General features: G+C 66.4%; 44 protein-coding genes (1 of these 44 running past the window's edge). 24 read left to right on the top strand and 20 right to left on the bottom strand.

Translation table 11 applies throughout. The features are described 5' to 3' along the window. From AC1MCA_RS00220 to AC1MCA_RS00185, 8 genes are all read right to left on the bottom strand, one after another. On the bottom strand, nucleotides 1-1566 hold the 5' portion of the coding sequence (locus tag AC1MCA_RS00220) for a DUF5682 family protein (RefSeq protein WP_479800336.1). Its footprint begins 768 nt before the window's first position; only the first 1566 of its 2334 coding nucleotides appear in the window; it begins with the start codon at nucleotides 1564-1566; its stop codon lies beyond the left edge, outside the window. Nucleotides 1567-1570: 4 nt separating this feature from the next. Continuing rightward, on the bottom strand, nucleotides 1571-2677 hold the full coding sequence (locus AC1MCA_RS00215; RefSeq protein WP_479800334.1) for an ATP-binding protein: 1107 nt from the start codon (nucleotides 2675-2677) through the stop codon (nucleotides 1571-1573). After that, on the bottom strand, nucleotides 2674-4125 hold the full coding sequence (locus tag AC1MCA_RS00210) for a DUF5691 domain-containing protein (protein ID WP_479800332.1): 1452 nt from the start codon (nucleotides 4123-4125) through the stop codon (nucleotides 2674-2676). The genes AC1MCA_RS00215 and AC1MCA_RS00210 overlap by 4 nt, the downstream gene beginning before the upstream one ends. Continuing rightward, nucleotides 4122-5420: an SWIM zinc finger family protein gene (locus tag AC1MCA_RS00205; protein ID WP_479800330.1), complete on the bottom strand. Its 1299-nt coding sequence runs from the start codon at nucleotides 5418-5420 to the stop codon at nucleotides 4122-4124. Before AC1MCA_RS00205 ends, AC1MCA_RS00210 begins: the two co-directional genes overlap by 4 nt. Before the next feature lie 59 nt (nucleotides 5421-5479). Continuing rightward, the gene (locus AC1MCA_RS00200) at nucleotides 5480-6724 is read right to left on the bottom strand and encodes an ABC transporter permease (protein ID WP_479800328.1); all 1245 of its coding nucleotides are present in this window, start codon (nucleotides 6722-6724) and stop codon (nucleotides 5480-5482) included. Nucleotides 6725-6726: 2 nt separating this feature from the next. Continuing rightward, nucleotides 6727-7662, bottom strand: a complete 936-nt coding sequence (locus AC1MCA_RS00195) for an ABC transporter ATP-binding protein (RefSeq protein WP_479800327.1) — start codon at nucleotides 7660-7662, stop codon at nucleotides 6727-6729. Between the two features lie 127 nt (nucleotides 7663-7789). Then, nucleotides 7790-8212: an alternative ribosome rescue aminoacyl-tRNA hydrolase ArfB gene (gene arfB / locus AC1MCA_RS00190; protein WP_479800325.1), complete on the bottom strand. Its 423-nt coding sequence runs from the start codon at nucleotides 8210-8212 to the stop codon at nucleotides 7790-7792. A gap of 148 nt (nucleotides 8213-8360) precedes the next feature. Then, on the bottom strand, nucleotides 8361-9215 hold the full coding sequence (locus AC1MCA_RS00185; protein WP_479800323.1) for an HAD-IIB family hydrolase: 855 nt from the start codon (nucleotides 9213-9215) through the stop codon (nucleotides 8361-8363). A gap of 131 nt (nucleotides 9216-9346) precedes the next feature. On the opposite strand from AC1MCA_RS00185, the gene AC1MCA_RS00180 reads away from it, so the two are divergent. The 5 genes from AC1MCA_RS00180 to AC1MCA_RS00160 all read left to right on the top strand — a co-directional run bounded on the left by AC1MCA_RS00180 (nucleotide 9347) and on the right by AC1MCA_RS00160 (nucleotide 18856). Next, a complete protein-coding gene (locus AC1MCA_RS00180; RefSeq protein ID WP_479803496.1) occupies nucleotides 9347-12676 on the top strand; it encodes a DUF5107 domain-containing protein in 3330 nt (1109 codons plus the stop codon). Next, nucleotides 12673-13992, top strand: coding sequence for a cellulase-like family protein (locus AC1MCA_RS00175; RefSeq protein ID WP_479800322.1), 1320 nt, complete (start codon nucleotides 12673-12675; stop codon nucleotides 13990-13992). Before AC1MCA_RS00180 ends, AC1MCA_RS00175 begins: the two co-directional genes overlap by 4 nt. A gap of 11 nt (nucleotides 13993-14003) precedes the next feature. Continuing rightward, complete coding sequence (locus tag AC1MCA_RS00170) at nucleotides 14004-16343, top strand: beta-galactosidase (RefSeq protein WP_479800320.1); 2340 nt, start codon at nucleotides 14004-14006, stop codon at nucleotides 16341-16343. Nucleotides 16344-16394: 51 nt separating this feature from the next. Continuing rightward, complete coding sequence (locus AC1MCA_RS00165; protein ID WP_479800317.1) at nucleotides 16395-17264, top strand: helix-turn-helix domain-containing protein; 870 nt, start codon at nucleotides 16395-16397, stop codon at nucleotides 17262-17264. Nucleotides 17265-17419: 155 nt separating this feature from the next. Further along, nucleotides 17420-18856: a short-chain fatty acid transporter gene (locus AC1MCA_RS00160; protein WP_479800314.1), complete on the top strand. Its 1437-nt coding sequence runs from the start codon at nucleotides 17420-17422 to the stop codon at nucleotides 18854-18856. 390 nt (nucleotides 18857-19246) lie between these two features. Here AC1MCA_RS00160 and rsgA read toward each other — a convergent pair whose 3' ends face one another. Continuing rightward, the gene (gene rsgA, locus AC1MCA_RS00155) at nucleotides 19247-20437 is read right to left on the bottom strand and encodes a ribosome small subunit-dependent GTPase A (RefSeq protein WP_479800313.1); all 1191 of its coding nucleotides are present in this window, start codon (nucleotides 20435-20437) and stop codon (nucleotides 19247-19249) included. A gap of 388 nt (nucleotides 20438-20825) precedes the next feature. Here rsgA and AC1MCA_RS00150 point away from each other — a divergent pair, with 388 nt between their 5' ends. From AC1MCA_RS00150 to AC1MCA_RS00140, 3 genes are all read left to right on the top strand, one after another. Continuing rightward, nucleotides 20826-22430 carry a flavin monoamine oxidase family protein gene (locus tag AC1MCA_RS00150; protein WP_479800312.1) on the top strand — a complete coding sequence of 535 codons (1605 nt, stop codon included), beginning with the start codon at nucleotides 20826-20828 and terminating at the stop codon, nucleotides 22428-22430. Nucleotides 22431-22450: 20 nt separating this feature from the next. After that, on the top strand, nucleotides 22451-23152 hold the full coding sequence (locus AC1MCA_RS00145; protein ID WP_479800311.1) for a Rid family hydrolase: 702 nt from the start codon (nucleotides 22451-22453) through the stop codon (nucleotides 23150-23152). A 144-nt stretch (nucleotides 23153-23296) separates the two neighbouring features. Beyond that, the gene (locus AC1MCA_RS00140) at nucleotides 23297-23830 is read left to right on the top strand and encodes a hemerythrin domain-containing protein (protein WP_479800310.1); all 534 of its coding nucleotides are present in this window, start codon (nucleotides 23297-23299) and stop codon (nucleotides 23828-23830) included. A 16-nt stretch (nucleotides 23831-23846) separates the two neighbouring features. Here the strand turns inward: AC1MCA_RS00140 and AC1MCA_RS00135 are convergent, their stop codons facing one another. Then, nucleotides 23847-24467, bottom strand: a complete 621-nt coding sequence (locus AC1MCA_RS00135) for a TetR/AcrR family transcriptional regulator (protein ID WP_479800309.1) — start codon at nucleotides 24465-24467, stop codon at nucleotides 23847-23849. Nucleotides 24468-24642: 175 nt separating this feature from the next. On the opposite strand from AC1MCA_RS00135, the gene AC1MCA_RS00130 reads away from it, so the two are divergent. Beyond that, nucleotides 24643-25911, top strand: coding sequence for a glycoside hydrolase family 1 protein (locus AC1MCA_RS00130; RefSeq protein WP_479800308.1), 1269 nt, complete (start codon nucleotides 24643-24645; stop codon nucleotides 25909-25911). On the opposite strand, the gene AC1MCA_RS00125 is transcribed toward AC1MCA_RS00130, so the two are convergent. Next, complete coding sequence (locus tag AC1MCA_RS00125) at nucleotides 25908-26933, bottom strand: DUF808 domain-containing protein (protein WP_479800306.1); 1026 nt, start codon at nucleotides 26931-26933, stop codon at nucleotides 25908-25910. The genes AC1MCA_RS00130 and AC1MCA_RS00125 overlap by 4 nt on opposite strands. Before the next feature lie 126 nt (nucleotides 26934-27059). Then, complete coding sequence (locus AC1MCA_RS00120) at nucleotides 27060-27887, bottom strand: IclR family transcriptional regulator (RefSeq protein WP_479800304.1); 828 nt, start codon at nucleotides 27885-27887, stop codon at nucleotides 27060-27062. Between the two features lie 232 nt (nucleotides 27888-28119). Between AC1MCA_RS00120 and AC1MCA_RS00115 the strand changes: the two genes are divergently transcribed. The 13 genes from AC1MCA_RS00115 (at nucleotide 28120) to AC1MCA_RS00055 (ending at nucleotide 46074) form a co-directional block, all read left to right on the top strand. Next, nucleotides 28120-29676 carry an ABC transporter substrate-binding protein gene (locus AC1MCA_RS00115; protein ID WP_479800303.1) on the top strand — a complete coding sequence of 519 codons (1557 nt, stop codon included), beginning with the start codon at nucleotides 28120-28122 and terminating at the stop codon, nucleotides 29674-29676. A gap of 60 nt (nucleotides 29677-29736) precedes the next feature. Next, entirely contained in the window at nucleotides 29737-30690 is a 954-nt protein-coding gene (locus tag AC1MCA_RS00110; protein WP_479800302.1) for an ABC transporter permease, read from the top strand. After that, nucleotides 30687-32804, top strand: a complete 2118-nt coding sequence (locus AC1MCA_RS00105) for a dipeptide/oligopeptide/nickel ABC transporter permease/ATP-binding protein (RefSeq protein WP_479800301.1) — start codon at nucleotides 30687-30689, stop codon at nucleotides 32802-32804. The genes AC1MCA_RS00110 and AC1MCA_RS00105 overlap by 4 nt, the downstream gene beginning before the upstream one ends. Continuing rightward, on the top strand, nucleotides 32801-33808 hold the full coding sequence (locus AC1MCA_RS00100) for an oligopeptide/dipeptide ABC transporter ATP-binding protein (RefSeq protein WP_479800299.1): 1008 nt from the start codon (nucleotides 32801-32803) through the stop codon (nucleotides 33806-33808). Before AC1MCA_RS00105 ends, AC1MCA_RS00100 begins: the two co-directional genes overlap by 4 nt. A gap of 10 nt (nucleotides 33809-33818) precedes the next feature. Next, nucleotides 33819-36500, top strand: a complete 2682-nt coding sequence (locus tag AC1MCA_RS00095) for an alpha-L-rhamnosidase (RefSeq protein ID WP_479800298.1) — start codon at nucleotides 33819-33821, stop codon at nucleotides 36498-36500. Next, nucleotides 36497-37315, top strand: a complete 819-nt coding sequence (locus AC1MCA_RS00090; RefSeq protein ID WP_479800296.1) for an alpha/beta hydrolase fold domain-containing protein — start codon at nucleotides 36497-36499, stop codon at nucleotides 37313-37315. Before AC1MCA_RS00095 ends, AC1MCA_RS00090 begins: the two co-directional genes overlap by 4 nt. Then, nucleotides 37212-37484, top strand: a complete 273-nt coding sequence (locus AC1MCA_RS00085) for an alpha/beta hydrolase family protein (protein ID WP_479800295.1) — start codon at nucleotides 37212-37214, stop codon at nucleotides 37482-37484. Before AC1MCA_RS00090 ends, AC1MCA_RS00085 begins: the two co-directional genes overlap by 104 nt. Beyond that, complete coding sequence (locus AC1MCA_RS00080) at nucleotides 37481-40171, top strand: glycoside hydrolase family 78 protein (RefSeq protein WP_479800294.1); 2691 nt, start codon at nucleotides 37481-37483, stop codon at nucleotides 40169-40171. Before AC1MCA_RS00085 ends, AC1MCA_RS00080 begins: the two co-directional genes overlap by 4 nt. Further along, on the top strand, nucleotides 40168-41145 hold the full coding sequence (locus AC1MCA_RS00075) for an alpha/beta hydrolase (protein WP_479800292.1): 978 nt from the start codon (nucleotides 40168-40170) through the stop codon (nucleotides 41143-41145). The genes AC1MCA_RS00080 and AC1MCA_RS00075 overlap by 4 nt, the downstream gene beginning before the upstream one ends. A gap of 111 nt (nucleotides 41146-41256) precedes the next feature. After that, on the top strand, nucleotides 41257-42096 hold the full coding sequence (locus AC1MCA_RS00070; RefSeq protein WP_479800290.1) for an alpha/beta hydrolase fold domain-containing protein: 840 nt from the start codon (nucleotides 41257-41259) through the stop codon (nucleotides 42094-42096). 99 nt (nucleotides 42097-42195) lie between these two features. Further along, nucleotides 42196-43095, top strand: coding sequence for a fumarylacetoacetate hydrolase family protein (locus tag AC1MCA_RS00065; RefSeq protein ID WP_479800289.1), 900 nt, complete (start codon nucleotides 42196-42198; stop codon nucleotides 43093-43095). Beyond that, nucleotides 43095-44858, top strand: a complete 1764-nt coding sequence (locus AC1MCA_RS00060) for an FAD-dependent monooxygenase (protein ID WP_479800288.1) — start codon at nucleotides 43095-43097, stop codon at nucleotides 44856-44858. The genes AC1MCA_RS00065 and AC1MCA_RS00060 overlap by 1 nt, the downstream gene beginning before the upstream one ends. Continuing rightward, nucleotides 44836-46074 carry a DUF3500 domain-containing protein gene (locus AC1MCA_RS00055; RefSeq protein WP_479800287.1) on the top strand — a complete coding sequence of 413 codons (1239 nt, stop codon included), beginning with the start codon at nucleotides 44836-44838 and terminating at the stop codon, nucleotides 46072-46074. The genes AC1MCA_RS00060 and AC1MCA_RS00055 overlap by 23 nt, the downstream gene beginning before the upstream one ends. A gap of 208 nt (nucleotides 46075-46282) precedes the next feature. Here AC1MCA_RS00055 and AC1MCA_RS00050 read toward each other — a convergent pair whose 3' ends face one another. Then, complete coding sequence (locus tag AC1MCA_RS00050; RefSeq protein ID WP_479800285.1) at nucleotides 46283-47353, bottom strand: quercetin 2,3-dioxygenase; 1071 nt, start codon at nucleotides 47351-47353, stop codon at nucleotides 46283-46285. Between the two features lie 49 nt (nucleotides 47354-47402). On the opposite strand from AC1MCA_RS00050, the gene AC1MCA_RS00045 reads away from it, so the two are divergent. Together AC1MCA_RS00045 and AC1MCA_RS00040 are read left to right on the top strand one after the other, a co-directional pair. Further along, on the top strand, nucleotides 47403-47579 hold the full coding sequence (locus AC1MCA_RS00045) for a hypothetical protein (RefSeq protein WP_479800284.1): 177 nt from the start codon (nucleotides 47403-47405) through the stop codon (nucleotides 47577-47579). Nucleotides 47580-47656: 77 nt separating this feature from the next. Then, on the top strand, nucleotides 47657-48121 hold the full coding sequence (locus tag AC1MCA_RS00040) for a DUF3237 domain-containing protein (RefSeq protein WP_479800283.1): 465 nt from the start codon (nucleotides 47657-47659) through the stop codon (nucleotides 48119-48121). On the opposite strand, the gene AC1MCA_RS00035 is transcribed toward AC1MCA_RS00040, so the two are convergent. The 7 genes from AC1MCA_RS00035 to AC1MCA_RS00005 form a co-directional block, all read right to left on the bottom strand. Beyond that, on the bottom strand, nucleotides 48108-49781 hold the full coding sequence (locus AC1MCA_RS00035; protein WP_479800282.1) for a sulfatase family protein: 1674 nt from the start codon (nucleotides 49779-49781) through the stop codon (nucleotides 48108-48110). The genes AC1MCA_RS00040 and AC1MCA_RS00035 overlap by 14 nt on opposite strands. Nucleotides 49782-49792: 11 nt before the next feature. Beyond that, nucleotides 49793-50422, bottom strand: a complete 630-nt coding sequence (locus tag AC1MCA_RS00030) for a TetR/AcrR family transcriptional regulator (protein WP_479800281.1) — start codon at nucleotides 50420-50422, stop codon at nucleotides 49793-49795. Continuing rightward, entirely contained in the window at nucleotides 50423-52282 is a 1860-nt protein-coding gene (locus AC1MCA_RS00025) for a glycoside hydrolase family 3 protein (protein ID WP_479800280.1), read from the bottom strand. Then, nucleotides 52279-53127 carry an ATP-binding cassette domain-containing protein gene (locus AC1MCA_RS00020; RefSeq protein ID WP_479800279.1) on the bottom strand — a complete coding sequence of 283 codons (849 nt, stop codon included), beginning with the start codon at nucleotides 53125-53127 and terminating at the stop codon, nucleotides 52279-52281. Before AC1MCA_RS00020 ends, AC1MCA_RS00025 begins: the two co-directional genes overlap by 4 nt. A gap of 3 nt (nucleotides 53128-53130) precedes the next feature. Beyond that, on the bottom strand, nucleotides 53131-54927 hold the full coding sequence (locus AC1MCA_RS00015; RefSeq protein ID WP_479800278.1) for a dipeptide/oligopeptide/nickel ABC transporter permease/ATP-binding protein: 1797 nt from the start codon (nucleotides 54925-54927) through the stop codon (nucleotides 53131-53133). Continuing rightward, a complete protein-coding gene (locus tag AC1MCA_RS00010) occupies nucleotides 54924-55865 on the bottom strand; it encodes an ABC transporter permease (RefSeq protein WP_479800277.1) in 942 nt (313 codons plus the stop codon). The genes AC1MCA_RS00015 and AC1MCA_RS00010 overlap by 4 nt, the downstream gene beginning before the upstream one ends. A gap of 63 nt (nucleotides 55866-55928) precedes the next feature. Beyond that, entirely contained in the window at nucleotides 55929-57479 is a 1551-nt protein-coding gene (locus AC1MCA_RS00005; RefSeq protein ID WP_479800275.1) for an ABC transporter substrate-binding protein, read from the bottom strand. Between the last annotated feature and the right edge of the window lie 192 nt (nucleotides 57480-57671).

Here is a 57671-nt window from a genome sequence, read left to right as displayed (position 1 = left end):
CGCAAGAAGGCAGCCCGCCAGCAGCCCGCTGAGCTCCGTCAGGCTGCCCGTGTCCTGCGCCTGTTCGGAGACGTAGGCAGCGGCGGCCGAGGCAACCGTGGTGCCGTAGCGGCTGGCCTCCACCACGTCCAGAGCCAGCTCCGGCTGCCACTGGAGCGTCCACACCTCCTTGAAAGTGCCCGTGGTCCGGCCGGTTTCGGTCTGAACGCCCCACCCCACTCCGAGCAGCACCAGCCGGTGCAGCAGAACCGAACGGGCCAGCTGGCCCGGCTTGCGCAGGTCAAGGGTGAGGACCTCTTCCATGGCGCTGGGTTTCCAGCGGAGCCTGCGCTGGGTGGCGGCGAGATCGGCGGCCAGGGGCAGGGTTGGCGCGGATTCCGGCACGTTCCCCAGCTCATGTCCGACCGTTAGTTCGCGGTGCACCAGGGCCAGCGGAAGGGGTGAACCGTCGCACAGGACCGCCTGCGCGGCGTCGTCCAGTTCCGGCAGTCCCGGGCTGGGCCGCCCCCGGACGGCCGCAAGGGCTGTTGCCATCCGGCTTGCCTCCACAATGGAGGCCGTTGAGGCGTCGAGGTCTTCCCGGCGGAGGGCGTGCGCAACCCGGACCAGCCAGGTGGTGGCCACATCCGCCTCCGCATCCCGGGCCATCCAGTGGCCGAAGAGATGCTGGTACCAGCCAGGCGCCGTGACGCCGGCACCGTACCCGCTGCGCAGGCTGAGCCTGCCGGAGGTCCACGGGACCCAAGTGACGGCCACCTTGGCCTTGGGAAGGCCGGCGAGTACCTTGTTGTCAGCAGACACCGACGGAAACGTGGAAGGCACCAGAGCGGGAGCGTGATACGCGCCGCACACCACGGCGATCCGTTCATGCCCGTCACGCATGGCAGCCCGGATCAGGCGCCGCATCCAGGCTTCCCGGCGGTTGTTTTCCAGGACATCAGGATGGTGGTCCGGCCTGTCATCAACCGCACGGATCTCCGCAATAGCCTCGGTCAGCGCCGCGAAACGCTCCACCGGATCCGCGTTCCGGTGCTCGACGGCGTCCTCCCACCACCGTTCGGCGTCGCTGTATCCTGCGGCGCCGGCGAGTATCCCGATCGCGTCGGGCCGGTAGGGCTGCTGCGGGAGGGCGGGAGGTTCCGTTCCCTCGGCGGAGGTTCCGCCGTCGGCGTCGGAATCTTCCCCTTCCGCGTCCACTGAGGACGGACCGGACGACGGCGGCCCGGCAGCTGAGGCGGCCAGCTGAAGTCCCAGGGTGTGCGCCGCGGGCAGGTCGATCGCCCGCACCTGGGCGCCCGTGGACAGCGCCCAGCGGATCGCCACCCACTCCGGCGAAAAGCCTGCCATGGGATAGAAGTAAGCCAGCCGGGGTTCGTCCGCCGCGTAAATCAGCCCGGCGACGGGTGGCACCATCTCCGGATCGGACAGCAGCGGGATCACCTGGTCAAGTTCAGGCGGGCCCTCCACCAGCACCAGGTCCGGGCGCAGGATTGCCAGGGCTTCGGCAACGGAGCGTGCCGAACCCGGGCCGTGGTGCCGGATCCCCAGGACGTGGACGTCGGTCATGAGGTCAGTTCGGGGATTCGAGGTCGCGGCAGGCCCGGTAGAGGTCCTTCCACTCCGGCCGGTTCCGGACCACGGTCTCCAGGTATTCCTGCCAGATCACCCGGTCCTGCACAGGATCCTTGACCACCGCCCCCACCAGGCTCGCCGCGACGTCGTGGGCCCGCACCGTCCCGTCGCCGAAGTGGGCGGCGAGGGAAAGGCCGTTGGTCATCACCGAGATCGCCTCGGCCGTGGACAGGGTCGCAGAGGGCGATTTGATGGTGGTGCGCTGGTCCTGGGTCACGCCCGAGCGCAGTTCCCGCATGACCGTGACCACCCGCCGGACCTCGGAAAGCGCGGCCAGGTCTGCCGGAAGCTCCAGGGCGGTGCCGAGGCTGCGCACGCGGGTGGTGACGATTTCGACTTCCTGCTCGATGCTGTCCGGGAGCGGCAGCACCACGGTGTTGAAGCGCCGGCGAAGGGCGGAGGAAAGATCATTGACGCCCTTGTCCCGGTTGTTGGCCGTGGCAATGATGTTGAAGCCCTTGCGCGCCTGCACCTCCTCGTTGAGTTCGGGGATGGGCAGGGACTTCTCACTGAGGATGGTGATGAGCGAGTCCTGCACATCGGACGGGATCCTGGTGAGCTCTTCCACCCGGACCAGGCTTCCGGTCTCCATCGCACGCATCACCGGGCCTGGCACCATGGCCGCCCGGGACGGGCCGTCGGCGAGCAGCCGGGCATAGTTCCAGCCATACCGCAGTGCCTCCTCCGGGGTGCCCGCGGTGCCCTGCACCACCAGGGTGGAGGCCCCGGAAATAGCCGCGGCGAGATGCTCTCCGAGCCAGGTTTTCGCCGTGCCGGGCACACCCAGCAACAGCAGGGCGCGGTCTGTGGCGAGCGATGCCACGGCGATTTCCACCAGCCGCTCCGAGCCCAGGTATTTCGGCGTGATCCGGACTCCGTTCGGCAGGGTGCCGCCGAGGATGTAGGTGGTCACCGCCCACGGGGAGAGCCGCCAGCTGGGCGGCCGGGGCCTGTCGTCCGCGGCGGCCAGGGCGCTTAGCTCATCGGCGTAGGCGTTCTCGGCGTGGGCCCGCAGAACATCTGTGCCGGTCTGGGCATCGGTCATGGGAAAGCCTCCGTCAGGGATTGTCGGAATGAGTGGTACTGCACCGCATCGCGCAGCACACGGCGGCGCCCGGCGTCGTCGTCGGACTGGTCGAGCAGGCGCCGTGCCTGTTCGGCAGCCTCGGGCGGCAGCGCGGCAGGAAGGACGTCGGCAAGCATGCCCGCCAAACCGCTGCTTTTCTTGGCAAAGAGCTGATCCAGCACGGTCCCCGCCAGGTGAAGACCCCAAGGCGTCGGCAGGGCACGAAGCGGTTCAACCAGGCTGAACCGGTGGTCCGGTCCCGCCTTGATGTGCCGGATCAGTATGTCTTCGCGCTCGTTCCGGGGGAGGCAGTTCAACAGCCGCAGGTCAGTGCGCACGTCGAGCAGCGCGCGCACCCAATCAAGGTCGGCCTGCAGGGCAGCGGTGGCGAGGATCGTCTCGAGGATCCGGGGTTCCTCCTTGAGCAGGGCAAGGGTTGCCGCCGGGCTGCGGCCGGAGGCAGCGGTCCAGACCTCGAGCGGGGCACCGCGTACGACGGCGTCCAGCCGGGCCAGCCGGTCGGGTTCACCTGTGCGCCTGTCAGGCGGGATCCCGTCGCGCAGCGCAGCCGCGTCCGGTTCGGGCGGGAGGCCGATCTCGAATTGTTTGCGCAGCACGCCCTTGAGGTGGAGCAGCGGGCGCAGCCGGTCAGCCATCCGGCCCGAGCGGGCGCTGGCCGGCAGCCTGTCGAGCAGGCCCGCGGCGACGTCCCGCACGCTTTTGGCCTTGTCATCCAGCGCACGCTCCAGCAGTTCCTCGTCCCCGTCACTGAGGTTCGTGATGAACGTGGCCAAGTGGGCGGCGCGCTCCCGGGCGGCGAGGCTGTCCCAGTGTGACGCAAGCTGTTCCCGGGCGGCTGCCGGATCTTCGCGGCGGAGCCGTCCAAGCTCCGTGGTGGCATCAGCGCTCTTCAGCTCTGTCCAGTCAGCGGACGCCGGGCGCTCCGTGGCGGGGACGCCGGCCTTCAGGTCCTCGAGCCAGCGGCCCCGGACACCGATGGCAGGATGCAGGCTCTCCGCGACCGCGAACCTGCTGTCTGCCAGCTCAAGCAGCTTCGGGAGCAGCCGGTGCGGAACCCGCTGTCCGGCCGCCTCGGCGAACCGGAGCCAGTCGGTGACCAGCTGGTTGCGCAGGTCCAGTCCGACAGGCGGCTGGGTGAGCAGGAGGTCCAGCAGGCGTGCAGCGTCCCCGGTGGCCTGTGGAGTGTCGTCCGGCGGGGCCGGCTCCGGGAGATCGGCAGGGTCCAGGATAGTGGAGCGCCGGGCGGCGCGGGTGGCGGCGTCGGCCAGGGCCGCCTGTTCCAGGAGAGACTCCTCGCTGGAGAGCCCGTCCGGCGGGAGGGCGCCCAATTCCACTGGCGGGGTTGGTGCCGGGTGCCGGGCGGTCCCAACAAGCGCGGCGGTTCTGAGCTCGGCCAGCCATGTCATGGTGTCACTACCGCCCCGCCGATGACCGCGGAAAGCGGCCGCACACGGCCCTCCTCCAGCTCGCCGAACAGGTCCATGGGATGGCCGCCGGTGAGGGCCAGCAGCGAGTCCAAAGGTGCGTCCACCAGGGGGAGTGCGTCCCCGGATCCGTCCCGAAGCCAGCCGTTTTCAGCGGGGGAGATGCGCACGCCGCCGAGTAGGACCGGGTGGCGCTCACGCCAGGGGGAGAGTGCAACAGCAGCCGATTCGGCTTCCAGTGCTTCCTGGATGCTGCCCCCTTCGCCCAGGTCCGTTGCCATGCCGAGGGGTGCCACCGGGCTGGTGAACATGGCACGTTGAGGCGCGGAACCCGGGTAGCGCGCGACAGTGGTGTCCAGCAGTGCGCCCGCGAGCTGGGGCGTCGCCAGCGACTCACTCTGGGCGGCAAAATCGAGGACGACGACGGTTGTTCCGTCGGGTGCCCGCAGCCAGGTCCGCTGGTGCTGGAGCCGTCCGTCGTCGCTGCGGTGGGCACCGAGCACCAGCCACGGGCCAGTCAGTGCTTCGATGCCCTGGACGTCGGAAGCCGGGACTGCCCATCCGACCGCCACCCGGAGGTCCGCAAGTTCAGCGGGAGCTAAAGCGTCGCGTTTGCGCCACGCCTTCGTCACGGCCCACCAGCGGCCGGCCCTGAGCAGGAGGTGGTCCGCCCAGTCCGGCCGGGCATGGACGTCCGAACCCATGGCCCTGACCTGCTCGGCCAGGCCTGGAAGCTGCGCGTCAACCAGCCGTGCAGCCACGCCGTCCCACCAGGAATACGGCTGCGTGCGGGCGGAGGCAAGGCCGGTCCGCACCAGGTCGGTCAGCCACCGGGAAAAGTCGTCAATCCCCGCGTCCATCAACGCCATCCGGTCCGCGAGCCGCTTCGCATGTGCCGCCGGATCCGCCGGCTGGTCGCTCTGGCGCCGCTCCCTCACGGTGGCACGTTCCGCCCGTTGCGCCGCCCATTCCTGGGCGAATTCAGCGGTCTCCGCGCCGCCGTCGGCCGCTTCACCCCGGGACCAGAGCAGGAGCAGCGCGAGGGCGTGCTTGCAGGGGAACTTCCGGCTGGGGCAGGAGCACCGGTAGGCAGGGGCGGCGGTGTCCACGCTGACCTGGTAAGGGGTCTTTCCGCTGCCCTGGCATTTGCCCCAGACCAGGACGTCGTTGCTGCCTGTGTCGGACCACGGGCCCGGACGCGCCAGCTTGCGCGCGGCTGCCAGGGAGGGTGCGTCGGGCGCAGCGCTGACCACCCGCTCCTCGCTCCAACGCCCCATGAAGCACATTGTGCCCGAGGTCTCAAAAACTGCCAAGGAGGCACGGCGGCGTGGCGGCCTCAGCCGGCCTGCCCGCCGGCAGCCTTTGCTCGGCGTCCGCTGCTGAGCGCAGTCCTGATGTTGACCTTAGAGGTGTAGGAGATGGACCCGTACTGGAACAGCCGGACGCCCAGGTAAAACATCAGCACAGCCCCGACATAGACGATGACGAGGGCACCTTCGACCACCGTGAGCGAGCCAAGCCCGTTGCGGAGCAGCGCAGTGACCGGGGCGGTGAACGGGAAATACGTGAACACCTGCACTATCAGTGCCTGCGGGTTGGAGAAGATCAGGGAGACCGCGTAGAACGGCACGAAGATCATGATCATGATGACCGCCATGAAGTTACCCGCCTCCTTGGCGGTGGGCATCACGGCACCGATCGCAACGAGCGTCGTGGTGAACAGTGCGAAGCCGCCCACCAGGATGAAGAAGCCCGCGATCATGGGGCCCGGTTCGAAGACCAGGGCGGAGAGGTCCACGTCGGGGATGCTGATCTCGTCGCGGAAGAACAGGTAGCCGATGACAAGGGGGGACGCGAACACCACGATCTGCAAAAGCCCGATGGCGAAAAGCGCCAGGACCTTGCCGCTGATCAGCGTGGTCGGTTTCACCGTGGTCAGGATCATCTCCGTGACCCTGTTCTCCTTTTCCTCCAGGGTGGAATTCAACATCTGGCTTGAGAGCAGGATGACCAGGCCGTAGAAGATGACAACGTATGCCAGCGGCGGCACCGCGGACATAAAGCCGGCGGTCTCCACTCCGCTGCGGTAGGTCTTCACATCCACGGTTGCCTCCGAGCGGGCCAAAGCTGACAGTTCCGGGGAGCCGATGCGGGAACTGACAGCCTGGCTCAGCATTGCCTGGGCAACTGCGGAGTACTTGTTGTTCTCGAAAAGGCCTTGGTCAGCGCCGTAGACCCGCACGGTCCCGGTGGCCGGGTCGGCCGGGAAATCGAAGAACGCGTCCACCGCCCCGGACTGGACTGCCCGGATGCCCTCTTCTGCGGATGGCGCCTTGGAGGCCCCGAAGATCCGGGCCTGGTCCGGGGTGATGAGGCCGGAGGCGTCAGCATAGGAAATGCTGAAATCGGCACTCTTTTGGGCGTCGGCGGCAGTGTCTGTTGCCATGTCGGAGACGTAGAGCAGTCCGAAGACGACGGCCAGCATGAGCGGCACGGCCAGGGTGCCTGCCCAGAACCGCTTCTTGGTGACGGTGCGGAGGAACTCAAAGCTGATCACGGTGCCCAGGTTGTGCTGTGCCATTCTTATGCCCCTGCCGGGTGGTGGGTGGCTGCGTCGGTTCTGTTCTGGTCACCGTAGACCCGGATAAAGATCTCCTCGAGGGAGATCTTGGTGGTAGTGAAGCTCCGGACCGCCACACCGGCGGCGACGAGCTCCCTCAGGATGTCTGCCTCGTCAGTGTCATCGGTAATGGACAGCTCCGAGTAGTTGGTCTCATCGAGCGTTGCAATGTAATGCGGGGAGGCGGGGATAGGGCCGGTGTGCCTGAGCCGGATGATGCGGCCGCCGTAGTGGTCCTGTACCTCGTCGATGGTTCCGTAGGCCTCCGAGGTCCCGTTCTTGAGCAGGATGACACGGTCACAGAGGCGTTCCACCTCCTCCATCTGGTGCGTGACCATAACGACGGTGGCACCTTTGGCCTTCTGACCGTCGACGATGTCCATGAGCAGACGGCGGTTGACCGGGTCAAAGCCCTTGGTCGGTTCGTCCAGGATCAGCAGCTCGGGTTCGTTCATGATGGTCACGCCGAGCTGGACCTTCTGCTGCTCGCCACCGGAGAGCTTGTCCAGCAGAAGGCCTGCCTTGTCCGCCAGGGCCACCCGCTCCAAATAGGCGAGGGACCAGCGTTTGGCGTTGGTCCGGTCCATGCCCTTCAGGCGGCCGAAGTAGGTCATGACGTCGATGACCTTTTCCTTCTTGTACAGGCCGCGCTCCTCGGGGAGGTAGCCGAGGCGCTCGCCGGCTTCGGGACGGAAGGGTTTTCCGTCAATGTGCAGGATCCCGCCGGTGGGTTCGTAAATCCCGAGCAGCGCCCTGATGGTGGTCGTTTTTCCTGAGCCGTTGCTGCCGAGGAAACCGAATGTCTCGCCCCGGTGGACGTCGAAGGATAAATCGCGGATGACTGTGGTGTCCCCGAAGTCCATCCGGAAGCCGTCAATGTGGACGAGTGCTTCACTCATGGCTGTTCCCGGATCCTGTTCGGCTGCTGTCAGCTTGAGCCTACTGACCCGATGGCTGACAACCTACAGGCTTAAGACCCGCGATCCTGGTGGCCGTCGCGGGGCCGTCCATCCTGACCGGAGCGGGCTACTCGGCAGAAGGCCGTTGCCGTTGCTTCTTTGTTGCTGACCGCTGTTGTTTCGTGGCAAGGCGGCGCCGGTCGGAGCCCCGGGTTGGTTTTGTTGGCCGGCGGCGTGGCGCACCCGGTGCGAGGCCTTCAGTCACAAGTTCGGCGAGTTTGCCCAGGGCGATCTCGCGGTTGCGGAGCTGGGACCGGTGTTCGGAAGCGGTCAGAGTGAGCATTCCGGTGATGAGCCGCTGTCCCAGGCGGGTGAGCAGCATAGTCCGTTGCTGGTCGGATAGCACGGACGAGCCCGCGATATTCCAGGAGAGTTCGACCCGGGTGTCAGTGGTGTTGACGTGCTGGCCGCCCGGTCCGGAGGAGCGTGAGAACCTCCAGTGGAGTTCTGAGGCGGGAATCGTGAGCGTTGGCGACACCTCAAGATCCATGCAACAAGTGTGGCATGAGTGAGAGTGGTGCAGCTCCGGGCCCGTTGGGACAAAGGTTGGTGCTGGGCACCGGACGCCGGCTTTTTGACGGCGGCACACCCGACGGCGAACAGGTTCCCTAGGTGGTGGCGACGGGTTGGTCGCCGGCTCAGAGGAGGCCGAGCTTCGCGAACGCGTCCACCAGACCTTCACGGTGAGGCGGCGCGGCCGTGTGGTCTGCGAGGGCGAGGAGTTCGGGTGAGGATCCCTCAATGGCGATGCCCACCCCCGCGAAAGCGATCATCTCCAGATCGTTCTGGCCGTCGCCGACGGCTATGGTGTCTTCCCGGTCGATGCCGAGATGGGCGATGGCGGCAGCGACGCCGTCGGCCTTGCTGATGCCGCGCTGGTACAGCTCGCCGGCGTGGCGCCCGTCATCGGCGATCGAGTTGGCGACGACGGCAATATCTGCACCGATTGCTAGGGCGATTTCCTCCATCGGGACGGGGGCCTCGAAGACAGAGATCTTCGCGAACGCAACGGCCGCGCGGTCCGCTGTCACCTGGACGGAGCCCAGGATGGCTGACGAACCGCTTGCCCGGCCGTTAGGGGCGCGCCGGAAATGCTCTTCGATAATAAACCGGAGCCTTTCCTCCCTTTCGGGGGCTACATGGAGCGAGTCCTGCGCTTCCAGGATGTAGACAGCCCCGTGGGCATCGAGGGCGGCCACTGTCCGGGCCGCGAGGTCGGCAGGAAACCGGCGGTCCAGCAGCACCTCGCCGTTAACCTCCGCATAGGCGCCCGCGCTGGCCACCAGGCCGTCAAAGCCGGCAGCGAGAATGCTGTCCGGCAGCATGGACACAGGACGTCCGGTGCACAGCAGGACCTTGTGGCCCGCCGCCCGCGCAGAGCGGACCGCCTGTACGTGGCCTTCGGGAACGATGCCATAGTCGGCGTAGGTGCCGTCCACATCGAGGAAGACCGCATGAATGGTTGCTGTGGGCGTGCCTGGCTTCGAACTCATGATCCGGAATTCTACCGGCGCGGGACGGCCCTGCCGCAGCCGGGGCTCTTCCGCAAATACACGATCGTCCATATAGTTGCGCTTTTCTGCCATGGGACAGGGCGGTTTCTGTTCCTAGACTTGCATCCGTGATGATCGCCCATGGGCCCCAGAGCCGAATCAACCTGCCCGACGCTCCGCCGGATCAGCAGGCCCTCCTGGCCAGTGGGGGTGTTGCCTGCTGGAGCGAGCCCGTCTCCATCGATACCTACGCGCCGGGGGAGCCGGACCGGTATCCGCTGTTCCTGGACCGGCGTGTCTATCAGGGTTCCAGCGGGAAGGTGTATCCCATGCCGTTTATTGACAGCATTGCCGCCGTGAAGGAACCCCGCCTCTGGCAGGCGATCCACGTGGAGAACGAATATGTCCGGCTGATGCTGCTTCCGGAAATCGGCGGCAGAATCCACATCGGGTTCGATAAAACGGCGGGCTACGACTTTTTCTACCGCAACAACGTGATCAAGCCTGGCCTGGTGGGGCTGGCCGGGCCGTGGATTTCCGGCGGTGTCGAATTCAACTGGCCCCAGCACCACCGGCCGGCTACTTTCCTGCCGGTGGAAACCTCGGTTGAACGCGGCGATGACGGCCTGGTCACCGTATGGCACAGCGACCTGGATCCGTTGCAGCGGATGCGGGGCACCCACGGCGTCCGGCTCCGGCCGGGCAGTTCGCTGGTGGAGGTCGAGGCCCGGCTCTACAACTGCACGGACGTGCCGCAGACCTTCCTCTGGTGGGCGAACGTGGCGGCCCGCGCCCACGGGCAGTACCAGTCCTTCTTCCCCACGGATGTGCACCACGTGGCGGACCATGCCAGGCGGGCCATCACCGCTTTCCCGCGGGCTGACCGGCCCTACTACGGCGTGGACTACCCGGCGCTGGCCGCGGCGGGGAAACCGGATGCTGACCGGATCGATTTCTATGCAAACATCCCCGTCCCCACTTCCTACATGATCACCGACACGGAGGACAGCTTCTTCGGCGGCTACGACCATGACGCCGAAGCCGGTTTTGTGCACTGGGCAGACCGGTCAATCTCCCCGGGGAAGAAGCAGTGGACCTGGGGCAACGGACCCGTGGGCGGCGCCTGGGACGCCCACCTGACTGACGACGACGGCCCGTACGTTGAGCTGATGGCCGGCGTCTTCACCGACAACCAGCCGGATTTCAGCTACCTGGCACCGGGCGAAACCCGCACCTTCAGCGAGTTCTGGTACCCGATCCGGGACATGGGCCCGGCCCACCAGGCGAACGTGGACGCCGCCGTATCCCTGCATGTGGACGGGAACGGACGCACGGCCACCATGGGCGTAGCCACGACGGCCCTCCATGAAGAGGCAACCGTCCTGCTCAAGCTCAAGGGCACCACCATCCGCTCGTGGACAGTCCGGATCTCGCCGGCCCGCCCCTTCCAGGAGGTCGTGGAGCTCGGAGTTTCCGCCGAAGCGCCTGACCTCACCCTGCAGGTGCTTCTTGGCACCCGGGAACTGATTTTGTGGACCCCGCGCAAACCAGTGGGAAGCGGCGAGGCGGAGGAGCCCTGGGTTGCTACGGAGCCTGACCTGCCGGCGGCCATCGACAGCCAGGACGAGCTCTACTTCACGGGAACCCACCTGACGCAGAACCGGCACCCCACCCGGTCGCCGTTGCCGTACTTCGCGGAAATGCTGCGGCGCGACCCGCTGGACTCACGCGCCGCCACCGCCCTCGGAGCAGCCGTGTACAAAATCGGCGACTTTGACCAGGCACGTGAGTTGCTGGAAACTGCCGTGGCCCGGCTGACCCGCCGTAACCTGAATCCGCCCACCGGGGAGGCCAGCTACCGGCTCGGCCTGGTCCTCGAGCGGACCGGGCAGGCGGAGGCGGCAGCGGAACGGTTCGGGAAGGCAGCCTGGGACCGTGGGTGGGCGCATCCGGCACAACTTGCACTGGCCCGGCTGGCCATGAGGTCAGGGCGGCCCGCGGAGGCACTCCGGCATGCCGAAGCCGCAGCCGCGCTGGAGGCGGCGAGCCCGGAAGCGAAGCACCTGCAGGTCCTGGCCCTCAGGGGGCTGGCACGCACTGACGAAAGCCGTTCATTCCTGCAGAACATCCTGCTCGCGGATCCGCTCGACCCGGTGGCGTTGGTGCTGGACGGTTCGCTCCAGGCAAGCGATCCCAAAACAGCGCTCGCGGTGGCGTGCTGGCTCGCCCGGGCAGGGCAGTGGCAGCTGGCCCTGGACCTCACGGAGCAGCCCGCCCCCTCTGCCCACCAGGTGTTCGGCAACCCCGAGCCTCTCCGCCACTTCCTCCGCGCCACCTGGCTGGAGGAACTCCTCGAACCGGAGGCTGCGTCCGCGGAGCGGTCGGCGGCACGGCGCGCCAATACCACCTGTGCGTTCCCCTACGGGCTTGACGATTACGACGCCCTCTGCCGTGCCCTCGAAGCTGATCCGCGCGATAAAGTGGCGCACGGTCTTCTGGGGTGCTGGCTGCTTGACGCCGGCCGTAAGGAGGACGCCCTGGGTCACCTGGAAAAATCAATGACCCATGGTTCCGAGGACCCCGTGGTGTGGCGGAACGCCGCCCTCGCCACGGTCAACACCGGCGCTGACCTGGCAACCGCCGATTCGTACTTCGAACGCGCCCTCGAACTAAGCCCGGATGACGCCCGGCTCGTCTTCGAACGGGCAGTCCTGGCGGGCCTCCGCGGGCTGCCGGTCCGGGACAGGATTGCCGGGATTGAACGCCATAACCCCTCTGTCCTGAGCCGCGATGACCTGACCCTCCTCTACGCCAACTTGCTGATTGACGCCGGGCGGGCCGACGAGGCGCTGGACATCCTGTCCACGCGCAGCTTCCAGCCCTTCGAGGGCGGCGAAGGAATGGCACTGGATGCCTATGACCGGGCGGCAGCCAGCTGCGCACGCACACTCATGGGTGAGAACCCGACGGCGGCCATCACCTTGCTGCGCGAAGGTATGGAAGCTCCCGCGAACCTGGGCGAAGGCAGGCACCCGGCACACGGCATGGCCGAACGGCTGGTGGCACTGGGGGACGCCCTCCAACTGGCCGGGGACCGTGCGGCAGCAACCGTCGCCTGGGACCAGGCCTGCCAGAACGGGAATGCCCTGCCAGTCCACGCCGCCCCCGCCGGCCCGTCCGACTTCTGGCGGGGCGTCGCCCACGTAAGGCTCGGAAGGCAGAGAGAAGCCGAATGCGTGTGGCGGAGCCTGGTTACCCGCGCCGATGAGCTTGAATCAGCACCCGCAGCGCCGGACTATTTTGCGACGTCCCTGCCCGAATTGCTGCTCTTCGACACCGATACCGCCTCCGCGCGGACGGCAACGGCGAGGTCCCTCCGCGAACTGGCCGTTCAGGGCCGCCTGGAGCAGCAACGTGTGCGCCGGCAAGGTGAACACCAGAAGGAAGATGCAACCCTGTGACCGAATCACCGAGGTATCTTGGGTCCGGGACCGCCGAAGTGGACACGGCCTCCCTGACCGGTGCGCCGCCGTCGCACCTTCCCTCCCGGCTGACCATCACCCTCTGGGACTTCTCCTGGTACACCCGGGCTGAGGACGGCGGGCCGTATGCCGATCTGGACGCGGCCTGCGCGAAGGCCGCCGAACTGGGCTACAACACCATCCGGATCTGCGCTGCCCCGCTGCTTCTCTTCGGCAACCTCGGCCTCGACGGCCTGGCCGCCGATCTGGACATCGAAGGGCTCGGGAAAGCCCCCGACGGCGGCATCTACGGCAGGGGGACACGCTGGTACGACGCGCCCGGCGGCTACCGGCTGAACCTGCAGGCGCGGCTTCTGGAACTGTTCGACGCCGCTGCCCGGCACGGGCTGGTTATCATCCTTGCCAGCTGGGAATACCAGCAGTCCACAGTGTTCGCGGGTTCGCCGCGCTGGTTCGATGCCATCGATGCTGTCCCGCTGCACCACAGGTACCGGGTCCTCGCAGACTCCTGGGACCGCCTTATCGCGGCACTCACGGCTGCGGGCCACCGGAACCGCATCGCCATGGTGGAGCTGCACAACGAGGTGGACTTCTCCATACTGCCCGCGCTGGCAGAGGGCGGCAGCGAGCAACTGCACCGCCTGCGCCAACTCCACCCCGACCTCCTGGTTACCGCCAGCTACGGCAAACCGCCGCACCTGGCCATGCATACCGTTCCGGACGGCCCGGGGGCAGCGCAATTCCACGTCTACAGCTACGGCGTCCTGGACGCACTGCAGCAGCGGATTGACATCCGCTCCGAGGGGACCTCGGATTTCCCCAATCCGGCACTGCACGCCCTGCTCCGGCCCGACGCCCCGTCGGTGGCAGAGTACGGGCGCCTTGCCGACTGGAAATACCGTGCAACCGTTGTTACCGACCAGATGTTTTACGGCTACGACTGGATTGACCCGGATGCCTGGGACACGTGGCTCTGCAACGAATACGGGCCCTACCGCGAGGTCATGCGGCGGGAGATCGATTCCCGCGTGATCGCCATCGCCGCGTGGGCCCGCTGGAAGAACATTCCGGCTGTTGTGGGGGAAGGCTGGATCGGTTACACCCCGCTCCAGGGCACCTTCGAGGAGGGCCCGATCGGACGCGACCTCGCCGAACGCGGCATCCGGACCGCACTAAAGAACGGCATCTGGGGGATGGTCCTGTGTTCCAACGCCGCACCCCATCACCCCTTGTGGACCAACGAAGCGTGGCAACGCCGCCTCAACCACTTCATCCTTGCCGCCCCCACCAATTGAGAGACTTGCCCATGCGCCCCGTACCAACCACGCTCGAACTGCTCTCCGTTACCCACCGGCCACACGAGTCGGCCCGGCAATCCCCGCCCATGAGCAACACGGTGGATCCGCACGGCAGGTGGCGGCTGACCAGCCACTACATCGAATGCGCCGGCGTGCCGTCCGTTCCCGTGTCGGGCGAAATCCATTTCAGCAGGCTGCCCCGCGCCCGCTGGGAGGAACGGCTGCGGCTGGTGAAGGCCGGCGGCATCACCGTGGTGGCCTGCTACGTTTTCTGGATCCACCATGAGCGGACCGAGGGCCAGGCCCGCTTCGATGGCAACCTGGACGTGGCAGCCTTTGTCCGGCTTTGCGCCTCCATCGGCCTGGATGTCGTCCTGAGGATCGGGCCCTGGGCCCACGGCGAGGTCCGCAACGGCGGCTTCCCGGACTGGGTGCAGGCTGCCGCCGTCGGACACCGGACCAACGACCCCGCCTACCTGGCCCTGGTGGACCGCTGGTTCCAGCGCATCGGGTCTGAACTGCAAAGCCTCACCGGCCCGGACAGCAACGTGGTGGGCATCCAGCTGGAGAACGAACTCTACGACCAGCCCGGGCACATCACCGAGCTCAAGAAGATTGCCCGGGCTGCGGGACTCAGTGCTCCGCTCTGGACGGCAACAGCCTGGGGCGGGGCGGACATCCCCGAGGCTGAGGTCCTGCCCGTCTTCGGCGGCTACGGCGATGGATTCTGGGTGGACGCCAAGGCCTCCTGGGACCCGACCTTCCGCCAGCACTACTTCTTCAGCCACCAGTGGGATGACCCCGGTATCGGCGCTGACCTGCGCGAACAGCTGTCCGGGATCGACGCAGCACCGCCGCGTTCCCCTTCCGCCCTCTACCCGCCAGCCACCTGCGAGCTGACCGGCGGCATGGCCACGGCGTACCAGCGGCGGCCCTGGCCCAAAGGCAGGGATGTTGCCGCCGTGGCCCACAACAAGATCGGCAGCGGTTCAGGCTGGCAGGGCTACTACATGTTCGCGGGCGGGACGAATCCGCCGGGCGGACTGCAGGAATCCCAGGCTACGGGCTACCCGAACGACCTTCCCGTCATGGACTACGACTTCCATGCCCCCATCGGTGCCGCCGGCAGGCTGGCACCCGGCTTCGCGCAGCTGCGCAAGCAACACGCCTTCCTCGCCGCCTTCGGCGACCGCCTGGCGCCCATGCCCTCGACGCTGCCTGACCGGCTCCCCGCCGGAGTGGGCGATTCCGAAACGCTGCGCTGGTCCCTGCGCAGCGACGGCCGCTCCGGATTCGTGTTCATCACCTGGCACCAGCCCCACATCCCGCTGCCGGACTATACCGCCGCCCAGTTCAAGATCGCACTGGCAGAGCAGACCGTCAGCTTCCCGGACACTCCGCTGGCCATTCCTTCCGGAACCATCGCCCGCTGGCCCGTCAATCTCGAGATCGGCGGTGTCCGACTGCTGTGGGCCACGGCTTCGCCCCTGACCGTGCTGGGCCCGGCAGCAGCACAGACCCTGGTCCTCACCGCTGAAGAAGGCATCGAGGTCCAACTCTGCCTGCCGGGGGGAACCGCCCTTGACGGGGCCGCCACGCTACTCGCCGGAAACACATACTCCGTGGACGCCCGGCAGCCGGTCACACTGACGGCGACGGCGGGCCAACTCTCGCTAGCAATCCTTGTCCTGCCACCCCGGGTCGCCGACCAGGCGTGGGTCCTGGAAACGCCGGACGGCCGGGAACTGGTGGTCTCAGCGGATCCGGTGTGGCTCGCTGCGGATGGTGCCTTGGCCGGCAGGTCCCACGGGTCACCAGGGGTCACGCGATATTCCGCCGCGGCTGCCCGGTTCGAAGAGGTGATGGCGGCCGCAATCGATCCCGGCCAGCCTCGGCCGCGGGTGGCTGCGGAGCTGCTCCGCGCCGCCATGCCGGTGCCCGCGTCCTTCGGCTCGCTGGCGGGCCGGGCGGCCGCCCCGTCCGACGACGTGATGGACAAGCTGGCGGCGGTCTACCGGCTGGACCTGACGGTGGCATCCACGTCCGGCGGAGGGCATACGGAGCTGGAGATAGCCTGGGCCGGCGACGTTGCCCGGCTGTTCATTGACGGGACCCTGGTGGCAGACAGGTTCTGGGACGGCTCACCGTGGGTGATCGAAACGCACGACGCCGGGATCTCCGCTGGTGCGGAGGTCCTGCTCCAGGTCCTTCCGCTGTCTCAGGCGGCTGAGGTGGGGCTTCCGGCGGCTGCCCAGGAACGGAGAGACAGCGTGGCGGGCGACCTCGCAGCCCTGGACGCAGTGGAACTGATCCGGTGGACCGCCTGGACCGAGGAACGCACCGGATAGGCGGCCCGTCCATGGCGTAACATGGACATTCCGTCATGGAGGGAGTGCCGCGTGGAGCTGGCAACAGGGTTCCAGAACCAGCGCCTGGTGGTTGTGCCGCGGCCCCTCGTCAGGGATGCCCTGGCCCGCCCCGTCACGCGCCGCCTGGTGGTCACCGACGCCGGGGTCTTTCCCGTGGCGAAGGCGCACGGGCGCCGCCGCCCAGAAGGCGCAAAAGAGACCATCATCATCCTCTGCGTCGCGGGGACAGGCTGGGTTGAAGCGGGAGGTTCCCGGTTCGACGTCGGCAAATCCACCGCCGTCGTCCTCCGTGGGGGCACGGGGGAGGCCCACGCCTACGGCGCCTCAGCCGATGACCCATGGACGATCTGGTGGTGCCACATCCTGGGCTCCGATGCCCCGGAACTGGTTGCGGAGGCCGGGGTGCGCCCGGACCGTCCCATCATTTCGCTCGTCGCGGTGGACCGGCTGACGGCCATGCTGGACGAGATCATCACCGCCCTGGAACAGGACCAGTCGCCGGCCCGCCTGGTGGCCACGGCCGGAATGGCATGGAAGCTGCTGACCACCCTGGCTGTGGACCGCCGCCTCCCTGAGCAGGGAACGCCCCTTCAGCGGGCCATGAAATTCCTCGAGGACCGCGCGGACGGCGCCATCCGGCTTCCCGAGCTTGCCAAGGTGGTGGGTGTCTCGTCCTCGCAGTTGAGCAAGCTGTTCCGGGAGGCCACCGGCGGGGGAGTACTCGCCCACCACACGGCCCTGAAGATGGCCCGGGCCAGGCTGCTGCTGGATACAACAGAGCTGTCAATCGCTGCGGTGGGCCGGGAGATCGGGCTCGCTGACCAGTTCTATTTCTCCCGCCAGTTCCGTCGGCTGCATGGCATCAGCCCCAGCGCCTACCGGGCGGAACGAAAAGGCTGAGGGGCCGCAGCGGTGTAGGGCCGATTACGTGCCGGCCGGCCAGGAACCGACGGAGGCGGCGCGCAGCCGTGCGCGTCCTGGGAGTCCGGAGTTCGACAGATCGCGGCTAGGCTCCTTCCGGTACTAGATCGCACTCGATGGAGAGGTAATCCTCTGTGGCAAACACAGTCCTGACCAATAGCGGAACCGAAGAACGCGGACTCGCCCGCATAGCCCAACGGATGGCAGCCTGGACCGAAAAGTGGTTCCCGGACGCCTACATTTTCGCCCTGGCCGGCGTCGTGATCATCGCCGTCGCGGCCCTTGCCATCGGCGCTTCACCGCAGTCGATCGCCGACTCCTTCGGCAACGGATTCTGGGATCTGACGGCGTTCACACTCCAGATGGCCATGGTGGTGCTGACCGGTTACGTGGTGGCAACCTCGCCGCCGGTAGCCAAGCTCATCAACCGGCTCGCACTGATCCCGGCCACGGCGCGCACTGCGGTCAGCTTCGTGGCACTGATGTCCATGTCCGTGTCCTTCCTCAACTGGGGCCTCAGCCTCATCTTCGGCGGCCTGCTGGCCCGGGCCATTGCCCGCCGTAATGACCTCTCCGTCGACTACCGGGCACTCGGCGCGGCCGCGTTTATGGGCCTCGGCGCAGTCTGGGCGCTGGGTCTGTCCTCCTCAGCCGCGCAGCTGCAGGCAACGGCTGCCTCGCTGCCCCCGGCACTGCTGAAGATCACCGGAATCCTGGACTTCGGCACCACCATCTTTACGTGGCAGTCGCTGGTGACCCTGGTCATCCTGATGGCCCTCACCACCGTGATCGCGCACTTCTCCGCCCCCCAGGGCGGGGCGATCCGCACGGCGGAGGACCTCGGTGTGGACCTCGACGACGAACCCAGCGAACCGGCGCCCCACTCCAGGCCCGGCGAATGGCTCGAATACAGCATGATCCTGCCGATTCTCGCCGGCATCCTGACGCTGGGCTGGCTGGTTTCCCAGTTCCTGACCAAGCCGTTCCTGACCGTTGTCAGCAGCCTCAACGGCTACCTGCTGGTCTTCCTGATCCTGGGCCTGGTGCTGCACGGAACACCGCGGAACTTTCTGCAGGCCGTCACAAAAGCCGTGCCGGCGACAGCCGGGATCCTGGTCCAGTTCCCGCTGTACGCTGCGATGGCCGCCATCCTGACCAAAGCGACCGGCCACGGCGGAATGACCATCTCCGCCCACCTTGCAGAGTTCTTCTCGGACATCGGCGGCGGCGGTGCGTTCGCCGTTGTCATTGCGCTGTACACCGCGGTCCTGGGGCTGCTGGTCCCGTCCGGCGGCGGCAAGTGGCTCGTTGAGGCGCCTTATGTGATGCAGTCCGCCACCGACGTGCAGATGAACCTCGGCTGGACCGTGCAGATCTACAACATTGCTGAGGCCCTGCCGAACCTGATCAACCCGTTCTTTATGCTCCCGCTTCTCGCGGTGCTGAGGCTGCGTGCACGGGACCTCGTCGGGTTCACTTTCCTGCAGTTCGTGTTCCACCTGCCCGTGGTGCTGCTGCTCGTCTGGCTGCTGGGAATGACCTTCGAATTCGTCCCGCCGGTCATGCCGTAGCTTCGGAAAGAGGCTCGCAGAATCCGCAAGAGGCGCCGGCCTGGATTCCATGCCGGCGCCTCTTGCGGTTCAAAAGGCCCGCTGGCGCACCGAGACAGCGGCAACATTGCCGCAATCTTGACCCAACCTGACACGTAACGGCACCGGCGGCCGTTTAGGGTGGGCGTAAGGATTCAGGCAGCCGGATCAAACCACCAGTGTTCGGAGTGCAACATCGTGGCCGAGAAAAAAGAAAACCCGCCTTCACCGCCGAGTGACAAAGAGCAGGATGCACCGGGCTCAGGCGCAGAACACACGGAGCATCCGAAGTCTCCCGAGCCTGCGGAAGAACCGAGGCCCAGGCCCCGGCTTTACGGGTATGACAGGGACCTGTGGCCCTGAGCAACCAGCTCAACGCCGCTTCTTCTTAGACCGCTGTTCCTCCTGCCGCTCTGAGTTCTCCCGTTCCGCGGACCGCTGCGATTTACCCGCGACCACCACCTTCTGGTGCCACTCGCGTTGGTAGGCCCTGCGGGCGGCCGCATCGGTGCGCCGGGCAAGGGCGGCCAGTTCCCGCTGCAGTTTTCCGTAGCTGAGCCACCGCCGTTCCTCCAGCGTCCCGTCCGCCAAGGCTGCCTGCACGGCGCAGCCCGGTTCGCTCTGATGGGCGCAGTCAGCGAACCGGCACAGGGTTGCCAACTCCTCCACATCGCTGAACATCTCCGTCAGGCCCTCGTCCGCGTCGAACAGCCCGAATCCCCGGACGCCGGGGGTGTCCATCAGTACTGCCCCGTTAGGCAGCGGGACCAGTTCCCGGGACGTGGTGGTGTGCTTGCCTTTGAAATCGCCTGAACGGACTTCTCCTGTGTGTTGCACCTCGCGGCCTGCCAGCGCATTGATGAGGGTGGACTTGCCGGCGCCTGACGGCCCGAGGAGAACCAGAGTGCCGTGCGGTGGCAGGTGCGCCAGCAGCGCGTCGATGCCATCACCGTTCTCGGCCGATGTAGTGACCACCTCCACACCCGCCGCCTGCAGAATGACTTTCCCGACGACGTCGTCCGCTACGTCTGCCAGGTCCGCTTTGGTGATGATCACCAGCGGGACCGCACCGGAATCCCACGCGGCCACGAGCGTGCGTTCCAGGCGGTTGTGCGTGAGGGGGCGGTCAACGGGCACCACCACGCCCACCACATCCATGTTGGCGGCCAGGACCTGCGCCTCGGACGAGTCCTCAAACGCACGTTTCCGGCTGAGTTCGGACCTGCGCGGGAGGATCCCGGTGATCTGGCGGGCGCCCGCGCGGTTTGGCCCGATCCAGACCCAATCGCCGGTGACCGGCACGCCTGCGTCGAGGGGATAAGGCAGGTGGAGCAGTTCACTTTCCACTGCCACGAGGACCAGGCTGCGGTCCACCCGGACCACGCGCCCGCGTTCCCTCTGTTGGGCAACCTGCTGGGCAACATCCTGGCGTGACCGGTGTTGGGTATGGTCGGCGTCGAAATGCGCGGCGACTGCGGTGGAGTAGCCGTACGTCACAGGCCCGTCGTGGCCTTTGATGGATAGGTCAATGCTGTCCAGGCTGATGCCTGACAAATTGTTCAACGTGAGTCCTTTTGGGGTGGTCTCCAGACGCCGGAAACTGCGCGGACCTGCCGCAGGTGTTCCTGCCGGCGGTTGCTTCGGCGGTTAAACCGGGCGGTTGCTGGAGACGGGGGTGATGTGTTTGATGTGTGCGGTGCGCTCCGGGCGCGCGGCTGTAGCAGTCATCAAAACCAGCTCCTGCCTCTTCCTGTGTCCGGATTTCGTCACGGACTCTCGGTTTCTGATTCTAGCCACGCGAACGCCTGCTGTGTAGGGCGCCAAGGACAGTTGCCATTCCTGTCGTTTACCAGCGTGAAATACGACTGCCACAGCACGGTAATTGTCACTGCATTTGACGAAACATTACATCCCTATGCTCACGTTCGTAACGTCAGCTGAAAGGGAAAACATGACAGACGCGACTCGCAGGAATTTCCTCCGCTACGTGGGCATGGTGGGAGGCGCCGGCGTGATGTACCAGACGATGGAGGCCATGGGGCTGGCACCGGACTCTGCCACTCCGGCGTTTGCCGCGCCGCGCGAAGGTGACCTCAAGGGCGCCGGCAAGTCCGTGGTGGTGCTCGGCGGCGGAATTGCCGGACTGACCACCGCCTATGAGCTGGGCAAGGCCGGTTACAAGGTGACCATCCTGGAAGCGCGGATGCGTCCGGGCGGCCGCAACTGGACGGTGCGCGGCGGCACGGAGGAGACGGATCTGAAGGGGATCACCCAGCGGGCGACCTTCTCGAAGGACCAGTACATGAATGCCGGCCCGGGCCGGATTCCGCAGCACCACATCACCCTGGACTACTGCAAGGAACTCGGCGTTGCCATCGAGCCGTTCACCAACCAGAACGCCGACGGTTACCTGTTCCGGGAAGGCAGCACCAAACTTTCCAACACCCCAATCCGTCACCGTGCGGCCAAAGCCGACGTCTACGGCTACGTTTCCGAGCTGCTGGCCAAAGCCACTGACCAAGGCTCGCTGGACAGCTACCTGAGCCAGGCCGACAAGGAAAACCTCATTTCCTTCCTCGGCAATTTCGGCGCCATCGGAGGCAAGGTCACCGGCGATGCGGCCGCCAGTTTCAAGTACTCCGGCACCGGCAGGAAGGGCTACTCCGTGGCACCCGGCGCAGGCCTCGAGGCCGGCACGCCGCTGGCACCTGACGCCCTGTCCGACGTGTTCGCGAGCGGTGTGGGCAACTACTTCTCGTTCGAATTCGGCTGGGACCAGGCCATGATGATGTTCCAGCCCGTGGGGGGCATGGACAAGATCCCTTACGCCTTCGAGGCTGCGATCGGCAAGGACAAGATCGTCTACGGCGCCAAGGTCCTGTCCCTGAACAACACCGCCGCCGGAGTCTCCGTTGACTACACCAACCCCGGTGGGCAGACCAAAAGCGTGCAGGCCGATTTCGCAGTCTGCACCCTGCCGCCGCACATCGCAGCCAAGATTCCCGGCAACCTGCCAACAGACGTGGTGGATGCCCTGAAATTTGCCACCCCCAGCGACGCCGGAAAGATCGGCATCGAGTACTCGCGCCGCTGGTGGGAAGAAGACCACCGCATCTACGGCGGCATCACCAACACCAACATCGATCTGGGCAACATGTGGTACCCGTCCACCGGGTTCCACGGCGCGCGCGGCACCATGGTGGGCTACTACAACACCGGTGCCAGCGCCCGTGTCTACCAGCCGCTGGCACCCGAGAAGCGCCTCAGCCGCGCCCTTGACCAGGGGGCACGGATCCACGGAGACGTCTACAAGAGGGAAGTTGCGGCGTCGTTCTCGGTGGACTGGAGCAGCACCGCGTTCTCAGAAGGGGCGTGGGTGGGCTGGCCTTCGCAGACCGACGCCAGGTACGCCAAGCTGCTGGAGCCCACCGGCAACATCTACTTCGCCGGCGACCACCTGAGCCACGCCATCGCCTGGCAGCACGGCGCCATGACCTCGGCCCGGGCAGCGGTCACCGCCCTCCACACCCGCGTGGCGGCGGCGGTGGCCGGTTGAGCCACCAGCAGTCAAGCATCGTGAGCGAACCCCACACCCCACGAAAGAAGCCCATGATCCGACGCACCTCCCTGATCATCGCCGGCGTCGCCGGTCTTTGCCTCACCGCCACCGCCGCCTTCGCCGGACCTGCCGTGTTCCAGGACCTCACCGCGCCCAAGCCCGGAACTACCGTGTCCAACCTCCCCGCCGGCCAGGACAACCCGATGATCGCTTCCGGCGTCGCCATCGGAGCGAATACCGCCGTCTACAAGACCAGTGGCCTGGGGCCCTCGGCGCTGAACACGGCCGCACCTGCGGGCAGCGAACAGCGCTACATCGACACCACCGTTTTCCCGGGCGGGGTGCTCCCGGCCGGAGTGACCCTGACGGAGGCGCAGGGGATCAATGCCCTCCGGCGCATCGGCGAGAACCTCGCGCAGGCGGGACTGGATTACGACGACGTCATCACCATGCGCGTTTTCCTCCAGAACCCAGCGGGGACAGAGAAAGCCGACTTCGACGGCTGGAACCGGGCCTACCGCCAGTACTTCGCCAATACGAGCCTTGCCGACGGGACCGCCGTGAAGGTGTCACTGGGTTCGGCCGCAGCAGCCGAGCCCTTCGTGGTGAACCCGGCCCGGCCTTCACGGTTCGCCCTGGAGATCGAGAACCTGCCCGTGAACGGCTGGCTGGTGGAGGTTGAGGTGGACGCGGCCTATCCCGCCGCTTCCGGAAAGTAGCTGGCCCCCCGATAGCCAGGCTGAACGAACTGCCCCTGTACGAACTGCCCCGCCTGCGTTCGCAGGCGGGGCAGTTCCTCGTACAGTTGAAGAGCAGGGCCCATCGGGGCCGCCCGCACCGGTGATACTCAACGAGGAGCAGTCATGGAGCAGCATGCGCAGAAAAATCTGGACGCTGAACGGCGTGCCCTCCATGCGGTTGAGCATCATCATGGCGAGATGCTTGCGGAGCTCCGCGAGCGGGTCGCTGCCCTGATCCAGGCCGTTGAGGAGCCGGCCTCCGGAGCCGGAGCCGGAGACGCTGCCCGCAACGCGTTGGCCATGTGGTGCGAACAGGAACTGGTGCCCCATGCCTTGGCGGAAGAAGGGCCGCTCTATTCAGGCCCCGGAAATACAGTTCAGGGCCGGCTCCTGGTGGAGGGCATGCTGGCCGAGCATCAGGCCATTGTGGGGCTGGTGGAACGGCTCCGCGTCGCGCAGGGTGTGCAGGCTGCCGCAACCGGGACAGCCATTCAGGAACTTTTTGCCGTGCACCTGGACAAGGAAAACCGTCTCCTGATGCCGTTCATCGTGCAATCCCCGGAACTCTCGCTCGCTGATTCCGTCGAAGGGCTTCACGAACTGGTGGGCCACGGCCGCGAGCACGAGCACGAGCACGAGGCAGATCGTCACCTCTGACGGCCCGGCGGCACTCTTATCCTTGCGGTGTCACGCTGAGGAGCTGCAGGAAGTCCCTCAAGGATCCGGCCATGTCCACGGACCCGTCGTAGAGCCAGGCGAGCTGTACGCCCTCGATCAGTGATGCTGTCTGGCGGGCAAGGACTGCAGGGTCCAGTTGCGGTGCCACCCGGCCCGCCCCGATTTCCCGCTCGAATTCGGACCGAAGGGAGGCGATGAGCTCCTGGTCGCGGCGGAGGATAAACGTATGGGCCGGATGGTCCGGATTCACGGCTTCGGCCCGCAGGGTGGCGTCGAGCTGGATTACGCCGCGGATGCCCGCGTTGTGGCGCATGACTTCGGGCACGGTTTCCAGGAGGCCCTTTTCCTGAAGCAGGGTGCGGCGCCAGGGGCCTTCCCGTTCTTCGCGCCGGACCAGCACGGCCTCCAGCAAGGCATCCTTGCCGCCGAAGTGATGCAGCAGGGCCGTGTGGCTTGTTCCGATCTCTTCGGCGATCTGGCGGACCGACAGGCGCTGGAACCCCTTCTCGGCGAAGACGGCGAACGCTGCGTCCACCAGTTCGGCGCGTTTACGCTCGCCGTTGGCGTAGGGAGCCCGCTTGGCGCTGCGGGCCGGTTGCCGTGTCAGTTCTGTCATCGTCGCCCTCCTGGGTTCTCCGGCACAGCGTACCAAGTTTCTTTTCCGCTTTGGTAAAAGTTTCCTCTTGAAAGTATTCCAACTTGGAAGGTGTTTGCGTAAGGTTGGGACCAGCCGCAGGGCAGGTGCCTCCTACTGGCAGGGCCTGATGTGCTGCGAACCTGAAAGGATTTCAATGACCGAGCTCCAGCACTTTCCCCCCCACTTCCTGTGGGGCGTGGCCACCGCCGCCCATCAGGTGGAGGGCAACAACACCAACAACGACACCTGGTTCCTTGAGCACCTGCCCGGAACCATCTTCGCCGAGCCGTCGGGTGACGCGATCGACCACTACCACCGCTACCGCGAGGACATCGCGCTGATCGCGTCCCTGGGTTTCAGCACCTACCGCTTCTCGCTGGAATGGGCGCGCATTGAGCCGGAAGAGGGCCACTTCTCCGTCGCTGAACTCAACCACTACCGCCGGATGCTCGAAGCCTGCCACGAGCATGGCCTGACACCGGTGGTGACTTTCCACCACTTCACCTCGCCCTTGTGGCTTCTCGCTGCCGGCGGCTGGGAGGACCCGGCCACGCCGGAACGGTTCGCCCGGTACTGCGACCGCGCCACCGAACACCTGGGTGACCTGATCGGGGTCGCCTGCACCCTTAACGAGCCCAACCTGGCGTGGCTCCTTAAAGCCCTGGGTATCGGCGGCGAGCCGGCGGAACACCGTGGCCGGGTTCCGCTGTGGTCGGCAGCCGCTGAAGCCCTGGGGATGGAGGCGGCCAGGGTGGCACCGTTCCAGTTCACTGTTTCGGACGCCGCATTCGATATCAAGCTCGCCGCCCACCGCGCCGGACGCGACGCCATCAAGGCCCGCCGGCCCGAACTGATGGTGGGCTGGACCCTTGCCAACTCGGACATCCAGGCGGCCGAGGGCGGGCAGGAACTGGCGGACCAGGTCCGGCGCGATGTCAACGAACGCTTCCTCGAGGTCTCGCGCGGCGACGACTTTGTGGGAATCCAGACGTACGGGCGTACGGTCTTCGGGCCCGACGGCGTGGCCCCGGCCCCCGCCGGTGCCGTCACCAACCAGCTGGGCGAGGAGATCTACCCGCAGGCACTCGAAGCTACTATCCGGGAGGCGCACCGGATCGCCGGGATCCCCGTCATGGTGACGGAGAACGGCCTGTCAACGAAGGATGACACCCAGCGGCTTGACTACTTCAAAACGGCGCTGGCCGGTGTGGAATCCTGCCTCGCGGACGGCATCGATGTGCGCGGTTACATCGCCTGGACCGCGTTCGATAACTACGAGTGGATTTTTGGTTACGGTCCCACCTTCGGAATCATCGCCGTCGACCGCTCCACCCAGATCCGCACCCCCAAGCCCAGCGCCTACTGGCTTGGCGGTGTGGCCCGGGAAGCCGGGGAGCGCCTGAGCGCGGTGGGTATGGGCTAGGGGGAGGAACCGGCGTCAGGTTTCGCCGGCGTATGCCCGGCGGCCGCGGAAGGGACCCCGTCCTCTCCGTGGCCGCTCTTTTTGTTGCCGAACGGCAGGACTTTCAGCAGCGGGACCACGATAGCCATCACGATGAGGCCCCAGATGATTCCCAGGACGGCCGAGCACAAAGTGTTCACGAGCCAGGCCAGGAAGCTGCCTGCCACGGGGATCCCGGCGACCGGGGCCTCAAGGGCGTGGACCAGGTCATAGGGAGCATGCCAGCCGAGGTCGTAGGCGCCCTGGAGCATGATGTGGCCACCGACCCACAGCATGGCGACCGTCCCCACAATGGTGATCGCGGTCAGTACGGCGGGCATGCCCTTGACGAGCAGTTCGCCGAAACGCTGGGAGCCTGCGGAGTCCTTCGCGGCCAGGTGGATGCCGATGTCGTCCATTTTGACGATCAGCGCCACCGCGCCGTAGACCAGCACCGTGATGGCCAGGGCAACAACAACAAGGATGAGCGCCCGGGCCCACAAAGACTCAGCGGCCACCTCGTTCATCGAGATGACCATAATCTCACAGGAGAGGATGAAATCTGTGGTGATGGCGCCCTTGGTGACCTTCGCCTCCGCCTCCGGACCGCGGTCCACGGCCGGTGCGTCCTCTTCGGCCCCGTGGTGTCCGCGGAGTTTGTGCCAGACCTTCTCGGCACCCTCGTAGCAGAGGTAGGTGCCGCCCGCCATGAGGATGAACGGAATGGCCCACGGGGTGAAAGCACTGATGAGCAGCAGCGCCGGCAGGATGATCAACAGCTTGTTCCGGAGCGATCCCCAGAAGATCTTCTTGATCATCGGCAGCTCGCGTGACGGGTCCGCTCCGGAGACGTACTGCGGCGTCACGGCGGCGTCGTCGATCACCACGCCGGCGGCCTTGGCCCCCGCTTTGGCGGCCCCGGCAGCGATGTCGTCCACCGAGGCGGCGGCTATGCGGGCAAGGGCTGCGATGTCGTCCAGCAGGGCGACGAGACCGCCGCTCACAGGTCGGTCCCGCACTGCTCGGAGGTGGACTGCTGGGCATGGAGGCCTCGGGTGAGGCGCGTGATCGGCATGCTCAGATTATACGAGGCATACCCGTGCTCCTTCGGCACCCGTCCGGCACGGCCGTTAGGGGCGCATGCTGACGCTGTCGCTCGGTCCGCTGTTGTAGCCAAGGTTTCGGGACACCGCCCTGGCCGTGGCCTGGACCGCGGGTGCCAGGACGTTGGGGGGAGTGGCGCCGTCCGGCACAACGATGGAAAGTGCGGCCACCACCGCACCCTGTGCATCAAAAATCGGCGAAGCAACAGAAACGGTGCGGGAGGGCGCGGACCTGCGGATCATTGCGACGCCGGTGCGGCGGACGTCGGACAGAGTCCGCCGCAGCTGGCCTTCAGGCATGGCATCCACGCCCGATTCCATATCAGGAGGCTGCCTGATGACCGCCTCCTGGAACCCTGCGTCCGCTCCCGCGAGCAGAACCAGGCCCACCGCTGTCGACCTCAGCGGCGCACGCCCGCCGACACGGTAGGCCACCTCTGTGGCTTGCTTTGATGACAGCCGCTCGATGATGACGGCCTCGTTCTTGTCCCTGACGGCCAGTAGGACGTGGTGGCGGGTCACGGCGAAGAGGTCCTCCAGATAGGGGAGCGCAATCTCGCGGACACCATGGCCGCGGGGTGACAGTGACGCGATTTCCCAGAGCCGGACCCCCACCACGTACCTGCCGTCGTCAAGGCGTTCCAACGCACCCCACGCCACCAGCCTGGCGATCAGCCGCAGTGCCGTCGGCGCCGGCATCTCCGCCAGCCGTGCCATTTCAGAAAGAGTCAACGCACGACGGCGGTCGGTGAACACTGCGAGCAGGCTTAGCGCCCGGTCGATAACCGGTTCGCCCTGTTTGGGGCGCCTTCCGCGCTGCGGTTTTACCGCGTCCCCTTCAACTTCAACCGTCACGTTTACGCTCCTTTGCCGTTCATGTCAGGTGACCCCCACCACAATACTGTTTCAACCAATGAAATTCGCATGGGGTGCCGGTACCCGCGCCAGCGATTGTTGAAGAAGCCGGTTACCGGGGCCATCTGACGAGAGGGCACCGACGGATCGGCCCGCAGTGGTCACAGCCGACCGAACGGGCCGCCGGTCCCGGACCATACTCACGATTCCCATCACGAATGCGAAGGCGCACATGAAACTCCTGACCTCCCCCGCACGACGGAGCGCGGCCGTTCTGGCCGGGGCCCTCGTCCTTGGTTCCCTGACCGCCTGCGGCGGCGGCTCCAGCCAGACGGCTGCCAAGGCAGATACCAGCAGCCTGACCCTCGCCATCGATAGCGACTCGGCGTCGTTCGGCTACGACCCGCTCCGTGTGTCCGCTGCCCAGCGCCAGTTCTTCGAGGGTCTCTATGACAGCCTCCTGGTTCTGAAAGCCGACGGCTCGGCAGGTCCCGGCCTGGCCAGTGCGTTTGAATACAGCGCGGACAATACGGTACTGACGCTCACCCTCAAGGAGGGCGTGAACTTCACCGACGGTTCCACCCTGGACGCGGCGCTGGTGAAAGCAAACCTCGACCGCCGGACCGATCCGGCGTTGACCGCGTACTCCGCAGTGGCCAAGGGCGGAGCCCAGGAGATCACCTCCGTGGATGTCGTCAGCCCCACCAAAGTGTCCCTGACATTCGCGAAGGCGCAGCCGGGGTTCGAGAAGAACCTGGCCTCCACCACGGGAATGATCGTCGGCAAGACCGGCGTCACCGATACGGCGACCCTCGCGGCGACCCCGGCCGGCTCCGGACCCTACATCATTGACCCTTCCACGGTGAAGGGCAACAAGTACGTGATGGTGAAGAACGACAAGAACGCGGACGCCGCGAAGTACCCGTTCAGCAAGGTCATCTTCAGCGTCGTCCTTGACCCCCAGGCCCGCGCCAATGCCCTCGTGTCCGGCCAGGCCGACGTTGCCATGCTGACGTCAAACACCGTGGACTTCGCCAAGTCCAAGGGAGTAGGGGTGTCCCAGATCGGCGGCACCGTCAACACCATGATCTCCTTCGACAAGATCGGCAAAACCGCCCCGGCGTTCGCTCAGGAGAAGGTCCGGCAGGCCATCCAGCACGCCATCAACCGCAAGGCCCTGGTGGACGCGCTGCACAAGGGTGACATCCCGGCCTGGAATGCCCTGCCGAAGGATTCCGCCGGGTTCACCGAGGAACTCGAAACGAAGTTCGGCTACGACCCGGCGAAGGCCAAGAGCCTGTTGGCTGAGGCCGGCTACGCCAATGGCTTCGAATTCACCATCATCGCGGGCGCCCAGACCCAGACTGACCTGCAGGCCGTTCAGAAGGACCTTGCCGCCGTCGGCATCACCATGAACGTCAAGATGGCCGCTTCCACCGATGAAGCGTTCGCCGCCGTCGCCACCACGCCGCTCGGCTACGCCCCGCTGAACTGGGACAACCCGGTAGGCGTCATGTACGGCGCAATCCTCAGCGGCTTCACCAACGTCCAGAAGGCCACCGACGACCAGCTGAGTGCCGCCACGGGCGAAGCAGCAGCCGCGAAGGACGACGCCGCCAGGAAGGCAGCCCTCACCAAGCTCAACACCCGCCTGGTGGAATCCGGCTGGATGATCCCGCTCTATGAAGCCCTCACCAACCAGGGCTACAACACCAAGAAGATCAAGCAGGTGGAGTTCGCAGGCACCAACGCCTATCCGCTCCTCTCTTCCTACGCACCGGCCAGCTAATACCCGAACCGTCCCGGGCGGCCGCCCCTTGCAGGGTGGCCGCCCGGAACGTTCTGACCGATGGAGGTCACCATGGCATTATTCATCACCAAGCGCCTGCTGATGGCGTTGGCCACCGTGCTGGTGGTTGCGGTGCTGGCATTCCTGCTCGTGCACGCAATGCCCGGCAGCCCCGGAGCCGTTTCGCTCGGAGCCGGCGCGTCCCAGGAAGCGATCGACGAGGTCAATGCGCGCCTCGGCTGGAACGATCCGCTCCTGACGCAGTTCGTCCGCTGGCTTGGGGACGCAGTCCAGGGCGACCTGGGGATCTCCCTGATCGATGGCCGGTCAGTCTCCGATGACCTGGCGAGCAGGCTGCCTGTGACCGCTTCGCTGGCGGCCGGCGCCACCGTCCTCAGCGCCGTCTTCGGAATTGGCCTTGGTGTGAGCGCAGCAGTACGCGGCGGCCTGGTGGACCGGCTCGTCGGCGGGCTCTGCGGCCTCGCCGTGGCATTGCCGGCCTTCTGGATCGGCATCATCTTCGTCTACCTGTTTGCCGTCCAGTCATCCGTTTTCCCCGCCACCGGCTACGTTCCCTTCGAGGTGTCCCCGCAGGACTGGGCGATGTCCCTGGCCCTGCCGGTGATCACCCTGGCAGTTGGCGGCGCGGCGTTCATTGCCCGCCAGACCAGGGCTTCAATGCTGGATGCGCTGCAGCAGGAACACATCCGGACCTTGCGGGCTACTGCGACGCCCACTTGGAAAATCCTCTACATCCACGCACTGCGTTACGCCAGCCTGCCGATTGTGGCCGGCATCGCCCTGCAGTTCATGGGCTTGTTCGGTGGCTCAGTCATCGCAGAACAGCTCTTTGCCATGCCAGGCCTGGGCCAGGCAGCCCAGAGCTCCGTCAGCACCCACGATGCGCCGGCCGTCCAGGGCGTGGTGGTGATCGCCACCGTCGTGGTGGTCGCGGTGAACCTGGCGCTCGAACTCGCCACCAAATTCCTCGACCCGAAGTTGCGTGCTGCATGATCCCCAACGTTGCACCCGCCCCCGCCGACAGCCCGGTTGAAAGCCCCGTCTCTGCTGTCCAGCCCGCCTCCGGCCGGCCCAAGCCGGGTCTTCCCGCCTCCGGCCCCAGGAGTGCCTTCACCCGGCTGTCGGCCCATCGGCTCTTTTCCTCACCGGGCGGCGTCGCCGGGTTACTGTGGCTGGCCGCCCTGGTGGCCGCGTCCCTGACCGCCCCTTGGTGGCTGCCGTTCAAAACCGAGGACCAGGACTTCACCGCCGTCCTGTCCGGCCCCACGGCCGCGCACTGGCTGGGCGCGGACGAACTGGGCCGGGACATCCTGAGCCGCATTTTCGCCTCAGCCGCCGCTACCCTGGGCACGTCCTTCATCACGGTCCTGGTGGGCATCGGCCTCGGAACCATCCTGGCCATGACCGCCGCCGCCTCCTATCGGGCCGAGGGCATCATCAGCCGGACCACCGAGATCATGATGTCCCTGCCGTCAACGGTCATCATCCTCGCAGTGATCGGAGCCGTAGGGACCAACATCCCCTTCATCATGGCCGTCCTCGGCGTGTTTATGTCCGCCGGCGTCTACCGGGTGATGCTGGGCCAGGCCAAGTCGCTGCAGTCCCAGCTTTATGTGGACGCAGCAAGGGTTGACGGAGTCAGCCCCCTTGGCATCAGCCTGCGCCATGTCCTGCCTGGCCTGACCAACACCATCGTTGTCCAGTCCGCACTCATCTTCGCTGTCGGCATGCTCATCCAGGCCGGACTTGCCTTCATCGGCTTCGGCCCGCCGCTTCCGGCCCCCAGCTGGGGCGGGATGATCCAGAGCGCCTCCCAGCATGTCTATGACGCGCCGTGGCTGATGGTCCCCACCGGTGCCGTGCTGGCACTGACGGTCCTGGCCGCCAATGCCATCGGCAACGCCCTGGGCAAGGCACCCAACGCCACCGCGTCCCACCTGCCGTCAGCGGTTGCCCGCCGGCAGCGCGCCAAAGCTGTTGCCGCCGTCGGGGCCGCCCCGGTGGCCACTGATACCGCACCGCCCAAGGGTCAGCTCAGTGTCCGGGGACTGTCGGTAGGGGTCGACGGCGGCCCCCGCCTGGTCACGGACGTCTCCTTCGACGTCGAACAGGGCACCGTCCTGGGCCTCGTGGGCGAGTCCGGCTGCGGCAAGACCATGACCGCGCTGTCGCTCCTGGGCCTGCTCCCGTCCGGTGTTGTGGCCACCGGCGGGCAGATCCTGTGGAACGGCCAGAACCTGGCTGCCGCGTCCGACAGTGGCATGGAAGCCATCCGCGGCCGTGAGATCGCCCTGATCTCCCAGGAGCCCATGCGGGCGTTGGACCCGATGTTCACGGTGGGCTACCAGCTCATCTCCGCTATCCGGCGGCTCCGGGAAATGGGGAAAGCTGAGGCCCGGAAGGAAGCACTCAGCCTGCTGGAGAAGGTGGGCATCGTGGACGCGGAGCGCATCCTCAAGACCTACCCGCACGAGATCTCCGGCGGCATGGCGCAGCGCGTCGCGATTGCCCTGGCACTCTCCGGCCGGCCCCGCCTGCTCGTGGCCGATGAGCCCACCACCGCGCTGGACGTGACGGTCCAGGCCGAGATTCTCTCGCTCCTGCGGTCCCTGGTGAAGGACACCGGGATGTCCGTGGTCATGGTCACCCATGATCTCGGTGTGGTGGCTGACATCTGCGACCAGGTAGCCGTGATGTACGCGGGCCAGGTGGTGGAGAACGGCAAAACCACCACCATCCTGGACAACCCGCGGCACCCCTACACCCTTGCGCTCCTCGCCGCAGACCCGCACGCAAACGATGCGTCCGACATGCCGGAACGCCTGGCCACCATCAGCGGCCAGGTTCCACAGCCCAAGGACTGGCCCTCCGGCTGCCGCTTTATGGCCCGCTGCCAGTTCGCCGGCTCGGCCTGCGCTGCACCTGTCCCGCTGCTGCCTTCCGGCTCCGGTGACGGACTGGTCCGCTGCGTCAAAGCCGACGAACTGGCCGTGGAAGGCCTCGAATGGGTGGCCACCGAGGTCCCCGGCCACCGGATGGTGGACATCACACCCAAACCATTGCACCGGGTTGAACCGCTGAACATTGTTGAAAAGGACCTGGCATGAGCATCGCAACCGATTCCCGGCGGGAAACACCCAACGGCGTCCTGGACGGCCCCATGCTCGACGTGAAGGACCTCGTGGTCCGCTACGGCCGCGGCCGCAAGGCCGCAGCCGCCCCGGCCGCCGTCGACCGCGTCAGCTTTGCCATCCAGCCCGGCGAAACCGTGGGCCTGGTGGGGGAGTCCGGCTCGGGAAAGTCCACCATCGGCAAAGCAATCCTTGGACTGCAGAAGACCGCCGGCGGAACCATCAGCTACCAGGGCAAGGACATCACCCAGGCCGGAGCGGCCGAACGCCGCGCCCTCGGCGGGGAACTGCGGGCCGTCTTCCAGGACCCCAACTCCTCGCTCAACCCGCGCCAGACCATCGGGGCTTCCCTGGCCGAGCCCCTTCGCCTCCGCGGTGCCTCCGCCGGCGAAGCACGGGCCAAGGCCGAGGCCATGCTGGAACGCGTGGGCCTGCCCCGCGAGGCGGTGGACCGCTATCCCAGCCAGTTCTCCGGCGGCCAGCGCCAGCGCATCGCCGTGGCCCGGGCCCTGATCTGCGAACCCCGGCTGGTGGTCTGCGACGAAGCAGTCAGCGCCCTGGACCTCTCCACCCAGGCCCAGGTGCTCAACCTCCTCGCCGATCTCCGGGACGAACGCGGATTGAGCTACCTGTTCATCGCACACGACATCTCCGTGGTGCAGTTCCTGGCCCAGCGAGTGGTGGTCCTCTACCGCGGCCAGGTTATGGAAAGCGGACCTGTAGCCGCAGTGACCGAATCGCCCAAGCACCCCTTCACCCAGGCCCTCGTTGCCGCCTCGCCGGTGCCCCGCCCTGCCGAACAGGCCGAGCGGCGGAACCTCCGGGAGTCGATGGGCGTGCGGACAGCTTCCTCCGTTTCCGCGACCCCCGGCGGCTGCCCGTTCCGGCAACGATGCCCGCTGGCCACCGATCTCTGCGCCGCCGAACGCCCGGCATTACGCACGGTGGGCCAGTCCGACGTCGCCTGCCACTACGCCTGAACGGAATCCCTTGGACCAGCCCACCCGCCTGAGAACTGACCACCTGAGCGAGGCCTTCGGCATCACCCATACCGCCCCCCGGTTCAGTTGGACGCCGCCGCAGGGCACCACCCGGCAAACGGCTTACCAGCTGGCCGCCAGCAACGGCTGGGACAGCGGCCGGGTAGAGTCGGCTGCCCACAGCCAGGTCCCGTACGCCGGACCGGACCTCGGCTCCCGAGACCGGTTTGAGTGGACGGTCAGGACATGGAACCTTGACGCCCACGGCGTCGAGCAGGCGTCCGCCTGGTCCGTGCCCATGATCGTGGAGATCGGTCTCCTCCACCCAGCCGACTGGTCCGCCGAGTGGATCGGCCCGGACGAGCCGGTTATCCCCGCGCCGGCCGAGCGCCCCGGCTATGCCCTGTACCGCGGCTTCACCCTTGAGGCCTCCCCGGAGTCTGCACGGGCCTACGCCACAGCGCACGGGATCTACGAGCTGTTCATCAACGGCCGGCGCGTGGGGGACCAGGAGCTCACCCCCGGTTCCACGAGCTACCACAGCACACTGCAGGTGCAGGCTTTCGATATCACCGCGTTGCTCCGCGCCGGCACCAACACGGTCCGGGCGGTCCTCACCGATGGCTGGTACCGCGGCACGTTCGGGTTCACGCGCGACGTCGATATGTACGGGGCACAGACTGCGCTCCTGGTGCAGGTGGAACTTGAGACCGGGGGAGCCCGGAGCGTCATCGGCACCGACGAATCGTGGCTGGTGTATCCCACGGAGATTGCCGCCGCGGATCTGATGGCCGGCCAGCAGGTGGACTTCCGCCTGCTGGGTGACTCGGGCGTCCCCAGCCACGCCGTTCTGCGGGAAGGCAGCTTCGATACCCTCACGGGCCCCGTTGCTCCGCCCACCCGGATCGTGGAGGAGCTGGTCCCCGTCAGTATCATCCGCCTGCCCAACGGCAACCAGGTGGTGGACCTGGGCCAGAACATCAACGGCTGGATCCGCCTGTCCAAGCTTGGGACCCCGGGACACAAGGTGACACTTGTGTACGGCGAGACCCTGGGCTCCGATGGCGACGTCAGCCAGGACCACCTCCGCCCCATCGACTTCAGGAACCCCGGGCAGTTCCTCGCGGCGGGGCAGGTGGATTCGGTCATCGCTTCCGGCGCCGCCGGTGAAGTCTTCGAACCCCGCCACACCGCCCACGGATTCCAGTACGTCTCCGTCAAGGGACTGGAGGAGGACCTCCTGCTCGCCGACGTCGTGGGCTGCATGGTCCAGACCGACCTGGAACGCGTGGGATCGTTCACCTGCAGCAACGCCCGGCTGAACACACTGCACGAGATCGTGGAGTGGAGCTTCCGCGGCAACGCCTGCGAGGTCCCCACCGACTGTCCCCAGCGCGAAAAAGCCGGCTGGACCGGCGACTGGCAGCTGTTTGTGCCTACCGCGGCCTACCTCTTCGACGTGAGCGGATTCTCGCGGAAATGGCTCAACGACGTCCGGGCCGACCAGTGGGAAAACGGAGTCGTCTCCAACATCTCACCCTCACCCGGGGCCGACGTCATCAGCGCAGACTTCATGGCCTTCGCCAACGGCTCTTCGGGCTGGGGCGATGCCATCGTGATGGTGCCCTGGGAGATCTACCGTGCCACCGGCGACGCCGCATTCCTCGAGGAGAACTGGGATGCCATGAACCGGTGGCTTGGCTTCATCCGCGGCACCGCGGAGGGAAACCGGCACCCGGCCAGGACTTCAGCAAGCGCCGTGCCTGCCCCGCACGAGCAGTACCTCTGGGACACCGGCTTCCACTTCGGGGAATGGATGGAACCGGGCGGACCCGCGCCGGACCTCTTCGCTTCCAAAGCTGCTGACAACGGCATCGTCGCCACGGCCTACTACCGGCACTCCGCCGCCATCCTGGCCACCGTGGCCGCCGTCCTGGGCAAAGATGCAGAAGCCCTCAAGCTGGCGAAGCTCTCCGAAAACGTCCGCCGCGCCTGGCAGCAGGAATACCTGCTGCCGGACGGAACGGTCGACGGCGGCACGCAGGCCAACTGCGTCCGTGCCCTGGCCTTTGACCTTGTTCCGGACGCCAAGCGGGCCGCCGTCGCAGACCAGCTCGCGGGCCTGGTCAGGAATGCGGGCATCCATCTGGGGACCGGCTTCCTCTCGACGCCATACCTGCTCCCTGTCCTCGCCGACAACGGCTATCTGGACCTCGCCTACGAATTGCTGATGCAGGACTCCGAGCCCTCGTGGCTGGTGATGGTGGACCGCGGTGCCACCACCATGTGGGAAGCCTGGGACGGCATCGCGTCAGACGGCTCGGCCCGGCAGTCGCTGAACCATTACAGCAAGGGTGCCGTGGTTTCCTTCCTGCACCGCTACACCGCGGGACTGCGTCAGGCCCCCGGCAGCGCAGGCTGGGAGGACATCATCATCGAACCCCGTCCGGGTGCCGGGCTGACGTCCGCCAGCACCTCGCACCAGGGGCCGCAGGGCCTCATCGACGTCGAGTGGATAACCGCCGACGGCGTGCTGACGCTCACCGTCACCGTGCCGCCCGGAACCACCGCCGAGGTCAGGCTGCCCGGTGAGCCGGCTGCCGCCGGCGGGCCTGGCACCCGTACTTTTATCGCCGCCGCCCCGGCTGCCGGGGTCTATACACCTACTGATCTTGCAAGGAGTGCACTATGACACCGGAGACTACTGCCACCACGGACAGCCCGCGGCGGATGCCCGCGCCGCCGCCATTTCCGGCCTTCGGACGGCTGGGCGATCCGGCGGAAGTGTCCCCGCACTCGATGTTGCACCGGGAAGTCAGCTACGCGATCGCCGTCGGCTTCCGCCGGCTGTCCATGGACATCTGGCTGCCCCGGCAGGCCACCGCCCCGGTACCCCTGGTGGTATGGATCCACGGCGGAGCCTTCCAGCTGGGCGACCGCCGCGAATTGCCGCCCACCTTTGCACCCGATTCCGTGTTCCGGATCCTGAACGAGGCAGGCATCGCCTGCGCCACAGTGGACTACCGGCACGCGCTCGAGGCGCCCTTCCCCGCCCAGCTGCACGACATCAAAGCAGCCGTCCGCTACCTGCGCGCCTATGCAGATGCCCTGGGCATTGACCCGGGACGGATCGGCGCATGGGGCGAATCCGCCGGCGGGCACCTTGCTGCCCTGCTCGGCCTCACGGGTGACCGGGCGGACCTCGAGGGTGGCCTCGGTGTACAGGGGGAGTCCAGCGCCGTCACCGCCGTCGTCGATTTCTACGGTGTCTCCTCCCTTCCGGATATGCCGCCCATGGATACGCCCCCCGGCCTCATGTCCGGCCCTCTGATGGCCGCCGTCCCCTCCGGGCATGTCCACGGAACCGGGGCCCATGCTGGTGGGCGGCACCGCCGATCCTGCCTTGCTCGCCGCCGCCAGCCCGCTGGGCTACGTCACCGCCGGGGCGCCCCCGTTCCTCCTGATCCACGGCGACAGCGACGGCCTGGTCCCGCTGTCCCAGAGTGAACTGCTCGCCGGCGCACTGACGTCCGCTGGCGTGCGTAATGATTTGATCACCATCAAAGGCGGCGACCATTGCTTCTTCTTCGCCGAGGACCAGGTGGACGGAATCCTCCGCACCGCCGTGGACTACTTCACCCGCGAACTCAACCCCACTTCTGGAGCCACCCGATGACCACCACACCCTCCGCCCTCCGCTTCGAACACCACGAGGAGCCCTTCGGCATCGGCGAGGACCGGCCGCGGCTTTCGTGGCAGGTCAGCACACACACGGACGGCTGGGTCCAGACTGCCTACGAGCTGGAACTCGGCGCTGACGAAGGCACGTTGGTCAGCTACGGCAGGACCGACTCAGCAGAGCAGCTCCTGCAGGAGTGGCCGGCGCCGCCGCTGAACAGCCGGCAGCGGGTTGGGGCCCGCGTCCGGGTCTGGGGAACGGGCGACGACGGGCCCTCCGCGTGGAGCCCTGTCGCCTACGTCGAAGCCGGGCTGCTGCAGCCCGAGGACTGGCAGGCCGCCATGATCCGGCCGGCCTGGGACGAGGCCAGCGAATCGATCGAACCGGCAGCCTGCCTGAGCCGGACGTTCGAGGTGAACGGCCCTGTGGCCTCGGCCCGCCTTTACGCCAGCGCCCATGGCGTCTATGTCGCCTCGATCAACGGCCGGCGTGTGGGCCGCGACATCCTTGCACCGGGCTGGACCAGCTACCACCACCGCCTGCGGTACCAGACCTACGACGTCACCGACTACCTGCAGCCGGGCACAAATGTTATCGGGCTGGAAGTCGCTGACGGCTGGTGGCGCGGCTACCTGGGCTTCCAGGGCAAGCGCAATACCTACCACGACCGCACCGCTGTGCTGGCGCAGCTTGAAATGACCGACGACGGCGGCACCGTCACCGTCCTGGGAACGGACAGCCACTGGTTGGCCGGCCGCAGCCCCATTGTGGCCGCAGACCTCTACGTCGGCGAAACCTACGACGCCCGGCTTCAGGACGGCGGCTGGGCCGGTTCGGACCGGCAGCCTTCCTCCGCCGCAGAGAATGATGAACTGCATCCTGTAGAAATCGAGGCCTTCGACGCCGCGGTGCTCGTGGCGCCGGACGGTCCGCCGGTCCGCGCCACAGAGGAGCGGGACGTCGCTGCGGTGCTGGCCTCGCCGTCCGGGAAGACCATCCTGGACTTCGGGCAGAATCTGGTGGGCAGGGTCCGGATCACCGTCAACGGACCCGCCGGCACGGAGGTCACGCTGCGGCACGCCGAAGTCCTGGAGCACGGCGAACTGGGCGTCCGGCCGCTCCGCGAAGCCAAGCAGACGGACGTGTACATCCTCAACGGTGCCGCCGGCGGCGAAACGTGGGAGCCCGAGTTCACCATCCACGGCTTCCGCTACGTCGAGGTGAGCGGCTGGCCCGGCGACGTAGACCCCGAAGCCTTCACCGCCGTCGTGATCCATTCAGACCTTGCCCGCACCGGGACCTTTGAATGCTCCGATCCCATGCTGAACCAGCTGCACTCCAACGTGGTCTGGGGCATGCGCGGAAACTTCGTGGACGTACCCACGGACTGCCCGCAGCGCAACGAACGCCTCGGCTGGACCGGGGACTTCCAGATCTTCGCGGCCACAGCTTCTTTCCTGTACCGGATTCCCGGCTTCACCACGTCCTGGCTCAAGGACATGGCTGCAGAGCAGGGAACCGACGGCCCGCCGCCCTTGGTGGTTCCGGAGGTGGTGGCCGACAAGCCGCCGTTCCCGGACCGCCCGGTCATGGCCGCGTGGGGTGACGCCGCCGTCCTGGTGCCCTGGGTGATGTACCAGCGCACCGGTGACCTGGAATTCCTGCGCCGCCAGCTTCCCGGAATGAAGGCGTGGCTGGAGGCTGCCGCCCAGGCTGCCGGGCCGGAGCTCCGCTTTGAACACGGGTTCCAGTTCGGTGACTGGCTGGACCCGGCCGCGGCTCCGGATAAGCCGGGCGATGCCCGCACTCCATGGCAGCTCGTGGCGCAGGCCTACCTCGCCTGTTCGTCCCGGGTAGCCGCAGAGTCCGCGGAGCGGCTGGGGGAGGATTCCGCCGGCCTGCGCAGGCTTTCGCAGCGGGCTTCCGCGGTGTTCCGTGAGCACTACGTCTCCGACGGCGGCCGGTTGAACCCGCCTACCCAGACGGCCTACGCCGTGGCGCTGACCTTCGGGTTGCTCGAGCACGCGGAGGAAGCAGTGGCCGCTGCCGGGCTGGCCGCAGCGGTGGAGGACGACGGCTACCGCATCGCCACCGGCTTCGTGGGAACCCCGCTCGTCTGCGACGCTTTGACCGACCACGGCTACACGAACGCGGCCTACCGCCTGCTGCTTCAGACAGAGTGCCCCTCCTGGCTCTACCCGGTGACCATGGGCGCCACGACCATCTGGGAACGCTGGGACTCCATGCTTCCGGACGGCAGCATCAACGAGGGCGAGATGACGTCCTTCAACCACTATGCCCTGGGTGCCGTGGCCGACTGGATGCACCGCAGCCTTGCCGGGCTCGCCCCTGCTGAACCGGGCTACCGGAAATTGCTGGTCAGGCCCCGGCCAGGCGGCGGCCTGGACTGGGCCGAAGCCAGGCACGAGACCCCCTACGGTTTAGCCTCGGTGCGTTGGGAACTGGCAGGGCAGGACTTCACATTGGACGTGACCGTCCCGGCAGGCTGCACGGCCACTGTTCACCTGCCGGACGGTTCCGATGCTGTGGAGGTGGGGTCCGGCGCGCATTCCTTCGCCTGTGACTTCCGGCCGGCCGAAGTTGGCGGCGCTGCCGGTGCTGACGGCCTTGAGGGCCCGGCAGGTGCCGTCCGCGGTGAGCCCGAGCCGGTCCTGCAGCCATGAGTCTGGATCCGGAGCTGGCCGTCCTGATGGAGCACGTGGCAGAGGCGGCATCCTTTGCCGAGCTGCTCGCTGATCCGTCCGGCACCGACCGGCTGGAGGCTTTCAGCGGCGGCGGGTTGCCGTATTCGCAGCCCCATGTCCCCGTCCTTACGGTCAGTGCACCGGGCCCCAACGGACCCGTGCCCGTGCGGGTGTACGGCTCCGGGAGTCCGTTGCAGCCGGGCGGGACCGACGGCGGCGTCCCCGGCCTGGTGTGGCTGCACGGCGGCGGCTTTGCCGGCGGCGATCTGGACATGCGCGAGGCCGACCAGTTGGCGCGTGAACTGGTGGCACGGACCGGCGGCGTCGTGTTTTCCGTGGATTACCGGCTGGCGCGGGCCGGAGTGCACTTCCCTGTGCCGCATGAGGATGTCCTCGCCGCCTGGCTCTGGGCGGCAGAGCGCGCACCGGATTTCGGGGTGCTTCCGGCGAAGCTGTGCATCGGCGGTGCCAGCGCGGGGGCAAACCTGGCGGTGGGAGCGGTGATGTACCTGAACGACGTCGGGAAACCGCTGCCGGCGAAGATACTCCTGGCCTATCCGCTCCTGCACGCGGCGCTGCCTCCCGCGGACGACCCTTCCGGCGTTCTGTCCGGTCTTCCCCGGATCCTGCGTTTCTCTGCTGACGACTGCAGCGCCATGCTGGAGAACTACATTGGTGGTCCCGTGGCCATGGCCTCCTCCTACGCCGTGCCCGGAAACGCGGACCCGTCCGGGCTTCCGCCCGCTGCCATCCTGGCGTCGGAGTACGACGATCTGCGCCCCTCCGCAGAACTCTACGCGGACAGCCTTCGCCATGCCGGCATTCCCGTGGAATACCGGTTGGAGAGCGGTGCCACCCATGGCTATCTCAACCATTCAGCGGCCATGGGCGTGGTCCAGCGGGGTTTGTCCTTCCTGTCCACGGAACTGGCGACGGCGAAGCCATTTCAATGATTGGAATAGGCTGTTCAGGTCCGGCCGCGGATCCGACAGTCTTGGAGTAACAGGCCGGGACATCGAGGATCCGGCGGAAGCAACAGGCAGAAGACACAAAGGGAGTCAACGATGACGGAAGGTCGCGTGTTTAGGGGCGTGGAGTTCGCCCGTGCCGGCAACCACGGCTCCCGTCCGCTCCTGCTGGACCTCTACCTCCCGGCCGCACAGGAGACCCTGCGTCCCGCCGTCGTGCATTTCCATGGCGGCGGCTGGCGGATGGGGGAGCGGTCCTCCCTGGGGCCGGTGTGTGACGGCTTCGGCCTGACCCCGTTCGAGGTCCTGACGGAGGCCGGCTTTGTGGTTGCCTCCGCTGACTACCGCCTGAGTTCCGAAGCACATTTCCCTGCCCAGCTGGACGATGCGCAGGCGGCGGTGGAATGGTTGCGGAGCCATGCTGCCGAGTACGGTGTGGATCCCGCGAAGATCTACGCGTGGGGTGACTCTGCCGGCGGACACCTGGCAAGCCTGGTGGGCCTCACCGGTGAACACCGCAGCAGCGTGGCCGCAGTCGCCGCCTGGTACCCGCCCACTGACCTGAATTCCATGGCGGAGCAGGCGCTGCCCAACGCCGTCTCACGGCCCAGCGATCCCGGCTCCCGTGAAGAGCTGCTGATCGGTGCGCCACTGGCCGGCCACCCGGACAAAGCCGCCGCTGCAAGCCCCATCACCTACGCTGGCAGAGGCGCCCCGCCCTTCCTCCTGGTGCACGGCACGGCAGACCGCTTCGTCCCGGCAGCCCAATCCGAATCCCTGGCAGCCCAGCTGAGGGACTCAGGGGCCGACGTCGAACTCCTCCTCATCGAAGGCGCCGACCATATGTGGTCCCTCCCCGATGGAAGCTCAGTCGCCGCTGAAAAGGCGCTGGCTGCCACCGTGTCGTTCTTCCAGCACCAATCCGGCCTCCCCTAGATTTTTCTGCTCCACCCCGCCTCGGCACAGCCCGCCATGGGTCTCATTGCCGTGCCCTCCTACCGATAACCGCCCCCGGGCGAACCTGAAAGGCCCTCCATGCAGTACATAGGCATTAACCACGACGGCGACACCTGGGTCGCAGCCCTGAACGGCACCCGGGTCTTCCCGCTGGCATCGGTCACGGATTTCTGGGCCGACGCGGCCGGCTGGCAGGACAAGGCTGTGGCCATCGTCGCCGACGCTGCTGCAGGCCGGGACAAGGCTGTGGCCATCGTCGCCGACGCTGCTGCAGGCCGGGACAAGGCAGAGGTCACCGAAGTACCGCTGGTGCCGGCTTCTGCCCGTGTGATCTGCGTGGGGCTCAACTACAAGGCGCACGCAGCGGAAGGCAGCTACAAGGACCAGGACCTTCCGCCCTATCCCACCCTGTTTGGCCGATGGACGGCCTCGCTGTCCGTGGGCCAGGTCCCAGTGCCCGTACCGCGCGGGGAAGCCGGCCTGGACTGGGAAGGCGAGGTTGCCGCCTACATCGGCGAGCGCGTTGAGTCGGCGGATGAGGCAACCGCTGCAAAGGCCGTCTTCGGCTACTCCACCTTCAACGACCTGACGGCCCGGCGCGCCCAGAAGCTGACGTCCCAGTGGACGCTGGGCAAGAACGGCGACTTCAGCGGCCCCCTCGGCCCCCTGGTCAGCCGCGACGAAGTGGGCGATCTCCGTGACGGCCTCCAGGTGCGGACCCGCGTCAACGGCGCCGAGGTCCAGAACGGCAACACCCGGGACATGATCTTCTCCGTGCCGGCCATCATTTCCCTGATCAGCGAAACCTTCACCCTCCACCCCGGTGACGTGATCGCCACCGGCACCCCCGAAGGTGTGGGATATGCCCGCACCCCGCAGTGGCTCCTGCAGGCAGGGGACACCGTGGAGGTCGAGATAGAGCGGCTGGGCACCCTGGTAACCCCCATCGGTGAACCTTCACTCCGGGCGAGGGCCTGATGGCGGCCGTCAACGATGCCGGCCTGGCGGACCTCCCGGCGGACATTCCGGTGCTGATTTCCGGTGGAGGCCCCAGCGGACTGTTCCTTGCCCTGGACCTCGCCCACCGCGGAATCCGCAGCATCGTCATCGAGCCCCGCACCTCCATCGACCCGGACCGGCCGCGTGCCAAGACCACCAACGCGCGCACCATGACCCACCTGCGGCGCCTCGGCCTGGCAACGGCGCTGCGCGAGGCGGCTCCGCTCCCGGTGGGGTTCGCGCAGGACATCATCTTCTGCACGTCTTTGACCGGCCACGAAGTCCGCCGCTTCGAAAACGCCTTCCAGCTCGAAACCGGCCGGTATGAACCCCAGCCGGAATGCGGGCAGCAGGTACCGCAGCCTGTCCTGGAGACCGTGCTTCGCGACGCTGTGGCGGCTTCTGCGTATGCCACACTGCTGACCGGTCTGCACGTTGAAGACTATGTGGCTGCCTCTCCTGGCGCCGGCCATCAGGTGACCGTGGCCGATGCCGCGGGTGCCCGTCGCACCGTGGACTGCACGTTCCTGGCAGGGGCTGACGGCAGCTCCTCCACCGTCCGCCGAGGCCTGGGGCTGCGGCTTGAAGGCGGCTCCGCGGCGCTGTCCAACATCAGCATCCTCTTCCGGTCCCGCGATCTCGCCGACACCATCAGCCTGGACCCCGCGGTCCAGTACTGGGTCCTCGGTCCCGGTACGGCGGGCATGGTGGGCCGGATGGACCTGGACCAGACATGGTGGGCCATCATCCAGGGCGTCGATGCCCAGCACGCCGGTACCCAGGACGCTGATGACCGGGGCGACGGGGGCAGGCCGGACCTCGACCCCGTGGCCCTCGTCCGTTCTCTGGTGGGGGCCGACGTCGAGGTTGACGTCATCGCCACCGACCCCTGGACAGCACGCATGCTCCTCGCCCCCTCCTACGGGCACGACGGCGTCTTCCTGGTGGGCGACGCCGCCCACCAGAACCCGCCCTGGGGTGGCCACGGCTTCAACACCTGCATCGGCGACGCCGCAAACCTCGCCTGGAAAATCGCCGCAGCCCTCGACGGGTGGGCCGGCCCGGACCTGCTGGACAGCTACGAACTGGAACGGCGCCCGGTGGCCGAGCGCACCATCAACGACGCCGCCACCAACGGCAAGGCGCTGGCCTATCACTTCGCGGATCCGGCCCTCGAGCTGGACGGTGCGGACGGAGTTGCCGCCCGCGAACGCGCCCACGAGGCACTTGCGGTGAAACGGAGCGAGTTCGATTCCCTCGGGCTGGTCCTTGGCTACAGCTACGCGGAGTCCCCGGCAGTGGTACCGGACGGTTCGCCCGTTCCCGCCGAGGATCCCATCCGCTACATCCCTTCTGCCAGTCCGGGGGCACTGCTGCCGCACGCGTGGCTGGACGGCCCGACGTCGGTCTACGACCTCTTGGGGGACGGCTTCACGCTGCTGGTGGACGCCGGCGCCCTGGCAGGCGCCGCCGTCGAGGACCGTTACGGCTCCGTCGTGGCTGCCGCGGCCGGGCAGCGGATTCCGCTGACAGTCGCCGCTGTGGCTCCGGACGGGAATGGAGTACCAATGGCTGACCTGTGGGCCGCCGAGGCTGTCCTGGTCCGCCCGGACCAGCACGTGGCGTGGCGGGGGAGTGCCGCCGACGCAGCAGCCCAGGCCCTGCCCACCGCCGCGGGATGGTCCCGCAGGGAAACCTTGAAGATACAGGAGAGCAGCCATGTCAGCGCCGTCGTTTCGTGATTTCCTTTTTCAGCCGGACCACCCCCGGGTAGCGTCCATCCGCGGTATGGACGCCAGGACCTACGCGGAGGCGGCCAAGGACGATCCGTTCGCAGGACCTATGATCGAGGGCTGGAAGAAGCTCTACCCCCAGCCCTTCACTGGGGTGACCAGCGACGGCGTCGTCCGCGAAGGCCTGTTCCCGCTCACCGGGGCCCGCCCCGGAGAGGAGGCGCCGACGTCGGACATGGTCGCCGCGGCCGAAAAGCTGCTGGCCCTCGCCTCACTGGAACAGGTCAGCCGCCTGAGCTACGCGGTCGGTGCACCCGAGTGGCAGAGCTGGGCCAACCCGGAATTCATGCAGCACGATACCGGACTGCGCCTGGACGAACTGGATCCCGCTCTCCGCGACGCCGCACTGGCCGTGGTGGAAGCGAGCCTGAGTCCGGAGGGCTACGCGCTGGCCCGGAACCTGATGCGGATCAACGGCTTCCTTGGCGACCTGGTGGACCTGCCGTTGCTGATGAACGACTACAGCTACAACTTTGCCCTCTATGGCGTCCCCTCCGAGACGGAACCGTGGGGCTGGCAATTGTTCGGCCACCACCTTGCCCTCAACTGCCTCGTGGCCGGCACCCAGTTGGTGGTCACGCCGGCGTTCCTGGGCGCCGAGCCGGACATCATCGACGCCGGGCCCCACCAAGGTGTGAAGGTGTTCAAGGAACGCATCCAGTGGGCGCGTGGGCTGATGGCGGCGCTGCCGGACTCTTTGCGCCGGGACGCTGTGGTGTTCGAGCACATGCAGGACCCGGCCATGCCTGAGGGACGGATGCACCCGGGGGACGAACGGCACCTCGCCGGCTGCTTCCAGGACAACCGCGTCATTCCCTACGAAGGCATCCCTGTCAGTTCTATGCCTGCTGAAGCGTTGGCGTTCTTGGACAAGGTGGTGGACGACTCCATCGCCTACCTGCCGGCCGGGCCCCGCGCCGCCCGCCGCCGTGAAATCCAGGAGCACTACGCCGAAACCTGGTTCTCGTGGATCGGTGGCTGGCAGGGTGAGGATCCTTTCTACTTCCGCATCCAGAGTCCCGTGGTCATCCTGGAACTCGACCACCACACCGGCGTCTTCCTCGATAACGACACCCCTGCCCCGTTCCACATGCACACCGTGGTCCGGACGCCCAACGGCAACGACTACGGCCGCGCCCTGGTCAACCAGTTTCAATCCTTCTAAAGCAACGCGCTCAATCCCATCAGAGCAACGCGGGGTCACTCCACGCCCAATAAATCGACTTTATCGGTCCGGGAGTGACCCCGCGTTGGGTTTCGAAACACCCGTTGGGTTTCGAAACACCCGTTGGGTTTCGAAACGAATGGCCCGGACTTCCTTTCGGAAGTCCGGGCCATTCTGTTTGACGGGCCTCTGTTGAACCCAGGAAGCGCTAGGAGATTTCCAGGGCTGTGCGCCGCTGCGGCGGGGGTCCCACTACGGTGAGGTCCATCTCCGCCTGGGCCCGGCCGAAGCCCTCCATGTCCATGTACGGCGTGCCGCCTTCGGTGTACATGTAGTCCTCGGTGGGCTTGTTGAAATACTCGAAGAACCCGTTGAAGACCGACGGCGTCAGGAAGCCCACCATCTGGGTGTTGTGCGAGTCCAGCGCGAACGAGTGGATGGTGCCGGCGGGGGCATGGACAAAGTCACCCTTGGTCAGCAGCATCTCGCGGCCGTTAGCGTACAGCCACATCCGGCCCTCGGTGCAGAGGAAGTTCTCCGTGTGCTCGGAGTGGAAGTGCAGCGGGATGTACGGGGACTTGGCGCCTTTGGTGTGAACGGCAAAGTAGTTGGACCCTGTGTTCGCCGGCCGGGAGAGGTAGGTGAACATGGTCTGGTAGCTGGCCAGGCGTTCGCCTTCACCGGCGCTGAGGAAGTACGGACTCTGCACCGCGGGCAGTCCGCTGTCCTGCTGCAAGGTGGGCGTCACGCGCTCCACGTCAGGGAACGTGATGCCGAATTCCGCACCGACTTCGGCCTGCTCCCGGAGGCTGGCCTGGTGGCCGGCACGGACGGGCGGAACATGGGAGTCGATGGGGGTGCCCACGCGTTCGTAGTAGGCCTCCCCTCCACCGGGTGTCATCCAGTTCAGGAAGCGTGTGTAGTGGCTGGCCATCCGGTAGGCGTGGGGTGTTCCCGGCGGGATGACCACCGAATCGCCGGGGGTGAGAATGCGGCTTTCGCCGGGCAGCCAGACATGAAGGATGCCATCGAAGACATAGAGGGTCTTGTGCTCGATCCTGTGGGTGACGAACGGTGATTCAGCGCCCATGCCACCGGAGATGAAGGCGGCACTGAAGATCCCGCCGGTGTCGGCTGCCCGGGCGATCACGGTCACCAGTTGGCCGTTGACCTCGTGCCGGGCGCCTTCCCCGGAAGCCATGTAGTAGGGGACGGCCTCGCCCGGCAGGGAATTCGCCACGGGGAGTTGCTGGTTCATTTCCTCAACGCTGAGGGACATCGGTTCCTTCTTTCCTGTGCTTCGCCCGAAACGGGTCCTGCGACTCAGCATGGCCGATCCTCCAGTGGATGGTGAGCCGGAATTTCATTGGTTGAAAGCCTTGACTCATTTTGTTTCCACGGCCGGCCGCAAACGTACGGGCCGGCCGGTCGATGTGCCCGCCGGTTCGTTCGTCCTGAGGCGGCTCCTGATCAAGCGTGTGCCGGTGCTGGCCAAGGTACTGTGAGCCCGCGATAGGATCTGCGCAGCGGCAGGCACTGAACCCGCAGGCCTGCTGCGCCCCACCAAGACCACAAGGACACGATGACCCAGCCGGCTCCGCCTCCCTGCACCTTCCTCACCTCGATCAGCGTCCGGGTGGGTCCAGCAATCGAAGTAGGGGAAACGCCTGAGGGCGTCCGCCGGGTCATTCCGATCATCGGGGGAGAATTCACTGGCCCCGCGCTGTCGGGCAAGGTACTTCCGGCCGGCGCCGATTTCCAGCTGCTGCGCACGGCAACCACCACTGAGCTGGAAGCCAAGTACGTCCTGGAGACCCACCAGGGTGAACGCATCTACGTGAGCAACGCCGGCATCCGTAGCGGCTCAGCGGAGGACATTGCAGCGCTCGTGGCCGGTGTTCCTGTGGACCCGGCACGGATCTATTTCCGCTCCACACCCCGGTTCGCCGCAGGCGGCCAGTGGTCCTGGCTTGGTACTCGCATATTCATCGCCTCCGGGATCCGGCTCCCCGACGAAGTGCGGCTCGACGTCTTTACAGTCGAGTGAAGACGGCGGCGACCTCGGGGCTTGGTTCGAATCCCAGGCGCCAGGCTCCGACCCACACCTCTGTTCCTTCAGGTGCCTGAACCGGCTCTGTGTATAGGTTCCAGCGGCGTCCGTTGCTTTCCGGAGCTCCCGTCACCTCGTCCAGCGGGCTGCGCGGCGGCACTCCGCCCATGGCGCAATCAAGGGTCCACCCGATGGATGCGCCGGCGGTGGCGCAACGCGCAACCAGACCCTCGTCACTGAATGCCACGTCAGGCTTCTCCGTGCGGCGCCGCCTCCCGTCCGGCCTCCACTGTTCAATCAGTTCGGCCTCGGGAAGCAGTCCCAGGTCGCCATATTCTTCCTGCCAGTCCCGGAGCGCCGAGCGCAGCCGCTGTAGATCGGCCGCGTGTTCCGGGTGGCCAGCCAGGTTAACAGTCTCGTGCGGATCGGCGAGGACGTCGTACAGCTCTTCCGCCGGTCTTCGGGTGGCCACCACGCTGCGCTGCAGTTCAGTCAGCAGGTTCGGCCTAACGCCCCGCCCCAGCTGCCCCGCTTCCTGGGAAGCCAACTCCCGGAACTCCGCCCACGTTTCGAGGTGGTCAGGATACTGAATATGCGGCATCCCGGAACGGTCCGGATGGTAGTGCCGGATGTAGCGGTAACGGTCATCCCGCACCGTCCTGGACATGTCCTCGGCCTCGTCCATGCGGTCCCTGCCGGCGAAGGCGAACCGGTTGGCTTCTTCGTTGAAGCCACCTCCGCCGTCGAAAAGTGCTTGGCCGTGCATGTGGCCGGGAACCGGGATGCCGCTGGCCGCGAGCATGGTGGGGGCGAGGTCCATGGTGTGGACAAGCTCAGGCCGTACCGTCCCCGGCGTGATCGCGCCGGGCCAGCGGATGATTAGCGGTTCCCGGAGGCCTGCCTCATTCGGCCAGCGCTTGGCCCGCGGCATACCGCGGCCGTGGTCGCTCCAGAACACCACCATGGTGGATTCCGTCAGCCCGTCCTCCTCCAACTGGCCCAGGATGCCTCCCACCCAAACATCCATCTCGGTGATGAGATCGCTGTACCGCGCCCACGCCCCCCGGAAGACGGGAGTGTCCGGATAGTACGGCGGAAGGGGGGCTTCATCAGGTCTGTGCCTGGCTTCCGGCGGAACGTTCGGGGTGGCCTCCGCGAAGGCTTCCTCGGCATAGTAGATACGCGACTCGTGGGTGGTCATGCCATGGAACGCGGCGAAGAAGGGCATCTTCGGGTCAGGACGGTTACGCCAGTGGGCGGTGCTGCTGCAGTCATCGAAGGCAGTGGGTGGGGTGGCCACCTGGAAGTCCGTGAAAACGTTGTTCGTGCAGTAGTAACCTGCCGCCCTGAAGTATTCGGGCAAGAGGCGGACCTCCGGCGGCGGGACCGCCTTGGTCCGCATATGCATCGTGCCGATCGCCGTGGGAAAGCAGCCGGTCATGATGGCCGAACGCGCCGGCGCACACACCGGAGCTGAGGCAAACGCGTTGTCATACCTGGCACCCTCGGCGGCGAGCCGGTCCAGGTTCGGAGTCACGGCGTACTCGGCGCCCGGCCACACACCCCGGTAGCAGCCCAGATCGGGGTTGATATCGTGCGTCGAGATCCAGAGGATGTTCGGCGGGTTCGGCGGCGTAGTGCTGTCTCCCGGCTGCACGTCCGGCACCGTCAGGCTTCGGCCGGAGTCATAACAGCATTTCCCTTGATGACGTAGCTACTCCAAAAGGCATCCAGTGTCCCTGCCAGGTCTACGTCGGGGTTGACCGCCCATTCCGCCTGGAGCCCGTCGGAGAGGGCCAGGAGCATACGGGAAATCAGGCGCGGGTCCGCATTGGGGTCAAACGTACCGGCCTTTTGGCGCTTCTCGATGTCCCTCGTGATCCGGCCGTGGACCACGAGGTCGCGTTCACGGAAATAGTCGTGGCAAGGATGATCGGGGTTCACTGCCGCGGCCTGCAGGCTGACGTAGAGCTGGACGAGGCCCGGAACCTCCATGTTGTGATGGGCCAGCTGGATGATCAGGGGTAATTCCGTGACATCCGCGGGGCTAAAGTGCTGCCTGTCCACGTCGTCACGTTTCCGGAGTACCTCCGCCAGCAGGTTCTCCTTGGTGTCAAAGTGGTGGAGCAGCCCTGCCTGGGTCATGCCCGCCTCGTCGGCGATATCGCGCAGAGAGGTGGCGGTGTATCCCTTCCGGCCAATCACGTCCAGAGCGGTCTGGAGGATGAGCTCCCGTGCAGCCCTGCCCTTGGCGTACGTTCCACGCTTCCGGGCCGGTACTTCCGTGCCGGCTGCCATTTACAGCTCCAATCCGAACCCGCACTCGTAGAGCGCGTCTTGTGTGTCCCCGGGGACGTCTGGACGGGACGCTACCACAGCTGCTTCGGACCGGGGCAGCTGGAACGGCAGGCGTCCTTCCGGAGGCACAGTTCCGGTGAGGGCCTGGAGGACCGCAGCATCGGAGGCCCCGTAGACGGCCGCAATGGCAGCGCAGTGCGGTTCAAGTGGGGTCAACACTGCGGGGCGGTCCAGGTGTGGAACCAGAATCACCGGAACGGAGGCAGCCAACCGTTGAACTTTGCCGATCGTTTCCTGGTCGAATTCGAGGCTTCCGGCGTGGAAGCTGGCTTCCAGCATGTAGGTATCGCGGAACTCGAAGGGGGCTGCGACCCGGACAACTGCCACATCAGCGTCGGCAGGATCGGCGGCAGGGATGAGACGGGCCTCGGTAAGTACTTCCGGGCTTAGCTCATCAGAAAATACGCGGAGACCGGAAGCCAGCGGCAAGAGCGCCGAGCCGTTAGTCAGCTCATTCTTCAGGACGGTCACGGAGCGGGCCTGGGCCTGCTGGCCGGCTGCAACGTATTCGGGAAGCCCGGTCCGTTCTTCTGCCTGGATTTCGTCGATGTAGGGGTTGTCGAAGAGGCCCAGTTCGAACTTCACTTTCAGCAGCCTGCGGGCGGATTCATTAATGCGCTCCTCGGTGAGGCGTCCTTCGCGGACCAGGGCAACGACCAGCTCGGGGCATTCTTCGCCGCCGAATTGGTCGCAGCCGGCCTCAATGATCTTGAGGACGCGTTCCGTTTCGGAGAGGTGTTCGACGCCCCAGGCGCGCGGCGGGAGTTGGCGTCCAAAGAGACGGGATTCGGTGACCAGGCCCCAGTCGGTACACACGACGCCGTCGTACCCCAGTTTTTCGCGCAGGAGTCCGGTAATGATCTGCCGGTTGTACCCGAAACCGACTTCCTCGATCTTCTCGCCGTCGAGTTCCAGGCCAATGGGCATGCCGTAGTAGGGCATGATGGCCGTGACGCCGTGGGCGATGATGCGCTTGAAGGGTTCCAAGTGATGCTCGAACATGCCGCCGGGGTAGACCTGTTCGCGCCCATAGGGGAAGTGCGGGTCTTCGCCGTCCCGTTGGGGGCCGCCGCCGGGGAAGTGTTTGGCCATGCAGGCGACGCTGCCGGCGCCCAAGGGCTGGTCTTCGAATCCGTCCAGGTACGCCAGGGCGAGGCGGGCGACAAGGTCCTTGTCCTGGCCGAAGGTGCTGTACTGGCGTGCCCATCGTGGTTCGGTGGCGAGGTCGAGGGTGGGGTGGAGGGCGGCGCGGATACCTATAGCGGTGTATTCGGCTCTGGCGATGGCTGCGAATTCGCGGACCAGCTGTTCGTCCCTGACTGCAGCGAGGCCTAGTGGCTCGGGCCAGGCGGAGAAGTACGCGGCGGTGAAGGATGCGCCCCAGTTTTCGATGAAGGAGTGGCGGGGGTCGGTGGACAGTGTCACCGGGATCCCGTGCGGGCTGGAGTTGGTGGCCATGCGCTGCAGTTCGTTTACCCAGCGGGCTGCGAGTTTTGGTTCGGGTACGAAGTGGAGATTGAGGTGGTTGATGTACTTGTCGGCGACGACTTGCTGAACAGTGGCCTGGCTTGGCCGGGGGGTCTCGTCTCCGAGCTTTCCGTTCTCGGCGGCGCTGACCACTGTTTGGAACATCAGTCCGGCTTTTTCCTCGAGGGAGAGTCTGCCCAGGAGGTCCTCAACCCGCTCGGCAACGGGCAGCCCCGGGTTTTCGTAGGGGTCCATGATGCCGTTGCCGTTGAGGTCCCGGAACAGGGCGCCTTCCGGGGTGCGCTGGAATTCGGGCGCAAGTTCCACGCTCATGCTGCCTGCTCCGAGGTTGCGGTGACGAGCTGACGGCGCGCTTCGCGGCGTTCGCGCTGCTGGGCGGGGTTGGGAACAGGAGCGGACATGAAAAGCCTTTGGGTATAGGGGTGGACTGGCTGGGAGGTGACCTGGGCGGCACGGCCCTGCTCAACGATGTGTCCCTTGTACAGCACGATGACGTTGTGGCTGATATGGCGGATCACGGACAGGTCGTGGGAAACAAAAAGGTAGGCGACTTTTGTGGCCTCTTGGATTTCGACCAGCAGGTCCAGGACCGTGGCCTGGGTGGTGAGGTCCAGCGCTGAGACAGGTTCATCGCAAACAATCAGGCGTGGCTTGACGGCGATAGCGCGGGCGATGGCGATGCGTTGCCGCTGGCCTCCGGAGAACTCGCGGGGGAGCCGGCCGCCCGAGTTGGCCGGAAGGTGAACCCGGTCAAGGAGCCCGCGTACGCGTTCGAGGGCATCCTTCTTGTTGGTGCCTTGGATGGTGAGGGGCTCGGAGAGGATGTCTTCCACTGTCATGGACGGATTCAAGGACGTGTACGGGTCCTGAAACACCACCTGGATGTCGCGGCTGAGGGCACGCCGGTCACTGCGGCCGGCGTGGGTAATGTCTTTGCCGTCAAAGGTGATCCGGCCGGCCGAGGGTTTGGCCAGGCCGAGTATGGCCCTGCCGATGGTGGTCTTTCCGGAACCGGATTCGCCCACCAGGCCCAGGGTTTCTCCCGGCCGGATGGCGAAGGAAATGTCCTCCAGGGCACGGAAAGCCGGCTTGCGGCCGCGGCCGGGGTATTCCACGGCGAGGTTCTCGACTTCCAAAAGCCGGTTCGTGGTCGTCATCGTTTACTCCTTGGCTTTCAGGGGCGAGGCGAGGTCGTCATCGTCAAAGGGATAGGGCCGGGCTGGGCCGTCTTCGAGCATGGAGTCGAGGAGTTTCTGCGTGTAGTCCTGGGATGGTTTGGTGAGGATCGTCTCCACCGGGCCTACTTCCACGAGGCGCCCGGCCTGCATCACGGCCACCCTGTCGCAGATGTCCGCCACCACACCGAAGTTGTGCGTCACCATGACCACGGCCATGCCTGTTTCACGCTGCAGGTCCCGCAGCAGGTCAAGCACTTCCGCCTGTACCGTGACGTCCAGGGCGGTAGTGGGCTCATCGGCGATGAGCAGGCGCGGGCTGCAGGAGATGGCGCCGGCAATGAGTACGCGCTGGGCCATGCCGCCGGAGACTTCGTGGGGGTAGGACTTGAAGGTCTTCTCCGGGTCCGCGATCCCCACCTTGGCCAGCAGTTCCAGGGCACGGCTGGTGGCCTGGTGCTTGGAGAGCCCGAGCCTTGTCCGCATGGGGACGGTGAGCTGGTGCCCGATCCGGAAGGAGGGGTCCAGGTTGCTCATCGGCTCCTGCGGGATGTACGCGATGTCGGTGCCGCGCAGGGCGGTACGGTCCTTGGGTCCGAGGGTGGTGAGTTCTTTCCCATCAAACAAGATGGACCCCGCCGAAACGCGTCCGCCCTCGGGCAGGAGGCCCAGCACGGAGAATGCTGTCTGGGTCTTGCCGGATCCGGATTCGCCTACCAGACCCAGGACTTCGCCGGGTTCCACGTGCAGGGTCACGCCATGGACCACTTCCTTCTGTCCGCCGGCGGTGCCGTAAGCGACCTTGAGGTTCTGGACCGACAGGAGTGCCTTTTCCGGATGTGCGGGTACCGGTACGGCTGCGGTCGGGTCGCCAGCGGCCCGGGCCGAGAGCCGGACTGCACGGGTGGTGCTGTGGCCGCGGTCTTCCAGGGCATCACGGAGCGCGTTACCGACGAGGATGAGCGCCATGGAGACCAGGCCGATGGCAAGGCTGGGCCAGAGGATGAGCCCTGGGCTCAGCGCGATTTTGCGGAAGCCTTCGTTGAGCATGTTGCCCCAGGAGGGGACGGTGCTGTCGGTGATACCGAGGAGTTCCAGGCCTGCCTGGACGGAGATGGCGATGCTGGCCACGCGGGCCGCCTGGATAATTACCGGTGCCCGGACCACAGTGAGGATGTGGCGGGCGATGATTCTGGTGTCGGTGAGGCCTGAGACGCGGGCGGCGTCAACGTAGAGTTCATTGCGCACGGCCTGCACCGCTCCCCGGACCACCCGGAAGAAGGCCGGCGTGAGCAGTATGCCGAAGGTGGCCATGGCGATGTAAACGTTCGGTCCTACGACCGTGGTCACAGCAAGGAGCACCACGATGCCCGGAAGCGACATGGCCAGGTTATTGAACCAGGACGCCACGCTGTCGAACCAGCCGCCATAGTAGCCGGCCATCAGGCCGGTGGCCACGCCGATGGCCAGGGAGATGGCCAAGGAGATGCCGGAGCCGATGAGGAGCACCTGCGTGCCCCACATGATGCGGCTGAAGATGTCCCGGCCGGAGCCGTCGGTGCCCAGCAGGTGCGCGGCGCCTGGCGGGCGGTTCGCTTCGCGCAGGTTCACGCCATTGGGATCGGGCAGCCCAAGGTAGGGCACCGCAACGGCGATCACAACAACGGCCAGGAGCACCAGGGTGGAGATCAGCCCCAAGGGGTTGCGGAGGAACCGGCGGACAAGGCCAGAGCGGGGGACGACGGGTTCGACGTCGGTGGGTACTTCTGTCGCAAGTGTCATGACAGTCGGACTTTCGGGTTGAGCCAGGCGACGAGGATATCGACGACGAGATTGACGGTGACGACGATGAGCATCAGGGCGAGAACCACTCCGACGATCAGGGGCAGATCGGTGCGGAAGGCTGCCTCGACGGCCAGCGAACCCAGCCCGGGCAGGGCGAACAACACTTCGATGAAGACGGCGCCGCCGAGGATTCCCACCACTTGGACCGCCAGACTGGTCAGGCCGTTCGTGGAGGCATTGCGTAACACGGAGGTCAGGATGATCCTGCGCTCAGAGAGCCCGCGGCTGCGGACGGTCCGAATGTAGTCATGGTGGAGCACTCCGAGGGTGGAAGAGCGGACCTGCTGGGCCACCCCGGCGACGCCACCGATTGCCAGGGCAATGACCGGAAGGGTGATGGTCCTGGCCCAGCCGGCCGGTGACTCAGTCAGGGGGATAAAGCCCGTGGCGGGGAAGATCTTCTGCTGGATGGCAAAGAACGTAACCAGGAACAGGGCCACGATGTAGGGTGGCAGCGCATCTCCCAGTGTGGCCAGGATCTGCAGCGTACGGTCCACCCAGCCCTTTCGCACCGCGGCGTAAATGCCCACCGCGAACGCGACGACCCCCGTCAGCAAGGTCACCACGACCACCAGGCTCAGGGTCACCGGGAGCCGGATCAACAATGTGTCCCACACCGGCTGGCTGCTGAAGAAGGAGACGCCCAGGTCTCCGGAGATGGCGTTGGTAAGCCAGTCGAAATACTGGCCAATCAGGGGCTGGTCGAGGCCGAGCTCCTGGTTCTTGAGTGCGACCTGCTCCTCGGTGGCATTTTCGCCCAGGACATTGCGGGCGACATCACCGATTCCTTGGTAGAGAAGCACACGGGCCAGGAAAGACACGACCACGAGCAGGACTACGGCGGAGAATAGACGCCGCAGCAGAAAAATAGTCACTTTGGACTCCTCTGTCCGAGTAGCCGCGTGGGCCGGGGCAATAACCCCGGCCCACGCGGACTGCTACTTGCCGATGGGCTTGTAGTTGTAGATGGACGGCACGGCCTGCTCCGTCTGAGGCTCCACCTCAACCTTGTCGGAGTGGTAGAAGTGAGCTTCCAGCCGGTAGAGCGGGCTGAACCAGTACTCATCGACGATGAGCTTGTTGATCGCCTTGTCGGCCTCTTTCTGGTCAACTTCGTCGCCTGTCTGGGCCTTCGTGATCAGGGCGTTCAGTTCCGGCGTCTGGGTCTTGAAGGGATTCCACGGCGCGGTGGGTGCGATCTGGAAGAGAATGTGCCGCCAATCGTCACGCTGGCTCAAAGCCATGTAGGAGATCGGGAACTCGCCGCGCTGCATGGACGGAATGGCCTGGCCTGGTCCCCACTGGTGACGGTTCACGGTCACTCCGATGTCCTGCCAGTTCTGGATGATGGAATCGAAGATCGACGGGTCAAATACCTGGGTGATGGGGAAGGTGAACGTGAGGTTTTCCGCGCCGGCTTCCTTCAGGAGCTCGCGGGCACGGTTGGGGTCGTAGGTGTATTTACCGTCAAGGGACCCGTCATAGCCCTCAGTGCCTGGCCGGAAGGTCTGGCTGGTGAGTGTGCCCTTGCCGAGGTGCACGGCCTGCAGGAGTGCTTCGCGGTCGATGGCCAGCGTCAAGGCCTCGCGGACCCGGACATCCTTGAGTTCGGGAAGCTTGGTTCCATCACGGTCAAAGAAGAAGATGCCTTCCCAGTTCACCTCGTAGGGCTTGTGGAGCAGTCCTGCCCCTTCGGCTTCGGCGGCAGTGGCGGCGCGGTTGAGCACGCCGGCGTCGATCTGGCCGGACTTGAGCGCATTAAGGCGGGCGGTCTCATCAGTCAGGATCTGGAACTCGACCTTGTCATACGGCAGCTTGTCGCCCCAGTAATCGGCGTTGCGGGTGTAGGTGATCTTTGAACCGGCCACCGTGTTGGCGGAATCCAGGGTGTAAGGCCCCGACCCCACGGGCTTGGTCTTGATGCCCTCGGTGCCGATGGCCGTGGGGCTGGCCATGTAGCCCGCCGCGTTGGCGAGGGAGTAAGGCAGTCCCGGATCAGGTTCGGAGAGACGGATCACGGCGGTGGTGGCATCAGGGGTTTGTACAGTCTGGACGCTCCGCGCCGTTCCGGCCAGGGGCCCATTGGCCTTGGTGAAGTGCTCAAGGTTTGCTTTCACCGCAGCGGAATCAAAAGCGGTGCCGTCGGTGAACTTAACACCTTCGCGCAGCTTCAGGGTGTAGGTCTTGTTGCTGTCGCTGGGCTCCCACGATGTGGCCAGCATGGGGCTAAGGCCGCCGTCCGGGTCCCGCTTGATGAGGGTGTCATATACGGCCTGGTAGATGGGGGCAAGGTGCCCTTCGTTGGACTGAGCGGGATCGTAGCTCGTCGGCTCCTGAAGTGAACCGACTCTGAGGAGGGGTGCCGTCGCCGGCCCCTGCTGGGTGGTCGTGGATTCCTGGGGTGCACTGCCACTGCAGGCAGTGAATGCCAGGGATGCGACGACGGCGGTCACCACCGTCGAGAGAACTCGCCTTTTGGTGCTCATCATGTCTCTTCCTAAAACTCCGTTGTGGTAGGTCGGGCGCTCGTGGGCCTGTGCGCTGAGTCACATACTAAACTGAGTTAAGTATTCACTGCAAGGGTTTCTTTACGAAGATGTCTCCATTGCCTAAATCCCGGGCAAAAGAAGTTGATGGAACCCAAAACCGGTTTTGGTATGTTCGACTAGTGTCCTTAGCAA

The organism is Arthrobacter sp. BK1, from assembly GCF_056680055.1.
This window is presented reverse-complemented; position numbering and strand designations above follow the sequence as displayed.

Coding starts and splice junctions, on each gene's coding strand:
- AC1MCA_RS00055 (WP_479800287.1), top strand. CDS start 44,836: ATGTCAGCGCCGTCGTTTCGTGATTTCCTTTTTCAGCCGGACCACCCC.
- AC1MCA_RS00080 (WP_479800294.1), top strand. CDS start 37,481: ATGACCACCACACCCTCCGCCCTCCGCTTCGAACACCACGAGGAGCCC.
- AC1MCA_RS00075 (WP_479800292.1), top strand. CDS start 40,168: ATGAGTCTGGATCCGGAGCTGGCCGTCCTGATGGAGCACGTGGCAGAG.
- AC1MCA_RS00015 (WP_479800278.1), bottom strand. CDS start 54,927: ATGACACTTGCGACAGAAGTACCCACCGACGTCGAACCCGTCGTCCCC.
- AC1MCA_RS00210 (WP_479800332.1), bottom strand. CDS start 4,125: ATGACATGGCTGGCCGAGCTCAGAACCGCCGCGCTTGTTGGGACCGCC.
- AC1MCA_RS00090 (WP_479800296.1), top strand. CDS start 36,497: ATGACACCGGAGACTACTGCCACCACGGACAGCCCGCGGCGGATGCCC.
- AC1MCA_RS00185 (WP_479800323.1), bottom strand. CDS start 9,215: ATGAGTTCGAAGCCAGGCACGCCCACAGCAACCATTCATGCGGTCTTC.
- AC1MCA_RS00070 (WP_479800290.1), top strand. CDS start 41,257: ATGACGGAAGGTCGCGTGTTTAGGGGCGTGGAGTTCGCCCGTGCCGGC.
- AC1MCA_RS00025 (WP_479800280.1), bottom strand. CDS start 52,282: ATGAGCGTGGAACTTGCGCCCGAATTCCAGCGCACCCCGGAAGGCGCC.
- AC1MCA_RS00030 (WP_479800281.1), bottom strand. CDS start 50,422: ATGGCAGCCGGCACGGAAGTACCGGCCCGGAAGCGTGGAACGTACGCC.
- AC1MCA_RS00005 (WP_479800275.1), bottom strand. CDS start 57,479: ATGATGAGCACCAAAAGGCGAGTTCTCTCGACGGTGGTGACCGCCGTC.
- AC1MCA_RS00050 (WP_479800285.1), bottom strand. CDS start 47,353: ATGTCCCTCAGCGTTGAGGAAATGAACCAGCAACTCCCCGTGGCGAAT.
- AC1MCA_RS00045 (WP_479800284.1), top strand. CDS start 47,403: ATGGCCGATCCTCCAGTGGATGGTGAGCCGGAATTTCATTGGTTGAAA.
- AC1MCA_RS00170 (WP_479800320.1), top strand. CDS start 14,004: ATGCGCCCCGTACCAACCACGCTCGAACTGCTCTCCGTTACCCACCGG.
- AC1MCA_RS00180 (WP_479803496.1), top strand. CDS start 9,347: ATGATCGCCCATGGGCCCCAGAGCCGAATCAACCTGCCCGACGCTCCG.
- AC1MCA_RS00150 (WP_479800312.1), top strand. CDS start 20,826: ATGACAGACGCGACTCGCAGGAATTTCCTCCGCTACGTGGGCATGGTG.
- AC1MCA_RS00100 (WP_479800299.1), top strand. CDS start 32,801: ATGAGCATCGCAACCGATTCCCGGCGGGAAACACCCAACGGCGTCCTG.
- AC1MCA_RS00110 (WP_479800302.1), top strand. CDS start 29,737: ATGGAGGTCACCATGGCATTATTCATCACCAAGCGCCTGCTGATGGCG.
- AC1MCA_RS00060 (WP_479800288.1), top strand. CDS start 43,095: ATGGCGGCCGTCAACGATGCCGGCCTGGCGGACCTCCCGGCGGACATT.
- AC1MCA_RS00205 (WP_479800330.1), bottom strand. CDS start 5,420: ATGGGGCGTTGGAGCGAGGAGCGGGTGGTCAGCGCTGCGCCCGACGCA.
- AC1MCA_RS00020 (WP_479800279.1), bottom strand. CDS start 53,127: ATGACGACCACGAACCGGCTTTTGGAAGTCGAGAACCTCGCCGTGGAA.
- AC1MCA_RS00105 (WP_479800301.1), top strand. CDS start 30,687: ATGATCCCCAACGTTGCACCCGCCCCCGCCGACAGCCCGGTTGAAAGC.
- AC1MCA_RS00200 (WP_479800328.1), bottom strand. CDS start 6,724: ATGGCACAGCACAACCTGGGCACCGTGATCAGCTTTGAGTTCCTCCGC.
- AC1MCA_RS00065 (WP_479800289.1), top strand. CDS start 42,196: ATGCAGTACATAGGCATTAACCACGACGGCGACACCTGGGTCGCAGCC.
- AC1MCA_RS00040 (WP_479800283.1), top strand. CDS start 47,657: ATGACCCAGCCGGCTCCGCCTCCCTGCACCTTCCTCACCTCGATCAGC.
- AC1MCA_RS00215 (WP_479800334.1), bottom strand. CDS start 2,677: ATGACCGATGCCCAGACCGGCACAGATGTTCTGCGGGCCCACGCCGAG.
- arfB (WP_479800325.1), bottom strand. CDS start 8,212: ATGGATCTTGAGGTGTCGCCAACGCTCACGATTCCCGCCTCAGAACTC.
- AC1MCA_RS00140 (WP_479800310.1), top strand. CDS start 23,297: ATGGAGCAGCATGCGCAGAAAAATCTGGACGCTGAACGGCGTGCCCTC.
- AC1MCA_RS00130 (WP_479800308.1), top strand. CDS start 24,643: ATGACCGAGCTCCAGCACTTTCCCCCCCACTTCCTGTGGGGCGTGGCC.
- AC1MCA_RS00135 (WP_479800309.1), bottom strand. CDS start 24,467: ATGACAGAACTGACACGGCAACCGGCCCGCAGCGCCAAGCGGGCTCCC.
- AC1MCA_RS00115 (WP_479800303.1), top strand. CDS start 28,120: ATGAAACTCCTGACCTCCCCCGCACGACGGAGCGCGGCCGTTCTGGCC.
- AC1MCA_RS00195 (WP_479800327.1), bottom strand. CDS start 7,662: ATGAGTGAAGCACTCGTCCACATTGACGGCTTCCGGATGGACTTCGGG.